The organism is Rhodococcus ruber, assembly GCF_016804345.1.
In the GTDB taxonomy this organism is placed as follows: domain Bacteria; phylum Actinomycetota; class Actinomycetes; order Mycobacteriales; family Mycobacteriaceae; genus Rhodococcus; species Rhodococcus ruber.
In genome coordinates this window covers 972178-1029848 of record NZ_CP044211.1, presented here as the reverse complement: position 1 = coordinate 1029848, position 57671 = coordinate 972178, and the positions used below count along the sequence as shown (strand labels likewise).

Annotated in this window: 50 protein-coding genes, 3 rRNA genes and 1 riboswitch (2 of these 54 only partly in view); of the genes, 18 read left to right on the top strand and 35 right to left on the bottom strand. The window is 70.1% G+C overall.

Annotated features, from left to right (window positions below; all coding sequences use genetic code 11):
- The 3 genes from F1734_RS04830 to dinB form a co-directional block, all read left to right on the top strand.
- A protein-coding gene (locus tag F1734_RS04830; RefSeq protein WP_010594583.1) for a copper chaperone PCu(A)C domain-containing protein crosses the window boundary here: on the top strand, positions 1 to 78 show its 3' portion. Its footprint begins 561 nt before the window's first position; 78 of the gene's 639 nt are visible here — the last part of the coding sequence; its start codon lies beyond the left edge, outside the window; its stop codon occupies positions 76 to 78.
- A 92-nt stretch (positions 79 to 170) separates the two neighbouring features.
- Positions 171 to 1583 (top strand): DNA repair protein RadA, encoded by a 1413-nt coding sequence (gene radA, locus F1734_RS04825; RefSeq protein WP_010594584.1) that lies wholly within the window; start codon positions 171 to 173, stop codon positions 1581 to 1583.
- Positions 1584 to 1608: 25 nt separating this feature from the next.
- Entirely contained in the window at positions 1609 to 2856 is a 1248-nt protein-coding gene (gene dinB, locus F1734_RS04820) for a DNA polymerase IV (RefSeq protein WP_010594585.1), read from the top strand.
- 54 nt (positions 2857 to 2910) lie between these two features.
- Here the strand turns inward: dinB and F1734_RS04815 are convergent, their stop codons facing one another.
- Complete coding sequence (locus F1734_RS04815) at positions 2911 to 3471, bottom strand: PaaI family thioesterase (protein ID WP_010594586.1); 561 nt, start codon at positions 3469 to 3471, stop codon at positions 2911 to 2913.
- 97 nt (positions 3472 to 3568) lie between these two features.
- Here F1734_RS04815 and disA point away from each other — a divergent pair, with 97 nt between their 5' ends.
- Positions 3569 to 4654, top strand: coding sequence for a DNA integrity scanning diadenylate cyclase DisA (gene disA, locus F1734_RS04810; protein ID WP_064066313.1), 1086 nt, complete (start codon positions 3569 to 3571; stop codon positions 4652 to 4654).
- 35 nt (positions 4655 to 4689) lie between these two features.
- On the opposite strand, the gene F1734_RS04805 is transcribed toward disA, so the two are convergent.
- Both F1734_RS04805 and F1734_RS04800 read right to left on the bottom strand, forming a co-directional pair.
- Positions 4690 to 5463 (bottom strand): hypothetical protein, encoded by a 774-nt coding sequence (locus F1734_RS04805; RefSeq protein ID WP_010594588.1) that lies wholly within the window; start codon positions 5461 to 5463, stop codon positions 4690 to 4692.
- A gap of 58 nt (positions 5464 to 5521) precedes the next feature.
- Positions 5522 to 6148 (bottom strand): carbonic anhydrase, encoded by a 627-nt coding sequence (locus tag F1734_RS04800; RefSeq protein WP_010594589.1) that lies wholly within the window; start codon positions 6146 to 6148, stop codon positions 5522 to 5524.
- Positions 6149 to 6243: 95 nt separating this feature from the next.
- Between F1734_RS04800 and F1734_RS04795 the strand changes: the two genes are divergently transcribed.
- Positions 6244 to 7119, top strand: a complete 876-nt coding sequence (locus F1734_RS04795; protein ID WP_010594590.1) for an HhH-GPD family protein — start codon at positions 6244 to 6246, stop codon at positions 7117 to 7119.
- 7 nt (positions 7120 to 7126) lie between these two features.
- Here the strand turns inward: F1734_RS04795 and F1734_RS04790 are convergent, their stop codons facing one another.
- Positions 7127 to 7870, bottom strand: coding sequence for an alpha/beta fold hydrolase (locus tag F1734_RS04790; RefSeq protein ID WP_010594591.1), 744 nt, complete (start codon positions 7868 to 7870; stop codon positions 7127 to 7129).
- Positions 7871 to 7902: 32 nt separating this feature from the next.
- Between F1734_RS04790 and F1734_RS04785 the strand changes: the two genes are divergently transcribed.
- Together F1734_RS04785 and F1734_RS04780 are read left to right on the top strand one after the other, a co-directional pair.
- Entirely contained in the window at positions 7903 to 8229 is a 327-nt protein-coding gene (locus tag F1734_RS04785) for an antibiotic biosynthesis monooxygenase family protein (protein ID WP_010594592.1), read from the top strand.
- A 10-nt stretch (positions 8230 to 8239) separates the two neighbouring features.
- Entirely contained in the window at positions 8240 to 8743 is a 504-nt protein-coding gene (locus tag F1734_RS04780; protein WP_010594593.1) for a DUF1990 family protein, read from the top strand.
- Between the two features lie 63 nt (positions 8744 to 8806).
- On the opposite strand, the gene F1734_RS04775 is transcribed toward F1734_RS04780, so the two are convergent.
- Complete coding sequence (locus F1734_RS04775; RefSeq protein WP_010594594.1) at positions 8807 to 9247, bottom strand: OsmC family protein; 441 nt, start codon at positions 9245 to 9247, stop codon at positions 8807 to 8809.
- A 221-nt stretch (positions 9248 to 9468) separates the two neighbouring features.
- Here F1734_RS04775 and F1734_RS04770 point away from each other — a divergent pair, with 221 nt between their 5' ends.
- Both F1734_RS04770 and F1734_RS04765 read left to right on the top strand, forming a co-directional pair.
- Complete coding sequence (locus F1734_RS04770) at positions 9469 to 10086, top strand: hypothetical protein (protein WP_010594595.1); 618 nt, start codon at positions 9469 to 9471, stop codon at positions 10084 to 10086.
- A gap of 47 nt (positions 10087 to 10133) precedes the next feature.
- Positions 10134 to 12980, top strand: a complete 2847-nt coding sequence (locus tag F1734_RS04765) for an ATP-binding protein (RefSeq protein WP_203011394.1) — start codon at positions 10134 to 10136, stop codon at positions 12978 to 12980.
- Between the two features lie 19 nt (positions 12981 to 12999).
- Here F1734_RS04765 and F1734_RS04760 read toward each other — a convergent pair whose 3' ends face one another.
- Positions 13000 to 14196, bottom strand: coding sequence for an acyl-CoA dehydrogenase family protein (locus tag F1734_RS04760; RefSeq protein WP_040273744.1), 1197 nt, complete (start codon positions 14194 to 14196; stop codon positions 13000 to 13002).
- Between the two features lie 106 nt (positions 14197 to 14302).
- On the opposite strand from F1734_RS04760, the gene F1734_RS04755 reads away from it, so the two are divergent.
- The gene (locus F1734_RS04755) at positions 14303 to 15091 is read left to right on the top strand and encodes a PIG-L deacetylase family protein (protein ID WP_010594599.1); all 789 of its coding nucleotides are present in this window, start codon (positions 14303 to 14305) and stop codon (positions 15089 to 15091) included.
- Between the two features lie 9 nt (positions 15092 to 15100).
- Here the strand turns inward: F1734_RS04755 and F1734_RS04750 are convergent, their stop codons facing one another.
- Positions 15101 to 16048 (bottom strand): helix-turn-helix transcriptional regulator, encoded by a 948-nt coding sequence (locus tag F1734_RS04750; protein ID WP_010594600.1) that lies wholly within the window; start codon positions 16046 to 16048, stop codon positions 15101 to 15103.
- Between the two features lie 94 nt (positions 16049 to 16142).
- Between F1734_RS04750 and F1734_RS04745 the strand changes: the two genes are divergently transcribed.
- Entirely contained in the window at positions 16143 to 16736 is a 594-nt protein-coding gene (locus F1734_RS04745; RefSeq protein ID WP_010594601.1) for a TIGR03086 family metal-binding protein, read from the top strand.
- Positions 16737 to 16806: 70 nt separating this feature from the next.
- Here F1734_RS04745 and F1734_RS04740 read toward each other — a convergent pair whose 3' ends face one another.
- The 16 genes from F1734_RS04740 to ftsH form a co-directional block, all read right to left on the bottom strand.
- The gene (locus F1734_RS04740; protein WP_010594602.1) at positions 16807 to 19332 is read right to left on the bottom strand and encodes an ATP-dependent Clp protease ATP-binding subunit; all 2526 of its coding nucleotides are present in this window, start codon (positions 19330 to 19332) and stop codon (positions 16807 to 16809) included.
- A gap of 256 nt (positions 19333 to 19588) precedes the next feature.
- Positions 19589 to 21019 (bottom strand): phospholipase D-like domain-containing protein, encoded by a 1431-nt coding sequence (locus F1734_RS04735; RefSeq protein WP_026137980.1) that lies wholly within the window; start codon positions 21017 to 21019, stop codon positions 19589 to 19591.
- A 319-nt stretch (positions 21020 to 21338) separates the two neighbouring features.
- A complete protein-coding gene (locus tag F1734_RS04730; RefSeq protein ID WP_010594605.1) occupies positions 21339 to 21689 on the bottom strand; it encodes a histone-like nucleoid-structuring protein Lsr2 in 351 nt (116 codons plus the stop codon).
- 102 nt (positions 21690 to 21791) lie between these two features.
- Positions 21792 to 23300: a lysine--tRNA ligase gene (lysS, locus tag F1734_RS04725; protein WP_010594606.1), complete on the bottom strand. Its 1509-nt coding sequence runs from the start codon at positions 23298 to 23300 to the stop codon at positions 21792 to 21794.
- A gap of 76 nt (positions 23301 to 23376) precedes the next feature.
- A complete protein-coding gene (locus F1734_RS04720) occupies positions 23377 to 23820 on the bottom strand; it encodes a rhodanese-like domain-containing protein (protein ID WP_048773415.1) in 444 nt (147 codons plus the stop codon).
- A gap of 87 nt (positions 23821 to 23907) precedes the next feature.
- Positions 23908 to 24750 (bottom strand): type III pantothenate kinase, encoded by an 843-nt coding sequence (locus F1734_RS04715; RefSeq protein ID WP_010594608.1) that lies wholly within the window; start codon positions 24748 to 24750, stop codon positions 23908 to 23910.
- Between the two features lie 2 nt (positions 24751 to 24752).
- Positions 24753 to 25190, bottom strand: coding sequence for an aspartate 1-decarboxylase (gene panD, locus F1734_RS04710; RefSeq protein WP_003935999.1), 438 nt, complete (start codon positions 25188 to 25190; stop codon positions 24753 to 24755).
- Positions 25191 to 25221: 31 nt separating this feature from the next.
- Entirely contained in the window at positions 25222 to 26163 is a 942-nt protein-coding gene (gene panC, locus F1734_RS04705) for a pantoate--beta-alanine ligase (protein WP_048773418.1), read from the bottom strand.
- Positions 26156 to 27091 carry a Rossmann-like and DUF2520 domain-containing protein gene (locus F1734_RS04700; RefSeq protein ID WP_017681653.1) on the bottom strand — a complete coding sequence of 312 codons (936 nt, stop codon included), beginning with the start codon at positions 27089 to 27091 and terminating at the stop codon, positions 26156 to 26158. The genes panC and F1734_RS04700 overlap by 8 nt, the downstream gene beginning before the upstream one ends.
- A gap of 128 nt (positions 27092 to 27219) precedes the next feature.
- Complete coding sequence (locus F1734_RS04695; RefSeq protein ID WP_238424102.1) at positions 27220 to 28107, bottom strand: DUF6779 domain-containing protein; 888 nt, start codon at positions 28105 to 28107, stop codon at positions 27220 to 27222.
- 124 nt (positions 28108 to 28231) lie between these two features.
- Positions 28232 to 28696, bottom strand: a complete 465-nt coding sequence (locus tag F1734_RS04690; RefSeq protein ID WP_017681654.1) for a DUF3180 domain-containing protein — start codon at positions 28694 to 28696, stop codon at positions 28232 to 28234.
- Positions 28696 to 29220 (bottom strand): 2-amino-4-hydroxy-6-hydroxymethyldihydropteridine diphosphokinase, encoded by a 525-nt coding sequence (gene folK / locus F1734_RS04685; protein ID WP_010594614.1) that lies wholly within the window; start codon positions 29218 to 29220, stop codon positions 28696 to 28698. The genes F1734_RS04690 and folK overlap by 1 nt, the downstream gene beginning before the upstream one ends.
- Positions 29217 to 29585: a dihydroneopterin aldolase gene (gene folB / locus F1734_RS04680; protein ID WP_010594615.1), complete on the bottom strand. Its 369-nt coding sequence runs from the start codon at positions 29583 to 29585 to the stop codon at positions 29217 to 29219. The genes folK and folB overlap by 4 nt, the downstream gene beginning before the upstream one ends.
- Complete coding sequence (gene folP / locus F1734_RS04675; RefSeq protein ID WP_085997952.1) at positions 29582 to 30433, bottom strand: dihydropteroate synthase; 852 nt, start codon at positions 30431 to 30433, stop codon at positions 29582 to 29584. Before folP ends, folB begins: the two co-directional genes overlap by 4 nt.
- Before the next feature lie 2 nt (positions 30434 to 30435).
- A complete protein-coding gene (gene folE / locus F1734_RS04670) occupies positions 30436 to 31053 on the bottom strand; it encodes a GTP cyclohydrolase I FolE (RefSeq protein WP_371851040.1) in 618 nt (205 codons plus the stop codon).
- A 68-nt stretch (positions 31054 to 31121) separates the two neighbouring features.
- On the bottom strand, positions 31122 to 33479 hold the full coding sequence (gene ftsH / locus F1734_RS04665) for an ATP-dependent zinc metalloprotease FtsH (protein WP_203011392.1): 2358 nt from the start codon (positions 33477 to 33479) through the stop codon (positions 31122 to 31124).
- A gap of 227 nt (positions 33480 to 33706) precedes the next feature.
- Between ftsH and F1734_RS04660 the strand changes: the two genes are divergently transcribed.
- Entirely contained in the window at positions 33707 to 35995 is a 2289-nt protein-coding gene (locus F1734_RS04660) for a protein kinase domain-containing protein (RefSeq protein ID WP_238424100.1), read from the top strand.
- Here the strand turns inward: F1734_RS04660 and hpt are convergent.
- Genes hpt through dacB form a run of 4 tightly spaced genes read right to left on the bottom strand, consistent with a single transcriptional unit; the run spans position 35983 to position 39996 of the window.
- Positions 35983 to 36537: a hypoxanthine phosphoribosyltransferase gene (hpt, locus tag F1734_RS04655; protein WP_003938265.1), complete on the bottom strand. Its 555-nt coding sequence runs from the start codon at positions 36535 to 36537 to the stop codon at positions 35983 to 35985. The two genes, F1734_RS04660 and hpt, sit on opposite strands and share 13 nt — an antisense overlap.
- Positions 36538 to 36557: 20 nt before the next feature.
- Complete coding sequence (gene tilS / locus F1734_RS04650; protein WP_040273712.1) at positions 36558 to 37556, bottom strand: tRNA lysidine(34) synthetase TilS; 999 nt, start codon at positions 37554 to 37556, stop codon at positions 36558 to 36560.
- A gap of 2 nt (positions 37557 to 37558) precedes the next feature.
- Positions 37559 to 38599 (bottom strand): zinc-dependent metalloprotease, encoded by a 1041-nt coding sequence (locus tag F1734_RS04645; RefSeq protein ID WP_010594621.1) that lies wholly within the window; start codon positions 38597 to 38599, stop codon positions 37559 to 37561.
- Positions 38590 to 39996, bottom strand: a complete 1407-nt coding sequence (gene dacB, locus F1734_RS04640) for a D-alanyl-D-alanine carboxypeptidase/D-alanyl-D-alanine endopeptidase (RefSeq protein WP_203011391.1) — start codon at positions 39994 to 39996, stop codon at positions 38590 to 38592. The genes F1734_RS04645 and dacB overlap by 10 nt, the downstream gene beginning before the upstream one ends.
- A 170-nt stretch (positions 39997 to 40166) precedes the next feature.
- Between dacB and F1734_RS04635 the strand changes: the two genes are divergently transcribed.
- Positions 40167 to 40658 carry an inorganic diphosphatase gene (locus F1734_RS04635; RefSeq protein ID WP_003938269.1) on the top strand — a complete coding sequence of 164 codons (492 nt, stop codon included), beginning with the start codon at positions 40167 to 40169 and terminating at the stop codon, positions 40656 to 40658.
- A 54-nt stretch (positions 40659 to 40712) separates the two neighbouring features.
- Here the strand turns inward: F1734_RS04635 and F1734_RS04630 are convergent, their stop codons facing one another.
- Both F1734_RS04630 and F1734_RS04625 read right to left on the bottom strand, forming a co-directional pair.
- The gene (locus tag F1734_RS04630; RefSeq protein WP_203011390.1) at positions 40713 to 41816 is read right to left on the bottom strand and encodes an SRPBCC family protein; all 1104 of its coding nucleotides are present in this window, start codon (positions 41814 to 41816) and stop codon (positions 40713 to 40715) included.
- Between the two features lie 11 nt (positions 41817 to 41827).
- On the bottom strand, positions 41828 to 42658 hold the full coding sequence (locus F1734_RS04625; RefSeq protein WP_010594624.1) for a crotonase/enoyl-CoA hydratase family protein: 831 nt from the start codon (positions 42656 to 42658) through the stop codon (positions 41828 to 41830).
- Positions 42659 to 42805: 147 nt separating this feature from the next.
- Here F1734_RS04625 and F1734_RS04620 point away from each other — a divergent pair, with 147 nt between their 5' ends.
- Positions 42806 to 43327, top strand: a complete 522-nt coding sequence (locus F1734_RS04620; RefSeq protein WP_017681663.1) for a 2-oxo-4-hydroxy-4-carboxy-5-ureidoimidazoline decarboxylase — start codon at positions 42806 to 42808, stop codon at positions 43325 to 43327.
- A 64-nt stretch (positions 43328 to 43391) separates the two neighbouring features.
- The gene (locus F1734_RS04615; protein WP_026137982.1) at positions 43392 to 43865 is read left to right on the top strand and encodes a YbaK/EbsC family protein; all 474 of its coding nucleotides are present in this window, start codon (positions 43392 to 43394) and stop codon (positions 43863 to 43865) included.
- Positions 43866 to 43920: 55 nt separating this feature from the next.
- Here the strand turns inward: F1734_RS04615 and F1734_RS04610 are convergent, their stop codons facing one another.
- Positions 43921 to 45240 carry an aminotransferase class V-fold PLP-dependent enzyme gene (locus tag F1734_RS04610; protein ID WP_017681665.1) on the bottom strand — a complete coding sequence of 440 codons (1320 nt, stop codon included), beginning with the start codon at positions 45238 to 45240 and terminating at the stop codon, positions 43921 to 43923.
- Between the two features lie 66 nt (positions 45241 to 45306).
- Positions 45307 to 45422, bottom strand: a riboswitch (SAM riboswitch).
- 246 nt (positions 45423 to 45668) lie between these two features.
- Here F1734_RS04610 and F1734_RS04605 point away from each other — a divergent pair.
- A complete protein-coding gene (locus tag F1734_RS04605) occupies positions 45669 to 49583 on the top strand; it encodes a Pls/PosA family non-ribosomal peptide synthetase (protein WP_200903463.1) in 3915 nt (1304 codons plus the stop codon).
- A complete protein-coding gene (locus F1734_RS04600) occupies positions 49526 to 50941 on the top strand; it encodes a M1 family metallopeptidase (RefSeq protein WP_010594629.1) in 1416 nt (471 codons plus the stop codon). The genes F1734_RS04605 and F1734_RS04600 overlap by 58 nt, the downstream gene beginning before the upstream one ends.
- Positions 50942 to 50945: 4 nt before the next feature.
- Here F1734_RS04600 and F1734_RS04595 read toward each other — a convergent pair whose 3' ends face one another.
- Together F1734_RS04595 and F1734_RS04590 are read right to left on the bottom strand one after the other, a co-directional pair.
- A complete protein-coding gene (locus tag F1734_RS04595) occupies positions 50946 to 52127 on the bottom strand; it encodes an MFS transporter (protein WP_228287212.1) in 1182 nt (393 codons plus the stop codon).
- An 83-nt stretch (positions 52128 to 52210) separates the two neighbouring features.
- Entirely contained in the window at positions 52211 to 52852 is a 642-nt protein-coding gene (locus F1734_RS04590) for a GntR family transcriptional regulator (protein ID WP_048773427.1), read from the bottom strand.
- Positions 52853 to 52999: 147 nt separating this feature from the next.
- Between F1734_RS04590 and F1734_RS04585 the strand changes: the two genes are divergently transcribed.
- A complete protein-coding gene (locus F1734_RS04585) occupies positions 53000 to 53428 on the top strand; it encodes a hypothetical protein (RefSeq protein ID WP_225223343.1) in 429 nt (142 codons plus the stop codon).
- A gap of 102 nt (positions 53429 to 53530) precedes the next feature.
- Here the strand turns inward: F1734_RS04585 and rrf are convergent.
- The 3 genes from rrf to F1734_RS04570 form a co-directional block, all read right to left on the bottom strand.
- Positions 53531 to 53647, bottom strand: a 5S ribosomal RNA gene (rrf, locus tag F1734_RS04580).
- Positions 53648 to 53752: 105 nt separating this feature from the next.
- Positions 53753 to 56885 (bottom strand): 23S ribosomal RNA (locus tag F1734_RS04575).
- A gap of 297 nt (positions 56886 to 57182) precedes the next feature.
- Positions 57183 to 57671: ribosomal RNA gene (locus F1734_RS04570) — 16S ribosomal RNA — on the bottom strand (it continues 1034 nt past the right edge of the window).
- The 16S, 23S and 5S rRNA genes sit together here, the layout of an rRNA operon.

Sequence of the window (57671 nt, the reverse complement as noted above, 5' to 3'; positions counted from 1 at the left end):
CAGGTCCCGGTCGACGCAGGCACGGACGTCGAGCGCAACGTTTCCGAGAAGTCGCCGGTCGAGGGCGACGGCCACTGACCGGCACCCCGACGCATCCCGGGGCCCGGACCGAGCACTCCGCTCGGTCCGGGCCCCGTTCTCGTGTCGGCCCCCGGTCCTAGGCTGACGCGGTGGCAAAGACGAAGTCGATCTACCGGTGCACCGACTGCGGGCACACCGTCGCGAAGTGGGTGGGCCGCTGCCCCGACTGCGGGACGTGGGGTTCGATGGACGAGGCACCGGCGTTGCCCGCCGCGGTGGCGGCGCGGCCCGGCACCTCGCTCGCCCGCGCCGGGGCCGCCGCACTGCTCCCGACCACCCCCGCCACACCGCTGACCCTCGTCGACAGCAGGACCACCCACGCGAAGCCCACCGGCATCGAGGAACTCGACCGAGTGCTCGGTGGGGGCGTCGTTCCCGGCTCGGTGGTACTGCTCGCCGGGGAACCCGGCGTCGGTAAGTCCACACTTCTGCTCGAGGTGGTCCATCGCTGGGCGCAGCGCGGCAGCGACGACCGGGCCCTCTACGTCACCGGGGAGGAATCCGCGGGCCAGGTGCGCCTGCGCGCCGACCGCACCGGTTCGGTGCACGAACGCGTCTTCCTCGCCGCCGAGTCGGACCTGGCGACCGTCTTCGGTCACATCGAGCAGGTGAAACCGACCCTCCTCGTCGTCGACTCCGTGCAGACGATGCTCGCCGCCGACGTCGACGGCGTGTCCGGCGGCGTCACCCAGGTCCGGGCGGTGACCAGCGCGCTGACCTCGCTCGCGAAAGCCAGCGGTGTCCCGGTGCTGCTCATCGGGCACGTCACCAAGGATGGTGCGGTGGCGGGGCCGCGCTCGCTCGAGCACCTGGTCGACGTGGTTCTGCACTTCGAGGGCGACAAGCACTCCACCCTGCGCATGGTGCGGGGTGTGAAGAACCGCTTCGGCGCCGCCGACGAGGTGGGCTGTTTCGAACTGACCGAGGGCGGCATCGTGGGCGTCAGCGATCCGTCGGGACTGTTCCTGCACCACCGGACCGAGGAGGTGGCGGGGACCGCCGTGACCGTCACCATGGACGGTAAACGGCCCCTGCTCGGCGAACTGCAGGCCCTGGTCGTGCCGACGCAGAACCCTGCACCCCGGCGTGCCGTCAGCGGTCTGGATGCGGCACGGGTCGCGATGGTACTGGCCGTCCTCGAGCGGCGATGCCGGCTGCCGCTGGGCAAGTGCGACGTCTACGCCTCGACCGTCGGCGGCATGCGCATCACCGATCCGGCGGCGGACCTGGCGCTGGCCTTGGCGGTCGCGTCGGCTGCGCGCGAGCGCCCCCTGCCGCCGGGCACGGTGCTGCTCGGCGAGGTCGGCCTCGCCGGCGAGGTCCGCCGGGTCACCGGAGCCGGCCGCCGCATCGCAGAGGCGAGCCGGCTCGGTTTCGGCCGCGCGATCGTGCCGCACGAACTCGCGCAGCCGGGGCGGCGGACGTCGCGGCCCCCGGGCTCCGACGGCGGTCCGATCGAGGTCGGCAACGTCGGTCAGGCCCTGGCCGCGCTGGGACTGTAGTCCTGTCGGAGCCGGATGCGAACATGTGTTCGTGTCCGGTCTCGCAACCATCCTGCATGCCGACCTCGACTCGTTCTACGCCTCGGTCGAACAACGCGACGACCCGCGCCTGCGCGGCCGTCCCGTGATCGTGGGCGGGGGCGGCGTCGTTCTCGCCGCCAGCTACGAGGCGAAAGCCTTCGGCGTCGCGACGGCGATGTCCGGGCGCGGCGCCCGCGCCCTGTGCCCGGCGGCGATCGTCGTTCCTCCCCGCATGCACGCGTACACGCGGGCCAGCCGCGCCGTGTTCGCGGTGTTCGAGCAGACCACGCCACTCGTCGAGGCGCTCTCCATCGACGAAGCCTTCCTCGACGTCGCCGGCCTGTGGCGGATCGACGGCACCCCGGGGGACATCGCCGCCCGGCTGCGGCGCGACGTCGCCGAACAGGTCGGGTTGCCGATCACGGTGGGGGTGGCCCGGACCAAGTTCCTCGCCAAGGTCGCGAGCGGCGTCGCGAAGCCGGACGGGCTGCTGGTGGTGCCACCCGACCGGGAACTCGAGTTCCTGCGTCCGTTACCGGTCGAACGGCTGTGGGGCGTCGGCAGGGTGACCGCCGCGACGCTGCACGCGCACGGCCTCCACCGCGTGGCCGACCTCGCGCGGGAGAGCGAGGTCGAACTCGTCGCGCTGCTCGGCAGGTCGGTGGGACGCCATCTGCATGCGCTGGCGCACGGACACGATCCGCGGCCCGTCCGGCCCCACCGTCGGCGCCGGTCCGTGGGGGCGCAGCACGCCCTCGGCCGGCCCCGCAGCGCCGCCGGACACGATCCCGGGTTGGTCGACGCGACCCTGCGGATGCTGGTGGAACGGGTCACCGGCCGCATGCGTGCGGCCGGGCGTGCCGGCCGCACCGTGGTGCTGCGCCTGCGCTTCGCCGACTACTCCCGGGCGACGCGATCGCACACGCTGCGCGCACCCACGGCCCGCACGGACGTCGTCCTCGGCGCCGCGCGGGAACTGCTCGGCCTCGCGCAGCCACTGGTCTCGGACCGGGGGCTGACCCTGATCGGGGTGGCCGTGTCGAATCTCGACTCCGCGGGCACCGAACAGCTCGAGCTGCCGTTCGACGAACCGGCCCGCGACGGCGCGGCAGCCGGTCACCCGGCCCTCGACCGTCACGCACTGGACGCCGTGCTCGACGATGTGCACGGCCGGTTCGGCACTCGCGCGCTCACCTCGGCCTCGGTGCTCGGCCGGCGGCCGCACCCGGCCGTGCCCCTCCTCCCGGAGTGACCCGGTGTCAGACGGACCGGTGTCAGACGGACCCGGTGTCGGACGGACCCGGTGTCAGACGGACGAGGTGCCGTGCGGCGACACGGGGACCCCGTCGACGAAGTCCTTCGCCCTGTCGAAGTGCTGCGCACCGACGGTGAGGAACAGCCCGCGCGACGTCGCGACGACGACATCCGGATCGGCGAACGGTCCCTCGACGATGCGGGCCTCCGCGCTGGTGTAGACCTTGCGGCGCACGGTGCCGTCGATCCGCGCGCGCAGTTCCAGCACCGACCCGAGCGGGATGGGCGCGGCGAAGTCGATCTGCAGGTGGCCGGTGACGACGGGCCGGCGCAGCACCATGCACGCCATGCCCTGCGCCTCGTCGAACGCCGTCGTCAGGATCCCGCCGTGGATGAAACCGGGACCGCCCTGGTAGCGGTTCGCGACGTCGAGCATGCCGGTGACCTCGAGGCCCTCCCCGAAGGTGAACTGCATCGCCATTCCCGCGGGCTGGTCGTCCCCGCAGCCGAAGCACTTGCTCCAATGAGACGGAATCGGTGCGCCCGCCCCGGGATGGTCGTCGGGAAGCTCGGGAAGGGCGAGGTCGTCGGGCAGGGTCCAGGTACCGCTCATGGGGAAGTAATCTAGTCGGCGGTTCGGTCGGCTCCACCGGGCGGACCGACACGAAGTGACGTTCGCCGCACCGGCCGGACACGGGAAGGAACCATCGATGACCGATGTGGCACCGTCCGTGACGCTGCGCGAGACCATCGCCCGGCTGGCACCCGGCACCGCCCTGCGCGACGGTCTCGAGCGCATCCTGCGCGGCCGCACCGGAGGCCTCATCGTTCTCGGTTTCGACGACGAGGTGGCGGCGCTGTGCGACGGCGGCTTCGAGCTGGACGTGGAGTTCGCTCCCACCCGGCTGCGTGAGCTGTCGAAGATGGACGGCGCGGTCGTGGTGTCCACCGACGGCAGCCGGATCGTGCGGGCCAACGTGCAGCTGGTACCCGATCACCGGATCCCGACCGTCGAATCGGGAACGCGGCACCGCGCCGCGGAGCGCACCGCGATCCAGACCGGCTACCCGGTGGTGTCGGTGAGCCAGTCGATGAGCATCGTGACCGTCTACGTCGACAGTCAGCGGCACGTGATCAACGATTCGGCGACCATTCTCTCGCGCGCCAACCAGGCCGTCGCGACGCTCGAGCGCTACAAGTCGCGGCTGGACGAGGTCACCCGGCAGCTGTCGGTGGTGGAGATCGAGGACTTCGTGACGCTGCGCGATGCGCTCACCGTCGCGCAGCGGCTCGAGATGGTGCGGCGCGTCTCGGTGGAGATCGAACAGGAGGTGCTCCAACTGGGCACCGACGGCCGCCAGCTGGCGCTGCAGCTCGAGGAGCTGGTGGGCGACAACGACCTGGCCCGCCAGCTGATCGTGCGGGACTATCTGTCCGGTTCGGAGGCCCCGCAGCTCGTCGCGGTCGAGCAGACCCTGGCCGCGCTGGATCGGCTCACCGACGTCGACCTGCTGGATCTGACGACGTTGGCGCGCGTGTTCGGGTATCCGGGCACGATCGAGGCCCTGGACACCGCGACGAGTCCGCGTGGCTATCGCGTGCTGCATCGCGTGCCGCGGCTGCAGTCCTCGCAGATCCATCGGCTGGTGAGCTCGTTCGGGAGCTTGCAGGGCCTGCTCGCGGCAACGGCGGCGGACCTGCAGTCCGTGGAGGGGATCGGCGGGCTGTGGGCGCGCTCCATCCGCGAAGGCCTGTCGCGTCTGGCGGAGTCGTCGATCAACGGCCCGTACGACTGATCCGCGGCTCGCAGCGGCGCCGGTCGGGCGACGGATCAGGCGATGTTGAACGGCTCGGGGGTGCTGCGCAGGCCGCCGAGCTGGCCGACCACCGTGTACGCGCCGGCCGGAACCCGCTCCCGTGGCGCCTGGCATCCGGGCTCGGAGGTCGTTCCGGACCACTTCACCGCGAAGGCGGCCTGGTCGCCCGGAGCCAGCTTGCGCACATCGGCGGTCGACTCGGGGAAGCAGTCGGTGTTCGACCACAAGCGCCGGCTGCCGTCGAGCGAGTACACCAGCACCTGCTGCAGACCCGCGCCGAGATCACGCTCGCACGCGGTCGTGCCGATGTTCGTGATGACGATCGTGAACTCGGGTTCCTCACCCACCTGGTAGTTGGGCCGGTCCGCGGTCACCCGCACGGCGAGCGCCTGGTCCGGGCACTGCCCGGCGGCGACGGCGGATGCGCTCGCCGCCGCGGAACTCGAGGACGCGGCGGATCCCGACGGCGTGCTCGACTGGGACGACCCCGACTGGGACGACCCCGACTGGGTGCCGCCGGAGGACCCGCCGGGCCCGGCCGCGGCGACACCGTCGGCCGTATCCTCGTCCGTCTCCTCCCCCGTGCTGCTGGTCGGGGTGCGGGTGGTGCTGGTCTCGGACGTCAGGACGCCGGCGGCCGCCGGATCCGGCTCCGGGTCGTCGCCCCCGCCGGTCAGGGACAGGACGAGCCACACGACGAGCGCGAGCACGACCACGCCGACACCCACGGCGAGCGCGCGTCGACGCCAGTAGATCTCGGGGGGCAGCGGCCCGTTCGGTTCAAGCACGTCTCCCACGGTATGTGCCACCGGCGAGGGGCCGCCGCACCGAAGTCGGCGTGTCGCGTCAGTCGACCGTCACACCGATGTCGCCGACGTGTCCCTGCAGCTGGACGTGTCCGTCGGAGAGCTTGTAGGTCACGCCCGCGATGGCGCACTGCCCGTTGGCGATGCGCTCGGCGATGATCTGGGACCGCTGACCGATCAGCTTCGCGGTCTCCACCACATGCCGGCCCTCGAGCTCGTCGACGGTGGACAGCCCGTCGTTGCGACCCATGAGGATCGACGGTGCGACCCGCTCGACGATGTCCCGGATGAACCCCGGAGGAATCCGACCCTCGTCGAGGGCGTCCAGGGTCGCCTTGACCGCGCCGCAGCTGTCGTGTCCGAGCACGATGATCAGCGGCACGTTCAGCACACCCACGGCGTACTCGATCGAACCGAGGACGGCGCTGTCGATCACGTGCCCCGCGGTGCGCACGACGAACATGTCACCGAGGCCCTGGTCGAAGATGATCTCGGCGGCCACCCGGGAGTCACCGCATCCGAAGAGCACGGCGATGGGGTGCTGTCCGTTGACCAGTTCGGCGCGACGGTCGATGCCCTGGCTGGGATGCAGCGGGGTACCACTGACGAAGCGCTGGTTACCCTCGGTCAGGGCCTTCCAGGCGGAGATGGGGTTGGAGTTCGGCATACGGACATTATCCACCCTGGCCTGTGACGCGCCCCGCACGGCCGGGTTACCGCGAGGTCACATCGGTCCGACATTCCGACAGGAGGACGTGAGAGATGCCGGTCGACGCGACCGCCCTGCTGCGGTGGTACGCCGCCGAGGCGAGGGATCTGCCGTGGCGCGAGGACGGGGTGACCGGCTGGCAGATCCTGATGAGTGAGGTGATGCTGCAGCAGACCCCGGTGGTCCGGGTGGCCCCGATCTGGCTGGAGTGGGTGCAGCGCTGGCCGGTGCCGTCGGCGATGGCCGCGTCGAGCCGGGCCGACGTGCTGCGCGCGTGGGGCAAGCTCGGATATCCGCGACGGGCCCTGCGGCTGCACGAGTGCGCCGCCGTCCTGGCCGCCGAGCACGGCGACGAGGTGCCGGCGGACGTGGACGTGCTGCTGACCCTGCCCGGCATCGGCGCCTACACGGCGCGTGCCGTCGCCTGTTTCGCGTACGGCCGGCGGGTCCCGGTGGTGGACACGAACGTCCGCCGGGTCGTCGCACGCGCGGTGCACGGCGCGGCCGAGCCCGGCAATCCCTCGACGACGCGGGACCTGGCCGACGTCGAGGCGCTGCTGCCGCGCACCCGCGAGCGGGCGGCGACGTTCTCCGCAGCCCTGATGGAACTCGGCGCGACGATCTGCACGGCCCGCTCACCCGACTGCGCCCGGTGTCCGCTCCCGCGGTGCGAGTGGGTGGAGGCCGGCCGGCCCGCCCACGACGGCCCGCAGCGACGGGTGCAGAAGTTCACGGGCACCGACCGTCAGGTGCGGGGCAAGCTCATGGCGGTGTTGCGCGAGAGCGACGTCCCCGTCGAGCGGCCGGTGCTGGACCGGGTGTGGCTCGCGGATCCGGGGCAGCGCGACCGGGCGCTGCACTCGCTGCTCGTGGACGGCCTGGTCGAGCAGACCGACGACGGGCGTTTCGCGCTCGCCGGCGAAGGCTGAGCCGCGCTCACTCGTCGAGCGTGTCGAGGAATCGCTCGACCTCGGCGCGGTACTCGCCGGGGCGCTCGTCGTGCACCAGGTGCCCCGCGCCCGGGACCCGGACGTACCGGGACCGGGGGTGCTCGGCGGCCATCCGCCGCATCTGCCCTTCGGGCGTGATGGTGAACTCGCCCTCGACGAGCAGGGCCGGCACCGAGATCGACCGCCACTGGTCCCAGAAGTGCCGGGAGCCCCACTCCTCGGAGATGTCCCTGAAGGTGCCCACCTCCCCGTGCAGGTACCAGCCGTCGGCGCGATGCTCGAAGGAATCGAGGAAGTACCGCCCGGCGACGTCGCCGAAGTAGCCGACGACCGCGTCCTCGTCCGGAAACGGCTGCGGCCACTGCGCGATCATCGCGGCCCAGTCCGCGGCGGTGCGGCCACGGAAGTCGGGGGCCATGTCCTCGACGACGAGGCCGGCCACCCGGTCGGGGTGCGCGGCGGCGAAGCACCACCCGTGCAGCGCGCCCATCGAGTGCCCGATCACCACCAGGGGTTCACCGATGTCGTCCACGTGCGCGGCGAGGTCGGCGACGAACGCCTCGGTGGTGAGCCGGTCCGGGGCGGGACGCCCGTGGCCGGCGGCATCGAAGGTGTGGACGCGACCGTGGCTGCGCAGCCACGGCACGTGCCGTCGCCAGGTGCGGGAGCTGCCCATCAGGCCGTGCAGCAGCAGGATCGGCCGCCCGGAACCACCTTCGTCGTGCAACACAACCGCCAAGGTAGCGGAGTACGCTCGCCGCCATGGCAGTGGTGAAGATCAACGCAATCGAGGTCCCCGAGGGCGCCGGCCCGGAACTGGAGACGCGCTTCGCGCATCGGGCGCACACCGTGGAGAACTCCCCCGGATTCCTCGGATTCCAGCTCCTGCGTCCGGTGCAGGGCGAGTCGCGCTACTTCGTGGTGACCCAGTGGGAGTCGGAGGAGGCGTTCGCGGCCTGGCGGGACGGCCCGGCCCGGCAGGCGCACGCCGGTGAGGCGAAGCGACCGGTCGCATCGGGTGCGTCGTTGCTCGAGTTCGAGGTCGTACTCGACGTCAAAGCCACCGGCGAGGACGCCGCCCGGGACTGAGCGTGCCGACGTGAACGCACAGCGCTCGTTCAACTACCCGCACGTCGGCGCGACCCGCGGCGAGACGCCGGCGGGGTTCCGGCACGCGCACCTGACCTCCCGCCTCGGCTCGGGCGATGTCGCGTTCCGCACCGCCGTCGGGGCCCTCGAAAGCTGGAATATGCAGCGGCATGCGGGTTTTCGCGTCGATTCACACACCCCCGCCCCTCGGGCGGGACTGGAGGTACGGCTGGATCCCCCTTTCGGTCCGGTGCGCTGGGAGGCGTGGTGCCGGGTGGTCTACGTCGTCGACGAGCCGAACCGTCGCGGCTTCGCCTACGGCACGCTCGAGGGACACCCCATCAGCGGGGAAGAGGCGTTCGTGGTCGAGCGACGACCCGACGGCGTGGTGTTCGGGCACATCACTGCCGTCTCCCGGCCCGGTCGCTGGTTCACCCGCCTCGGTGCACCGGTCCTGCCGCTCGCTCAGCGGTGGATGATGGGCCGTTACCTCGACGCGCTCACCGGCGGCTGAAACAGCGCGAGTGCGCACCTCCCGGCGGTCGTCGCCGCGGGACGTGCGCACTCGCCGGGTCGTTCAGGATTCGAGCGCTGCGTCGAGCGTGATGTCCACCCCGGTCAGGGCCTTGCTGACCGGGCACCCCTCCTTGGCTCCCTGCGCCGCCTTCGCGAACCCGTCGGCGTCGAGACCGTCGACCTCGCCGCGGACCGTCAGCTTTATGCCGGTGAGCCGGAATCCGCCGTTCGGGTCCGGGCCGAGCGAGACGTCGGCCGTGACGTCGAGGCTCTGCGGCGTGCCGCCGGCCTCGGCGATGAGCGCGGAGAGCTGCATCGCGTAGCACGACGAGTGCGCCGCGGCGATGAGTTCCTCCGGGCTGGTGGTGCCGTCGGCGTCGTCCGCCGCCCGCTTGGGGAACGAGACATCGAACGTGGCGCGGCCGGAGCTGGTGAGTTCGACCTGGCCTGCGCCGTCCTGCAGGCCACCGTTCCAGGCTGTGCGAGAGGTACGTGTGGGCATCGATCGGTCCCTTTCGTCGTAGCGTGTCCTCTCCGCCGAACCTACGCCACGTGGCGCGGCGCGGCGCTGCTTCCGCACGGCGGCGAGCCGCCCGGGCAACGGCGGCGAGCCGCCCCTGCAACGGCGGCGAGCGCCCCGACAACAGCGGCGAGGCGCCCCGGCACGCGCCGCACGAACCACAATCTGCACGACGCCGGGCCGCGCCCACTAGGTTCGCGGGTGTGTTCACCCGGCCGACGCTGCGCCGCGAATCGCGACTGTTCGTCGTCGGTTCCGCCCTGTTCGGGGCCGGTGCCGGCGGCGTGCTCGTCCTCCCCGCCGCCACCTCCAATCTGCTCTACTTCGTGGGCTCGTGGTTCTTCACCGCGGCGGCGACGGTGCAACTGCTGCTGACGCACCGCCCGCCGACGGTGACCCGCGTGGACCGGTACGACTGGTGGTCGGCCGCGGTGCAGTGGGTCGGCACGCTCGCATTCAACGTGAGCACGGGATTCGCGCTCGTCGCCGGTCTGACGGCGACCGAGGAGCGGAATCTGGTGTGGCGCCCCGACGCTGTCGGCTCGGTGTGCTTCCTCGTCAGCAGTGCCCTGGCGGTGGTGGCCACCACCGACACCGATGCGCTGTGGGATCCGCACGCCCGCAACTGGCGCAGCACCTGGCTGAACATGCTCGGTTCGCTCGCCTTCGGTGCCGCGGCCGTCGGCGCCCACGTCGACCCGGCGGGCGCAACGTTCGCGCCGAGGCTCGCCGACGTCGGCACGTTCGTCGGGGCGCTGTGCTTCCTCGTCGCGGCGCTGTCGATGCGTCCGGCCGACCCGCCGGGCCCGCATCGAACCTGACGTCCCGGGTCTCGGCAGGAGACCGGCGCGGGTGGTCCAATGGAAACGTGGCCACGGGTGGCGACCGGGTGCGGGTCGAGGTGCTCGGCCCGATCCGCGTGCTGGACGGGGATCGTCGGGACATCACTCCCGACGGGCTGCTGCAGCGGCGCCTGCTGGCCCTGCTGGTGCTTCGGCGGGGCCGGGTGGTGCCCGCGCACTCCGCCGTCGACGCCCTGTGGCCGTCCAGGCTGCCGGCGGATCCGGCCGCCGCCCTGCAGAACCACATGTTCCGGCTGCGTCGTGGCCTGCCCCACGGCCTGATCGAGTCCGTCGGTGAGGGCTATCGGCTCGATCCGGCCCGCGTGGAGGTCGACGCCGACCGCCTCGTCGCGGTCTCGACGGGGGGAACGACCGATGCAGCCGAGATCGAGGCCGTGCTCGCGCGCTGGCAGGGTCCCGCCTACCCGGAGCTCGACGACGTGGACGAGGCCCGCGTGGAGGCGACGCGGCTGGAGGAACTGCGGTTCCGGGCCCGCGAGGTGCGGGCCGAGGCGCGGCTCGCGCGGGGCGACACCGACGGCCTCGTTGCCGAACTGGCCGCACTGGCCGACGCGCAGCCGTCGAGGGAACGACCGCGTGGGCTTCTGATGACGGCGCTCGCGGCAACGGGACGCCGGGCCGAGGCGCTGCGCGTCTACGACGATTTCCGGCGGCTGATCGGCGACGAGCTGGGCATCGAGCCGTCGCCGGCACTGGCGGCCCACCACACGAAACTGCTCGCCGGTGCCACCGATCGGGTGTGGGCTCCGGTGGGCAGGCTGCCGGTTCCGGCGACGTCACTCGTCGGCCGGGACGCCCTCGCTGCGGAGGTGACCGGGCTGACGGAGTCGGGGCGACTGGTGACCCTGGTCGGCCCGGGTGGGGTGGGCAAGACCCGGCTGCTCCTCGAGACCGGGCACCGGCTCCGCGCCGCCCGCCCGGACCGTCCGGTGGTGCTGTGCGAGCTGGCCACCGCCGAGCCGGACTCCGCGGTCGATGTGGTCGCCGCCGCCCTGCGGATCGACGCCCGGCCCGGCACCGCACTCGCCGAGCGGGTGGCCGACGTGCTGGGCGAGACCGAGATCGTGCTGTTGCTCGACAACTGCGAGCACGTGCTCGAGCCGATCGCCGCCTTCGTCGAACGCCTGCTCGGCACATGTGCGCACGTGCGGGTCGTGGCGACGAGCCGGGAACGGCTCCGCGTCGTGGGCGAGCACGTCCGCAGGGTGCCGCCGCTGCCGTACGACGGCGAGGACGCCCCGGCCGTGCGGCTGTTCGAGGAGCGGGCGCGAGCCGTCGTCCCCGGCTTCGAGCCGGACGGGAGGGAACGTGCCTGCATCGCCGAGATCGTGCGACGCCTGGACGGGTTGCCGCTGGCGATCGAGCTGGCGGCGGCGTGCCTACACACCCACGAGGTCGCGGAGGTCGCGGCGGGCCTGGACCACCGCTTCGAGCTGCTGGCGTCGGGGTACCGCACGACCCCACGGCACGCGTCGCTGGCCGCGGCCGTGTCGTGGTCGTTCGGGCTGCTCCCGGAGGATCTGCGGCGGACCTTCGCGGACCTGTCGGTGTTCGCGGGCTCGTTCGACGCGGCCGACGCCGCGGCGGTCTGCGGCACGGATCCCGGGACGACCGTCGCGGCGTTGACGCACCTCGTGGAGCGTTCGCTGGTGATGCGGATGCCCGGTCGCCGGTACATGCTGCTCGAGACGTTGCGGGCGTTCGGCGCCGAACAGCTCGTCCGTGCGGGCCGAGCCGACACGGTCGCGGAGCGGCACGCCCGGCACCTCGTCGACTGGGTCGACCGTGCGGATTCCCGACTGCTGCAGCCGGGTGAGCCGGTCCTGTCGCAGATCGACGCCGCCGTACCGGAGTTGCGCAGTGCGCTCGGCTGGATGCTCGACCACGACGAGATCGCCCCGGCGGGCCGACTCGTCAACGCCCTGCTGGACTACGGAATCTTCCGGTTGCGACCGGACGTACTGAACTGGGCACGGATGGTGATCGCCGCCGACGCGGAGGGACGGAGCCCGTTCGCCGCGCGCGTGCAGGTGGTGGCCGCCTACGCGGCGTGGATGTCCGGCGACGTGACCGAGACCGGCCGGCTCAGTGTCGCTGCGCTGCGTGCGGTGGAGCGGGTGAAGACCGAGCCGGCGGCCGAAGCACTGACCGTCCGCGGGAGCTACGAGTTGTTCGAAGGTCACCTGGACGCGGCCGCCGCCTGGTACCGGCGGGCCGCCGCGGCAGCCGTGCACGACCCGGCGCAGCGCCTCATGGCACGTGCCAGCGAGCTGCTGCCGCTGGGCTATGCGGGCGCACCGGCCGCCGTCGGGCTGGCCGCGGCACTCCTCACCGAGATCGGCGATGCACGCACACCGCACGCGGCGTACGTCTGGCACTGCGCCGGGGAGGCGGACCTGGCGGTCGACGTCGAACGGGCCCGCGCCCGCTTCGCACGGGCACTGGAGATCGCGGAGCAGACGAACGCCTCGTTCGTCACCGGCCTCGCCGGTGCGTCGAAGGCGTCCATCGACGCCCGGATCGGTGACCCCGTGGCGGCCGCCGCCGAGTACCGGCGGCTGATCCCGCACTGGCGGCGGGCCGGGATGTGGTCGACGCAGTGGACGATGCTGCGCTCGATCGCCGGACTTCTCGAACGCCTGGGCCGCTACCGGGACGCCGCGGTGCTCGAGGGGGCCGTGCGTACGACAGCGGCCGGTCACCGCATCTTCGGTGCCGACGAGGTGGCTCTGGACGATCTCGGCGTGCGGTTGCGCACCGAGCTCGGCGACGACGAGTACGAGGCGGCGCGGCGGCGCGGGGCGCTGCTCGACGGCGAGGCCGCCGCCGAGCATGCGCTCCGCGCCCTGTGACCGCGGGGGACCCGGGACCTCACCATCGGGGCTGTTCGCCGAGGATGCCGAGCAACGACTTGCCGACGAGTTCGTGGGTGAGCGCGTCGTTCCCGGGGTGGAATCCCCCGCACCGCACGTCGCGGTAGAGGCGTTCGAGCTCGTTCCCGGTGAACATGCCGGCGCCGCCGGCCACGTCGAGGGCGATGTCGACGACCCGTTTGGCCGCCTCCACCGCTCGCCACTTCATCGCGTACACCTTGGGAACCCATTCGTCGCCGTGGTCCGCGCCGGCCACCCGGTCCGCGACGAACCGGTCGAGCGTCGCCGAGGCGGCGTCCAGCTCGAGATACATCTGTGCAACCTGATGCTGCACGAACGGGTTGTAGGCGTATGCGCCCCGCTCGATCGCCACCGAGGTCTTGCGGCGGGCGCTGCGGACAGCGAGTTCGAGGGCGCGGTCGGCGATCCCCAGATACACCGCCGCCATGAGCGCGAGCGGCCACATCGTCATCGCCACGAGAAACGGATCGCTGCCGTCGCCCGCGGGAACCACCCGCCCGATGCGGTCGTCGGGCACGAAGACGTCGTCGAGGACCGTGTCGTGGCTCTGCGTCGGCCGCATGCCGAGGGTGTCCCACGTCGGCACGACGTTCACCCCCGCGCTGCCTCGCTCGACGAACGCGTGCACGATGTGCGGCCCGCCGGCCGCGTCCGCGTCGACGGCATGCGCGCCGAGCCACCGCCACGCCGGACCGTTGGAGCCGAACTGTTTGCGGCCGGTCAGGCGGTAGCCGCCCGCCACGCGCTGCGCCCTGCACGTCGACAGGAGCACCGGGATGTCGTTGCCCGTCTCGGCGTGTCCGGCAGCGAACACGTCGCCGGCCGCCGCGGCCTCCGAGATCCAGCGGAGCGACGTGTCGCCCGTGCGTTCCAGTTCGGTCGCGATCCCGATCCAGTACGAGTGCATCGTCATCGCGAGCGCAGTGGCCGGTGCATAGCGCGCGAGGCGCCGCTGACTCGCGGCCAGCCGGGCCAGATCGAGACCCCATCCCCCGTAGCGGACGGGTACGGCGGCGGCGAGGTAGCCGGCCGCTCGCAGTTCCGCGAGGTCCTCGTCGAAGTAGGAGTTGGACCGGTCGAGTTCGCCGGCACGGGAGCGGAACCGCTCCAGCATCTCTGTCGGCAGCTCGGCCGCCCCGTTGCGGGTCGAGTTCATGGTGAGTGTGGTGTCCATGGCCACGACGATGCGCCGGTCTGCTCCCACCGCGCTCCCACCGGATCACACCGCCGTGAGAGCACGTGGGGGCGCCGTGGGAGTCCTCTCCCGCACCGTGACAGGCATGAACGCGACGACCTCCCGGCTCGGGACGATCCTGTCGATCTGGGCCCACCCCGACGACGAGACCTATCTCGCGGCGGGGATCATGGCCGCCGCCCGCGACGCCGGCCGGCGCGTCGTGTGCGCGTCGGCCAGCGCCGGCGAGCACGGAACCGCAGATCCTCGCTCGTGGCCGCCGGAACGCCTGGGCCGGGTCCGCCGCTGGGAGGCGGCCGCCGCCATGGCCGTGCTCGGCGTCGAGGAGCACCACGTCCTCGGCCTGCCGGACGGCGCCCTCACCGATCACGACGACGCCGGTCTCTCGTGGGCCGGCCGGCTCCTCGACGACCTCCGCCCCGACACGATCCTGACCTTCGGTGCCGACGGAATGACCTACCACCCGGATCACAACGCCGTGCACCGCTGGGTCACCCGCGCCTGGCGTGACCGCGGCGGCCGGTCCCGGTTGCTGTACGCCACGCCGACCGTGGAGCATCTCGACCGGTTCCGGGACCTCTACGAGGAATGGGGCATGTACATGAGCGACGAGCGCCCCACCGGCATCCCCGAAGAGCAGCTCGCGGTCCACGTCCGGCTGCAGGGACCCGAGCTCGACCGCAAACTCACCGCACTGCGGGCCATGGCCACCCAGACCGGCGACCTCGTCGCGCGGATCGATCCCGCGATCTACGCGGCCCAGATCGCGGAGGAGGCGTTCGTCGACGCTCTCCGCGTCCCCGACCACGACGAGGCAACAACAGGCACGGCGAGGACAGGCACGGCGAGGACAGGCACGGCGGCGGCGGTGTGAGAGGCAGGGCTACCGGTGCCGCTCGGCGAGGTGCTCCGCCGCCGACCGGACCTGTTCCCGGAGCTCGGGCGGTCCGAGCAGCTCGGCGTCGTCCCCCAGCTGCCACATCGCGGCCCCGGCGTGGCCGGCCCCACCGAACTCCACCTCGGTCTCCCACCACCCGTCGCCCGTGGGCCGCTGCGTGACGATGCGGATCGCGATCACCGCGAGGTCGTCCCGGCGCCGGTCCCGGATCTTCACCGCGGCGGTGACCGTGCCCAGGCCGGCCCGGAACTCGGCGCGGTGCCGGCGCCAGATCCGGGCGAGATCGACGTCGGGCGGGCGGTGCGCCGCGGTGTCGAGCAGTTGCACCCGTTCCATCCGGGAGAGGCGGTAGGTGCGTTCGGCGCCGCGATGCAGGGCTACGAGGTACCAGCGGCCCGCCGCGCTGACCAACCCGAGCGGATCGACGGTCCGCCACCGCGTCTCGGCGCCACGGGAACGGTAGTGGATGCGCAGACGACGATCGGTGAAGACGGCCTGCTGGACGACGCCGAGGTGCTCGTCCCGCCGGTGGTCGACCACCCACCCGGACGAGCTGACGACGATCCGCTCCCCGACGCGCGCCGCGGCGGTGCGCTGCGCCTCGGGCAGCGCGACGGTCACCTTCCGCATCGCCGAGGCGAACGCGGGCGCCATGCCGAGCGAGTCGGGCGTGGCCGAGGCGCTCGCCGCGAGCAGGGCGGTCGCCTCGTCGACGGTCAGACCGGTCAGGTCGGTGGTGAAGCCGGGCAGCAACGAGAACCCGCCGGCGCGTCCGCGTTCGGCGTAGACGGGGATGCCTGCCGTGGACAACGCCTCGACGTCGCGCAGCACGGTGCGCACCGAAACCTCGAGTTCCCGGGCGATTGCGGGCGCGGTCATCCGGCCGCGGTGCCGCAGCAGCAGGACGAGGGACAGCAACCGATCCGCGCGCATGCCGGCACTCTCGCAGAGATACCTGACAGGAGATGTCGTGTTTGGAAGGAAGCATCGTGTCCGCCGACATCGACACACCACCGGGAGGCCCGACATGAGCACCGTCACCGATCCCCGTCCCCTCTACCGTGACGCCCTGGCATGGGTGGACACGCTGTTCGCGCAAGTGCGCCCCGAGCAGATGACCGACCCGACTCCCTGCCCGCAGTTCGACGTGCGTGCCCTGCTCGGCCACCTCGTCGCGACCGTGGACAGGGGGCGGGTGATCGGCAGCGGCGGCGACCCGTTGAGCATCCCGGAATTCCTCACCGGTGTCCCCGACGACGCGTGGCGGGCCGAGCTCGAACGGGCGCAGGCCCACTACCGGAAGGTGTGGAGCGACGACGACGTGCTCGACCGGTCCGTCGTCGCGCCGTGGGGAACGGTACCCGGACGCGCCGCGGTGCTGAGCAACCTCAACGAGGCCCTCGTGCACGGATGGGACCTCTCCGCCGCCACCGGTCTGCAGACCGAGCCCGACGCGGCGCTCGTGGAGGCCGCGTTCGCCGTCGCGCGCCGCAGCATTCCCGCAGCCCGGCGCGGCGGACGGGTGCCCTTCGGCACGGTCGTCGAGTCCGCACCGGATGCGAGCCCCCTCGAACGGCTCGCGAACTGGTCCGGGCGGGAGACCGCCGCGTGGCGGCGCTGATCCGGACACACCGACGCCGACGGGCGGCACCCGCAGAGGGTGCCGCCCGTCGGCGTTCGTTACAGCAGGACTACTCGGCGTCCTTGGCCAGGGCCACCGCCGGGGTGTCGGGCACCGCAGCCGGCTTCTCGCTCGGGGTGAAGGTGAACTTCGCGTTCTCGCCGGCACCCTCGCCGTCCCAGCCTTCGACGTCGACCAGGACGATCTGGCCGGGGCCGATCTCGTTGAAGAGAATCTTCTCCGAGAGCTGGTCCTCGATCTCGCGCTGGATCGTGCGACGCAGCGGCCGGGCGCCGAGGACCGGGTCGAAGCCGCGCTTGGCGAGCAGCGACTTCGCCTTCTCGGTGAGCTCGATGCCCATGTCCTTGTTCTTCAGCTGCACCTCGACACGACCGATCATCAGGTCCACCATCTCGATGATCTGCTCCTGGGTGAGCTGGTGGAAGACGATGATGTCGTCGATGCGGTTGAGGAACTCGGGCCGGAAGTGCTTCTTGAGCTCGTCGTTCACCTTGAGCTTCATCCGCTCGTAGTTCGACTCGGCGCCGGTGCCCTTGGTGAACCCCAGGCCCACCGCCTTCGAGATGTCGGCGGTACCGAGGTTCGAGGTGAAGATCAGCACGGTGTTCTTGAAGTCGACCGTGCGTCCCTGGCCGTCGGTGAGGCGGCCGTCCTCGAGGACCTGCAGGAGGGTGTTGTAGATCTCCTGGTGGGCCTTCTCGATCTCGTCGAACAGAACCACGGAGAACGGCTTGCGGCGCACCTTCTCGGTGAGCTGGCCGCCCTCTTCGTAGCCGACGTAGCCCGGAGGGGCACCGAACAGGCGCGACGCGGTGAACCGGTCGTGGAACTCGCCCATGTCGATCTGGATGAGCGCGTCGTCCTCGCCGAACAGGAAGTTCGCGAGCGCCTTCGACAGCTCGGTCTTACCGACGCCGGACGGGCCGGCGAAGATGAACGAACCGGCGGGACGCTTCGGGTCCTTCAGGCCGGCGCGGGTACGCCGGATCGCCTTGGCGACGGCCTTGACGGCGTCCTCCTGGCCGATGATCCGCTTGTGCAGCTCGTCCTCCATGCGGAGCAGACGGGTGGTCTCCTCCTCGGTGAGCTTGAACACCGGGATGCCGGTCCAGTTGGCGAGAACCTCGGCGATCTGCTCCTCGTCGACCTCGGCGATGACGTCGAGATCACCGGCGCGCCACTGCTTCTCGCGCTCGGCACGCTGCGCGACGAGCTGCTTCTCCTTGTCGCGCAGGTTCGCGGCCTTCTCGAAGTCCTGCGCGTCGATCGCGGACTCCTTCTCCCGGCGCGCGTCGGCGATCTTGTCGTCGAACTCGCGCAGGTCCGGCGGCGCGGTCATCCGGCGGATGCGCATGCGCGCACCGGCCTCGTCGATGAGGTCGATCGCCTTGTCCGGCAGGAAGCGGTCGTTGATGTAGCGGTCCGCGAGGCTCGCCGCGGCGACCAGCGCCTTGTCGGTGATGGACACGCGGTGGTGCGCCTCGTACCGGTCGCGCAGACCCTTGAGGATCTCGATGGTGTGCTCGACCGTGGGCTCGCCGACCTGCACCGGCTGGAACCGGCGCTCGAGCGCGGCGTCCTTCTCGATGTACTTGCGGTACTCGTCGAGGGTGGTGGCACCGATGGTCTGCAGCTCGCCGCGCGCCAGCTTCGGCTTCAGGATCGACGCCGCGTCGATGGCGCCCTCGGCGGCACCCGCACCGACCAGCGTGTGCAGCTCGTCGATGAACAGGATGATGTCGCCGCGGCTGTTGATCTCCTTGAGGACCTTCTTCAGGCGTTCCTCGAAGTCACCGCGGTAACGGCTGCCCGCGACGAGCGAGCCGAGGTCGAGGGTGTAGAGCTGCTTGTCCTTGAGGGTCTCGGGGACCTCACCGTTGACGATGGCCTGCGCCAGGCCCTCGACGACGGCGGTCTTGCCGACGCCCGGCTCGCCGATGAGCACCGGGTTGTTCTTGGTGCGACGGCTCAGGACCTGCATCACGCGCTCGATTTCCTTCGCGCGTCCGATGACGGGGTCGAGCTTGCCTTCGAGCGCGGCCTGCGTGAGGTTGCGGCCGAACTGATCGAGCACCAGCGACGTCGACGGGGTGCCGGCCTCGCCACGGCTGGTGCCGGATTCCTGGGGCTCCTTGCCCTGGTATCCGGAGAGCAGCTGGATGACCTGCTGACGGACCCGGTTCAGGTCGGCGCCGAGCTTGACGAGCACCTGCGCCGCGACGCCCTCACCCTCGCGGATGAGGCCGAGCAGGATGTGCTCGGTACCGATGTAGTTGTGTCCGAGCTGCAGCGCCTCACGCAGGCTGAGCTCGAGCACCTTCTTGGCACGGGGCGTGAACGGGATGTGACCCGAGGGGGCCTGCTGTCCCTGGCCGATGATCTCCTCGACCTGGCTGCGGACGCCTTCGAGGGAGATCCCCAAAGATTCGAGCGACTTGGCCGCTACGCCCTCGCCTTCGTGAATGAGGCCCAGGAGAATGTGCTCCGTGCCGATGTAGTTGTGGTTGAGCATCCTGGCCTCTTCCTGAGCCAGGACGACGACGCGCCGCGCGCGATCGGTGAACCTTTCGAACATCGCACTCCCTCACACTCTCCGGCCGACAGGTCCGGTACGCGGATCGTTCCGGACCCGGCTGCCGCGTTTCGCTCCGGCACTCGAGTCGTCGAGTGGAACCAGGTTCCACGACCCCACTCGACACTCTAGTTGCCGCCGTTTCGAGGCGCTGCCCCTCCACCCGATCGGCACCGGCGGCAACTCCGGCTACGAGGGGTAACGCCGCACGTCGACCCGGCGTTCCCACCTCCGTGTACGCCAGCAGCGAACACGCTGCTCAGCGGGGCATCAACCGGCGAATGCGCTGTCCGACGCGCTGCGGGGCGCGTTCGGGGTCGACGAGTTCGTTCTCCGCGAGGGGGCTGTCCTCGTCGGCGACGGTGCCGGGCTCGAACCGCTCGAGCGTCCGGCCCGGTCCGCGCAGCCGTTCCACCGCGGCGACGAGCGAGCCTTCGGACCGGACGGCGGAGGCGACGTCCTGCGGGGACACCCCCAGGTGCTCGGACAGCAGACGCTCCCGCATCTCGACGACCGCACGGCTGATGTGGTCGCCCTCGTGATCCGCCTCGACGAAGAGATCGCACTCGGTGTCGAAGCCCAGGGACCGGTTGTTCAGGTTCGACGAGCCGATGCGCAGCAGCACGTCGTCCATGACGACGACCTTCGCGTGCACGTAGATCGGCGCTCCGCCCGCGGTGACCGGGTAGTAGGCGGCGAACCGCCCGTGGACGTCGGCGTTCCACAGCATGTGCAGCAGCTTGCGACGGGCACCGTCCATCGCCTTCTGCTCGAGCCATCCCTCGGCGTTGCGCGGCAGGACCAGCACGATCTGCGGGCCGTCCGGTTCGTGCAGCCGCTTCGCGAGGGCTTCGGCGAGGGTCCGGGACGCCAGGTACTGGCTCTCCATGTAGAGCGTGCGACGGGCGCCGGCGATCACCGCCAGGTAGAGGGCTTCGATCTCCCGGACCTCGGCGCGGTCGCGGAGTTCGGGCAGGGTGCGGGCGACGGCGACGTCGACATCGCGCAGCGCCGGGCGCAACCCCTCGGGCCAGATGGTGTGATCGGCCTCGACCGGCTCGAGGTCCTCCCCGGTCGCAGCCTTCCACCGGGCACGGGCCTGCTCGCCGATCGCGCGGGCGGCCGCGCCGTCCACCGCGGTGGTGACGTCGTGCCACGGTCCGTACCGGCGACCGTTCGGCTCCCGCCGGTAACGGCTGCGGTCGGGATGTTCGCTGGTGTCCCACCGGTCCACGGTCATGTCGATGCCACCGCAGAACGCGACGACGTCGTCGATCACGATGATCTTCTGATGATGCGCCGCTCCCACGGGGTGGGCACCGTCGATCTCGAGCCGGAGCCGGGGGTCGCTCAGCCAGTTCAGCACGAAGACAGGTGTCATCCCGCGTCCGATGGCGGCGAATGCGCCGATGTTCCACTTCAGCAGCATCACCTCGAGATCCGGCTGCCGACGTGGCAACCACTTGAGGAAGGCACCCAGCCGGTTCGGTCCCTCGAGGGTCTTGCGATCGGGTTCGAATTTGATCCTCGTGTCGAAGTCCCACCCGATCAGGAGGATCCGTCTGCGGGCCTGCAGCATCGCCGACTTGGCGTACCGGAAATAGTCTGCGGCGTCGACGATGCAGGCGAGACGATCGGCCCGATCGACCCGCCAGCACGTCTCGCCCGGGGCGGCAATCCGCTCTGCCATGGCCGACACGCTACCCGGGAATCTCGCCCGCGCGCCGCGAGAGACGAAAGGCCGGGCAGTTGTGACGATTGTCTCCGCTTCGCGACAGCGCACCGTTCCGAGCGACCGATCCGCTTTCCGGACGAATAGGGAACGAAATCTGCGCGCCACGACGACGAGGCGATATCCGGGACTGTTGTCGCGGATATCGCCTCGTCGGCCGGAAGACGGCACCTGTGCTCGGTGTGCCTTTGCGGCTTTGCCGCCGGTGTGCCTTTGCGGCTTTGCCGCCGGTGTGCCTTTGCGGCTTACCGCCGGTGCGCCTTGTCGAGCCGTGCTGTCAGTGTGCCTTGTTGTAGGCCTCGATGATTTCGGCGGAGATGCGTCCCCGGGCGGAGACGGGCATGTCGTTGTTACGGGCCCATTCCCGGATTTCCGCGGTTCGTTCCGAACCACCACGCGCGGACTTGCGCGCTGCGGGCGCGGTGGGCACGACCTTCGCGCGCTTGCGGCCACCGACCTTGCGGGCATGGGTGACCCAGAACTCCAATTCTTCCCGGAGCTTGGCCGCGTTTTCCTCGGACAGATCGATCTCGTAGGTGACTCCGTCGAGCCCGAATTCCACGGATTCGTCCGCCGCCGTCTCCCCGTCCACATCGTCGATCAGGGTAACGGTGACTTTCTTTGCCATGTGCTGCAAATCCTCTCGAATGAAGAAGCGCGGCCCCCCGCGGTACGAGACAACAATACCCGGGAATCAATTCATGGCAATACGGAAATCGAATGCGACCAATTACCTCGCCGGACGAACAATTGGGAACAGGATTGTTTCCCGGATTCCGAGGCCCGTCAGCGCCATCAGCAATCGATCGATTCCCATGCCGGTCCCGGTCGTCGGAGGCATTCCCTGTTCCATCGCCGCGAGGAAATCCTCGTCGAGGACCATCGCCTCGTCGTCACCGGCGGAGGCCAGCCGCGCCTGGTCGACGAACCGCTCGCGCTGGATCACGGGGTCGACGAGTTCCGAGTAGCCGGTGGCCAGTTCGAAGCCGCGTACGTACAGGTCCCATTTCTCGGTCACACCGTTCTTGCTGCGGTGCTGCCGGGTGAGCGGCGAGGTCTCGACGGGGTAGTCCCGCACGAACGTCGGCTCGTGCAACTGGTCGCCGCACTGGTGCTCCCACAACTCCTCGACGAGTTTCCCGTGGCCCCAGCCCTTGCCCTCCGGAACCTCGAGACCCACCCGATCGGCGAGCGCATGCAGCTCCTCGAGGGACGTCTCGGGCGTGACCTCGGTGCCGATGGCCGCGGACAGTGACGGGTACATCTCCATCACTTTCCATTCGCCGCCGAGGTCGTACTCGGTGCCGTCGGCGAGGGTGACGACGTGGGTGCCGAACACCGCCATCGCCACCTCCTGGATGAGCTCGCGAATCATCGTCGCCGAATCGTCGTACGTGCCGTACGCCTCGTAGGTCTCGAGCATGGCGAATTCGGGCGAGTGCGTGGAGTCCGCACCCTCGTTGCGAAAGTTGCGGTTGATCTCGAAGACCTTCTCGATGCCACCCACCACGCAGCGCTTGAGGAACAGTTCCGGCGCGATGCGCAGGTACAGATCCATGTCGAGCGCGTTCGAATGGGTGACGAACGGACGCGCCGTCGCACCACCGTGCAGGGTCTGCAGCATCGGGGTCTCGACCTCGAGGAAGCCGCGCCGCTCGAGGGCATTGCGCAGCTCGCGCACCACCGCGACACGCATGCGGGCGTTGGCGCGGGCCTCGGGACGCACGATCAGGTCGGCGTAGCGCTGCCGGACCCGGGTCTCCTCGTTCATCTCCTTGTGCGCGACCGGCAGCGGGCGCAGCGCCTTGGCGGCCATCTGCCACGAGTCCGCCATGACGCTGAGCTCGCCGCGACGAGAACTGATCACCTCGCCGTGCACGAACACGAAGTCACCGAGGTCCACCTCGTGCTTCCACGCCGCGAGGGATTCCTCGCCGACACCGTTCAGGCTGATCATCGCCTGCAACTGGGTGCCGTCGCCCTCCTGCAGCGTGGCGAAGCAGAGCTTGCCGGTGTTGCGGAAGAAGATGACCCGGCCGGCGACGCCGACCTCCTCACCGGTGACGGTGTCGGGCTCGAGGTCGGGGTACTTCTCGCGGATCTCCGCGAGGGTGTGAGTGCGCGGAACGACGACGGGATACGCGTCCTTGCCCTGCGCCAGGATCCGTTCGCGCTTCTCGCGGCGGATACGGATCTGCTCGGGGGTGTCGTCGGACTGCTGAACCGGTGCATCACTCACGGGTGACCAGACTATCGGACCGCGTCGGACGCCCGCGCAGGACCGACGCGCCCGGGGAGACCGGCGCCCCGACGGATCAGTGTGCGGTGACGCGCGCCACGTCGTCCTCGACGTGCGGGGCGGCGGCGATCGCACCGGTCACCCCGGCCGCCGCCAGGGCCGCGTACCCGCCGACGAGACCGGTGACGCGGCGCAGGCCGAGGGCCTGCAGCCCCGCGACGACGGCATCGGTCTCCGCGCCGGAGGCCGAGACCACGACCCACTCGACGTCACGGTCGACGGCCACCGCCAGGCGCTCGTCGTCGGCGGGATGCAGACGCCGGGGCAACAGTTCCGCGGAGATGGCCAGGGCACCGGGCAGGGTGCCCTGAGCGGCGCGCTCGGCGTGGGAACGGATGTCGACGACCACCGCGCCGCGCGCGACGGTCGCGGCCAGTCCGGCCGGATAGATGCGCTCGGTGGTGAGCGGGAGGGGATGGGCGGGTGCGGCGACGAAGGATGCAGCAAGCGCAGTGCGCATGAGAGAGACTCCAGGAAGGTGTGAACGGTCGAGGCGGACGTCAGCCTCGACAACACTCCTGGGCGCTCATGCAGCGGATCACGGCGACTATTCTTGCACAGGATCGCGGTGGGCGGAACCCACTGCGGCGGATCGGGCGCCGCGCCGTGCGAGATTGCGCTCGTACACCAGGCGCAGCCCCTCCAGCGTCAGGTCCGGTTCGTGGTGCTCGAGCATCTCGGATTCCGGCATGATCAGCGGCGCACGGTCGCCGGTCCCGATGACCGCGACGTCGTCACCGTCGAAGCCGCGCTGCTCGGAACGCACCAGCCGCACCAGCCCGTCGACCATCCCGGCGAATCCGAAAACCGCACCGGACTGCATGCATTCGACGGTGTTCTTGCCGACCACGGCGCGCGGGCGCAGCAGCTCCACCTTGCGCAGCGCCGCGGACTGGGAGGCGAGCGCGTCCATCGACACCTCGATGCCGGGGGCGATGATGCCGCCGAGGAACTCCCCCTTCGCCGAGACCACGTCCACGCACGTGGACGTCCCGAAGTCCACCACGATGCACGGACCGTCGTAGAAGTGGTGTGCCGCAAGACTGTTGACGATGCGGTCGGCGCCGACCTCCTTGGGGTTGTCGACGAGCAGCGGCACCCCGGTGCGCACGCCCGGTTCGACGACCACGTGCGGCACGTGTTCCCAGTAGCGGGCCAACATCACCCGGATCTCGCGCAGCACCGACGGCACCGTGGACAGCGCGGTCACCCCGGTGATCTGATCGACGTAGCCGCCGAGCAGGCCACGGAAGATGAGCGCGAGCTCGTCGGCGGTCATCCGCGGATCGGTACGCATCCGCCAGTCCCGCAACAACTTCGCATGCGAGCCGCTGCCGGTGAACAGACCGAGGACGACGTTGGTGTTCCGGACGTCGACGGCGAGGAGCACTGTTACACCAACGAACCGGAGTCGAGCGTGGCGAGCATGCGCGGGGTGATCAGACCGGAACCCTCCGGCGCGTGCGCCGGATCGTTGCCGAGTTCGACCTGCCGGTTGTCCGCGTCGACGAACACCACGCGCGGGTTGTAGTCGCGGCATTCCTGCTCGTTCATCACGCCGTAGGCGATGAGGATGACGAGATCGCCGGGGCTCACGAGACGTGCTGCGGCACCGTTGATCCCGATGACGCCGGAGCCTCGCTCGCCCGCGATGACGTAGGTTTCGAGACGGTTGCCGTTGTCGATGTCGACGATCGCGACCTGCTCGCCCTCGAGCAGGTCGGCGGCGTCCATCAGGTCCTGGTCGACGGTCACCGAGCCCACGTAGTGCAGATCGGCGTGGGTCACCGTGGCGCGGTGGATCTTCGACTTCATCATCGTGCGGAACATGGTGTCTCCTCAGCTTTTCGTGCCGGTCGCGCTATCGGCGGGTGAGCAGGTCGTCGGGGGTGGACGCGTCGACCGGGCCGGTCTCGCGTTCGAGGAATCCGGTGCCGATTGCGACACCGACGTTGTCGATGAGCCGGGTGGTGCCGATCCGAGCGGCGATCAGCAGCCGGCCGTCGCCACGTTCCGGAGCGGGACCGAGATCCGCACCCCGCAGTTCGAGATAGTCCAGCTCCACCGCGGGCTCGGCGGCGAGCACCGCGCGTGCGGCGGTGAGCACGGCCTCCGGCCCGCCGGCGGCGGCGTGCGCCCCGGCGACCAGCGCCGCGGACAGCACGGTGGCGATCCGGCGCTGCTCCGGATCCAGGTAGCGGTTGCGCGACGACAGCGCGAGCCCGTCCTGCTCGCGCACCGTCGGCACACCCACGATGCGGACGTCGAAGTTCAGGTCCTGCACCATCTGCCGGACCAGGGCGAGCTGCTGGTAGTCCTTCTCGCCGAAGAACACGACGTTGGGCGCCGCGATCTGCAGCAGCTTCGCGACGACGGTGAGCATGCCCGCGAAGTGCGTCGGGCGGCTGCCACCCTCGAGCTCCGCTCCCAGGGGGCCCGGATGGATCATGGTCCGCCTGCCCTCGGGGTACATCGCGGCCGCCGTCGGTGCGAACGCCAGCTCGACACCGGCCTCGCGCAGCAGCGCGAGGTCCGCGTCGAGGGTGCGGGGGTAGGCGTCGAGGTCCTCACCGGCGCCGAACTGCAGCGGATTGACGAAGATCGACACCACCACCACGGCACCGGTGAGCTTCGCCTGCCGTACGAGTTCGAGGTGACCGGCGTGCAGGGCACCCATCGTCGGCACGAGCGCCACGGTGCGGCCGACGCCGCGCAGCGCCTTGGTGACCTTGGTCAGGCCGGCGGGATCGTGGTGCACGGTCAACTCGCCGCGCACGTAGCCGCCCTGTTGCGTTTCACTCACCGTGATCAGCCCCTTCGAGGATCTCCATCAGTTCCGGTTTCGCACCGGCGCGCTGCGCCGAACGCAGCGACATCGCCCGGTAGCCGGCGGCGATCCGAGGTTCGACCTCGTCGAGCACCCGCAGGTGCGTGGCCACGGCCTGCGCGTCGCCGCGAGCGACCGGACCGGTCAGCGCGGACGGTCCGCGGCGCAGCGCGTTGTCGAGCGCCGCCGCCAGCAGCGGCTGCAGCACCCGCTCCGCGACACCACCGGGCGCGTCGTCGACGAGTTGCTGGCCGAGCAGTTCGTCACCCTCGAGCGCCACCCGCAGCGCCTCCACCGCATCGACCACGAGGGTGACGAGGTGGTTGCTGCCGTGGGCGAGCGCGGCGTGGTACAGCGCGCGCCGCTCCTCGCGGACGCGCACGGGTTCGCCGCCGATCTCGAGCACGAGGGACTGGGCGATCGCGTAGCCGATGTCGTCGGCGGCCGTGATGCCGAAGCACGCCGACGCGAGCCGGACGGTGTCCTCGTCGTGGCCGGTGAACGTCATCGCCGGATGGATGGCGAGCGGCACGACGCCCTGGTCTGCCAGCGGAGCGAGAACACCGACGCCGTTCGCGCCGGACGTGTGGGCGACGATCGTGCCGCGCGATACGGAACCGGTGGCGGCGAGGCCGCGGACGAGGGCGTGGAGTTCCGAGTCCGGGACGGCGAGGAGCAGCAGGTCGCAGCGAGCGGCGACCTCGTCGACGGGGAGAATTTCGGTGTCCGGGAGCCGGGTGCGGGCGCGGTGCTTGGACTGTTCGGAAACGGCGGAACAGGCCACGACCAGGTGGCCGACGCGTTCGAGTGCCGCGCCGATCGCCGTGCCCACCCGCCCGGCGGAAACGATTCCGACCGTCAGTCGTGCAGGCGCAGGCTCGTTGGTGATCCCGAAGGAGGTCACGGGAGTCCTCTCGTTCGTTCCAGTCCCGCTCGGCGGGTACCAGACGTTCCGATCGACGATAGCGCGGTGCGAGCGACCACGGCCACGGCAGAGAACGTGATCTGCGCCTCACCCGCCGTGGCGGGTGCTCAGCGCTCGGCGGACAGGGCAGCGAGGATCTCCGCGACCGTGCGCCCCTGGCTGTGCGCGCCCTCGCCCGCGTCGTCCGCCCGCCGTCGCCGGGCGCGCCGGCCCGTGGGCTCGGCGTCGCCGTCCGCGTCCGAGGCCCCGTCCTCGGGTGGCTCCGGCTGGGACCCGGCGTCCTCGGGCTGTTCCGGTCGTGTCCCGGCGTCCTCGGGTTCCTCCGGCTGTGTCCCGGCGTCCTCGGGTTCCTCCGGCTGTGTCCCGGCCTCGGTCCGGTCCTCGGGGCCGGTCCCGTCCTGTCGTCGCGGGTCCGGCGACGCGCCGGGAGCGGCCGTCGCTCCCGCCGGGCGGCGGGGCACAGCGGTCGTCGTGTCGCCGTCGGTGACCACCGTGGTCTCGGCGGTCACCGGCTCGTCGTCGGGCGACGCGAAGAACGGTCCCGCCGGGCGGGGCGCGGCGGTGACCCGGAAGTTCCCGCCGCCGAGCTCCTGCAGTTGTCCCCGGCCCGCCCACAACGCGGCGCGGTCCTCGGGCAGCCGGCCGTCGAAGAGCACCTCGAGGTTGCGTCGCAGCGCAGCGAGCTCGGCCCGCAGGGCCGCCATCTGGTCGGCGTCGATGCGCAGCTCCGAGCGGACCTTCTCCTCGACGGTCAGCTCGTACTCGCGGCGTGCCGCGATCTCCCGTTCGAGCTGCAGTTCGTACACGGTCTGCAGATCCCGGACCTTGGCGCGGTCCAGTGCCGACTCGCGTCGGTACTTCGTCATGGCGATCGCGCCGACGGTGGCAGCCCACAGCGCGACCACCAGCCCGACACGCAACAGCTGGACGCTGTCGCTGAAGACCAGGAACAGCGACGCGATCAGCGCCAGGGCGAGCAGTGCCGCCACGATCACAGAACTCGCGCTGCGCCGTGGCCGACGACCCTTCCTCGTTCGCACCGGAGTCCCCATGGGCTCCAGACTACTGGGCGTGGCCGCCGTGACCCGAAAGTCGAGCGCACCCGGACCGCCGCCGCCGTCAGGTCGCCGGCTCGTCGGGATCTTCCGGTGTCCGGCAACAATGTTCGAGCCACAGGGCGGCACCCGCGAGTGCCACACCGGCGAGCAGCCCGACGATCACACCGGCGCTGTCCTCGACCGCGGCCTGGAGCACCGGTCGCTGCGGCACCAGGTACAGCAGGAACCCCGCCCAGATGCCCGCGCTGGCCGCACCGACCAATGCCGATGCCTTCGCGAGCGCCACCGCACGAGCCGCCGTGATGGGATGCAACTGGTGCGGCCCGTCGCCGATCTCGTGCTTGCCGACGCGGGAACGGATCATGAAGGCCAGCACCACCTCGACGATCGCGACCGGATACAGCGACGCTCCCGCATAGACGGGGATCGGCGGCAGCGTGCCGTACAGGCCGCGCGCCAGCAGCCATGCCGCGACGGCGGCGAGCACCGCCAGCGCCAGCAGATCCCGGATACGCGTCGGCTTCATCACCGCGGCGGCTCCAGCCGGTACTCGGTGCGGCGCACACCTTCGCGTTCGTCGACGGCGAGAGCCGCGAGCCACTCCGTCAACGGCCGTCGCGTGCCGTCGACCACCAGCGTCGCCTGCGGTTCGACGTCCCACCACGGGACGAGCACGAAGGCGCGCAGGTGGGCGCGCGGATGCGGCAGGGTCAGCTCGGGATCGTCGCTGAGAACCTCGCGGCCGTCCGAGTCGTGGCAGGTGACCACGTCCACGTCGAGGCTGCGCGGACCCCACCGCTGTTCCCGGACCCGGTCGGCGGCAGCCTCGAGCTGCCGGCCCAGGTCGAGCCAGCCGCGGCAGTCCAGCGACGGGTCCTCGGCGACGACGACGGCGTTGAGGAAGTCCTGCTGCTCGACCCCGCCCCACGGCGCGGTCGAATACACCGGCGACACGGCCACGATCCGGTCGGCGAGAGCTTCGGTGACCGAGCGCAGGTGCGCGGTCCGGTCCCCGATGTTCGAGCCGATGGACAGCACCGCCCGGCTCACGAGCCGCTCCGGGTGCGCTCGACCACCACCGCCACGTCCGCGAAGGTCAGCGGGATCGGCGCCGACGGCTTGTGCAGGGTGACCTCGACCCGGGTGACCCGCGGGTCGGTGAGGACGTCGGCGGCGATCTCACCGGCAACGGTCTCGATGAGGTCGCGTGACGGGCCCGCGACGATCGCGGCGGCCCGCTCGGCGAGGATGCCGTAGTGCAGGGTGTCGTCGAGGGCGTCGCTCGCCGCAGCCGGTGCGAGATCGAGCCACGCGACGATGTCCACCAGGAAGTCCTGGCCGTCGCGCTTCTCGTGGTCGAACACCCCGTGGTGGCCGCGGACCCGCAGTCCGCGCAGTTCGATCCGGTCGCTCACGCCGATCCTCCCGCCGCACTGCCGCGCTGCCACGCCCCGACGACGGCGACAGCGTCCAGCGACGCCCGCACGTCGTGCACGCGCACTCCCCACGCCCCGTGCTCCGCCGCGAGCGCCGACACGACGGCCGTGGCCACCTCGCGGCCACCGGGTGGCCGGATCGTGCCGTCGGGGGCGGCGAGCAGGGAACCGAGGAAGCGTTTGCGCGACGCACCGATCAGCACCGGGTAGCCGAGTTCGGTGAGCTCGGGCAGGCGGCGCAGCAGTTCCCAGTTGTGGTCGGCGTCCTTCACGAAGCCGAGGCCGGGATCGAGGATGATGTTCGCCGGATCCACGCCGGCCGCGATCGCGGCGTCCACCTGCACCATCAGCTCCCCGCGCACTTCGCGGACCACGTCGTCGTAGTGGGTGGATCCGCCGGCGTGCACGAAGCCGCCGGCGGGTCGCCAGTGCATGAGGATCCACGGCACGCCGGCCGCGGCCACGACCGCGGCCATGCGAGAGTCGGCGCGTCCACCCGAGACGTCGTTGACGATGGTGACCCCGGCCTCGATCGCCGCCTCGGCCACGGAGGCACGCATGGTGTCGACACTGGTGGGAATGCCGGCGGCGCTCAACGCGGCGACGACCGGCGCGACCCGCGCGGCCTCGACCTCCGGGTCGACGCGAGCCGCTCCGGGACGGGTGGATTCCCCACCGACGTCGACGATGTCCACACCCAGGTCACGCAGTTCCAGGCCGTGCGCGATCGCCGCGTCGCGGTCGAGGTACCGGCCGCCGTCCGAGAACGAATCCCGCGTCACGTTCAGCACACCCATCACCACCGGGCGACCGGGGTTCGGCAGCATGCTCACCGGCGCAGGATCAGATCCAGGGCCTCGGCACGCGACGCCGAGTTGGTCTGCAGCAACCCCCGCACCGCCGAGGTCGTGGTGCTCGCCCCCGGCTTGCGGATGCCCCGCATGGCCATGCACAGATGCTCGGCCTCGACGACCACGATCACCCCGACCGGATCCAGCTTGCGCATCAGCGCATCCGCCACCTGACTGGTCAGCCGCTCCTGCACCTGCGGCCGCTTGGCGTACAGATCCACCACCCGCGCCAGCTTCGACAGGCCCGTCACCCGGCCGGTGGGACCGGGGATGTAGCCGACGTGCGCGACCCCGTGGAACGAGACCAGGTGGTGCTCGCACGTCGAGTACATCGGAATGTCGCGGACCAGGACGAGTTCCTGATGGCCCTCGTCGAAGGTCTTGTCCAGGACCGAGTCCGGATCGGTGTACAGACCGGCGAACATCTCCCGGTACGCCCGCGCGACCCGGGCCGGGGTGTCGAGCAGCCCTTCGCGCTCGGGGTCCTCCCCCACCGCGATCAGCAGTTCCCGCACGGCCGCCTCCGCGCGAGCCTGATCGAAGGCCCGGCCCGATTCCCGGCTGCGCAGGAGCTCGCCGTCACCGCCGATCGACACGGAATCCGCCTCGGAATCCAGGTGGTTCACCGACACCAGACCGTACCTCCACTCTTCTCGACTCGGGTTCAGCGCGGACCGGTCGGCCCCTCCCACGGCTGTGTCGGCGGTGACTCGGGAGCCACGTTCCGCTCGGCCTGTCGCTCGTCCTCGTCGGCCGGGCGCGCGGGCTGGGTCCATTGCGGATACCCAGGATAGGTGCTCTGCGGCCGCTCGGACTCGGCAGGCGGCCAACCGGGTGCCGACCAGCCCGCCGGGGCGCCGTAGTCGGGCCGGGTGGCGTGGCGGGGTCCGCCCGGGTACGGCGGCTGCCCGAAGCCCGGCAGCGGCTCCGACGCGGGCGCCGGCACCGGCGCCGGATGCCCGTTGGTCGGCGCCGCGGGCTGCGACTGCGGCAGCGGCTGGGGCTGCGGCTGCGGGTGGGGCTGCGGCTGCGGCTGGGGCTGCGGCTGGGCAGGCTTGGTGAAGGACGGGCGCACCGCTTCCGGCGGCCACGGCTCACCGCGTTCCTTCGCCCGCTCGGCCGGCGTCTTGATGGGGGGCTTGTCCGACGGCGTGCGTCCACCGAAGTCGTTGAACTCGGTGATCCGCGGCCGCTTCTCGACGGAGGCGAGGATCCGCTCGAGATCCTTGCGGGTGAGGGTCTCGTGTTCGAGCAGTTCCCCGGCGAGCACGTCCAGCACGTCGCGGTAGTCGTTGAGGATCGCCCAGGCCTCGGTGTGCGCGGCCTCGATGAGGTTGCGCACCTCCTCGTCGATCTCGCGGGCCACCTCGTGCGAGTAGTCGGACTGCACGCCCATCGAGCGGCCGAGGAACGGGTCGCCGTGTTCCTGCCCGTAGCGGACGGCGCCGAGGCGGGCGCTCATGCCGTACTCGGTGACCATCGCACGGGCGATCTTGGTGGCCTGGTCGATGTCCGAGGAGGCACCCGTCGTCGGCTCGTGGAACACGAGTTCCTCGGCCGCGCGGCCACCCATGGCCATCACCAGGCGGGCGATCATCTCCGAGCGGGTCATCAGGCCCTTGTCGTCCTCGGGGACGGTCATCGCGTGACCGCCGGTGCGGCCGCGGGCGAGGATCGTCACCTTGTAGACGGGCTCGATGTCCGGCATCGCCCACGCGGCGAGCGTGTGCCCACCCTCGTGGTAGGCGGTGATCTTCTTCTCGTGCTCGCTGATGATGCGGCTCTTGCGGCGCGGGCCGCCGATCACCCGGTCCACCGACTCCTCGAGTGCGGCCTCGGTGATCACGGTGCCGTTCTCGCGCGCGGTGAGCAGCGCAGCCTCGTTCACGACGTTGGCCAGGTCCGCGCCGGACATGCCGACGGTGCGCTTGGCCAGCCCCTCGAGGTCGGCGTGCTGGTCGAGCGGCTTGCCCTTGGAATGCACCTGCAGGATCGCCCGGCGCCCGGCGAGGTCGGGGTTGGTGACCGGGATCTGCCGGTCGAACCGGCCCGGCCGCAGCAGGGCCGGATCCAGGATGTCGGGACGGTTGGTGGCGGCGATGAGGATGATGCCCTGCCGGTCCCCGAAGCCGTCCATTTCGACGAGCAGCTGGTTGAGCGTCTGCTCCCGTTCGTCGTGGCCGCCGCCGAGGCCGGCACCACGCTGACGGCCGACCGCGTCGATCTCGTCGACGAAGATGATGCAGGGGCTGTTCTGCTTGGCCTGCTCGAACAGGTCGCGCACGCGGGACGCACCGACGCCGACGAACATCTCCACGAAGTCCGAACCGGAGATGGTGAAGAACGGGACGCCGGCCTCACCGGCAACCGCGCGGGCGAGCAGGGTCTTGCCCGTGCCGGGAGGGCCGTACAGCAGGACGCCCTTCGGGATCTTCGCGCCGAGGGCCTGGTAGCGCGCCGGGTTCTGGAGGAAGTCCTTGATCTCGTACAGCTCTTCGACGGCCTCGTCGGCACCGGCGACGTCGGCGAACGTGGTCTTGGGCATGTCCTTGGTCAGCTGCTTGGCCTTGGACTTGCCGAAGCCCATCATCCCGCCGCGGCCACCGCCCTGCATGCGGCTCATCACGAAGAAGAACACCCCGAGCAGGATGATCATCGGGAGCACGAACAGCAGGATCGACGTCAGCCAGCTCTCCTGGGTGACGGTGGTGTCGAACTTCTCGAGGCCCGCGCCGGCGACCTTGTCGAAGATCTGCTCGGACGCCGACTCCGGGTACTTGGCGAGGATTTCGGTGTCGTCCCCGGTCGCCTCGTTGCCGCTCTTCAGCCACAGGCGTACCTGCTGCTCGCGGTCGTCGATCTGCGCTCGGCTGACGTTGTCCGCATCGAGCTGAGCAAGCGCGACAGACGTGTCCACCTTGGTGAAACCGCGGGTGTCGTCGCCGAAGTAGCTGAAGGCGTAGATGACCAACAGGATGCCGGCGACGATCGCCAGATTACGGAACACTGTCTTGCGGTTCATACAGGTTCGGCCCGGCCGGCCGGTCCTTTCGATAGTGCGGTCATCATCGTGGTCGTCCCGAGGAGTCCGGCGACGAACCGGACACCGCAAGGTTACCGCGTGTACGCGCAGCGTTGCCCTCGCGCGCCCGCACGGTTCGAGGGGTCAACGTCCGGGGCCACCCGGAGGTTCCCACCGGTCGCGTCAGCCGCCTGCGGGCACGGGCCCCACCGTGGTTATCATTTCGCATGGCCATGCAGGAGCCGGAATCTGCAACCGAGGCCGATCCGACCCATTCCGCTGCGGCCGAGCCGACCCGCACGGTTGCGGCCGATCCCACCCGTACAGCCGAGGCGGAGCCGACCCGCACCGCCGAGGCGGAGCCGACCCGCACCGCCGAGGCCGAGCCGACCCGCACCGCCGAGGCCGAGCCGACCCGCACCGCCGAGGCCGACCCGACCCGCACCGCCGAGGCCGACCCGACCCGCACCGCCGAGGCCGACCCGACCCGCACCGCCGAGGCCGAGCCGACCCGCACCGCCGAGGCCGAGCCGACCCGCACCGCCGAGGCCGACCCGACCCGCACGGCCGCCGTGGAGCTCACCCGTACGGCCGATGCGCCCACCGAACCAGCCCGTACCAGCGCGGTCGTCCCTCGCGGCGAAGCGACGACCGAGCCGTTCCCGGTCCGCGTCCCGACCGGTATCGACGACGTCGAAGCCGGGAACCGGATCGACGACTTCGACCTGCTCACCAACCTCGGCCGCGGCGCCTTCGGGCGGGTGTTCCTGGCCCGGCAGCACTCGATGCAGCGGCTCGTCGCCGTGAAGATCTCCCCCGACCGCGGTACCGAGGCCCAGACCCTCGCCCAGCTCGACCACGACTACATCGTCCGTGTCTTCGACCAGCGGATCCTGCCGGACCACGGCCTGCGGCTGCTGTACATGCAGTATCTGCCGGGTGGGACGCTGCTGCGGGTGCTGCACCGGGTGCGCACCACCCCACCCGAGCAGCGCAGCGGCCGGCTCCTGCTCGACGTCGTCGACGAGACCCTCGCCGAGAAGGGGGAGATCCGGCCCGCCGAGTCGACCGTGCGCAGCCGGCTCGAGAACCTGAGCTGGCCCGAGACCGTCGCGTGGCTCGGGCGCCGGCTCGCATCCGCACTGGACTACGCCGATCGGCGCGGAGTGCTGCACCGCGACGTGAAGCCCGCCAACGTTCTGCTCACGGCGGAGGGCGTGCCCAAGCTCGCCGACTTCAACATCAGTTTCGCCGAGTCCGTCGGTGGCACGTCGGCCGTGGCGTACCTCGGCGGGTCCCTGGCGTACATGTCGCCCGAGCAGCTCGAGGCGTGCCATCCCGGTCTGCCCGGCACCGCCGCGGACATGGACACCCGCAGCGACATCTACGCGCTCGGGGTCATGTTGTGGGAACTGCTCACGGGTGGCCGGCCCAACAGCGAGGACGACCTGGGCGCCGAAACCCTGCCCGCACTCGAGACGATGCTCGCGCGGCGACGCTCCGGACTGACCGCGGCCGCGCGCGAGCGGATCCCGGCCGACTGCCCCCAGACTCTGCTGCGGGTGCTCGCGAAGTGCCTCGAACCGGATCCGGCGGATCGGTGGGCGTCGGGTGCGGAGCTGGCACAGCAGTTCGACCTGTGCCTCGATCCGCGGGCCCGGGACCTCGTCGACCCGCCGCCGCACAGCTGGCGCGCCCGGCTCCGGCGCCCCGTGGTGCCGATCCTCACCGCCGCAATCGCGATCCCGAACGTGCTGGCCGCGCTGTACAACTACCAGCACAACGCGAACCTGATCGTCGACCGGCTCCCACCGGACACCCAGCGCGAATTCGAGCAGCTCGCGCTGATCATCAACGGGATCACCTTCCCGCTCGGCACGGTGATCATCGTGTATCTGTGCCGACGGTTGATCACCGTCCCGCGCGGTCTGCACCGCGGCCGCAGCTACGACGCGGTGGAACTCGCCCGGGCGCGGCACGACGCGCTGCTGATCAGCGATCGCGTCGCCGCCGTGGTGATGACCCTGTGGACGGTCGCCGGCATCGCGTTCCCGGTGGCACTGCACTTCGTCGGCGGCAACATCGACGGCCCCTCCGCCGCGCACTTCCTCACGTCGATCCTGGTGTGCGGGGCGATCGCCGTCGCCTATCCGTTCTTCCTGGTCGCCTTCTACATGGTGCGATCGTTGTATCCGGCCTTCCTGCCGCACGGGGCGACCGACGCCACGGATGCCCGCGAACTCGAGGGCCTGCACCGCCGCAGTGTGCGCTACCTGGCGCTGGCGGCGGCCGTTCCGCTCGTCGGGGTGGCTGGCGTGACGTACCTCTCACCCGAGGAGATCCAGCAGGTCCTCGTCGCGGTGCGGGTACTGGCGGTGGGCAGCATCGCCGCGTTCGTGCTCGTGTACTGGTTGTTCCGCATCATGGAGGACGACCTGCGCGCCCTGCAGCGCGGCGTGGCCCCGACCCGGGCGACGCGCGAGCCGGTGAAGCCGGGCCCGGATCAGTCGGTGTAGACCTTCGGGTCGAGGGTGCCGATGTACGGCAGATCGCGGTAGCGCTCGTCGTAGTCGAGGCCGTAGCCGACGACGAACTCGTCCGGGATGTCGAATCCCACGTCGGCGACGTGGACGTCGACCTTCACGGCCTCCGGTTTGCGCAGCAGCGTCACCACCTCGAGGGACGCCGGGTTCCGGGAGGAGAGGTTGCGCATGAGCCAGGACAGCGTGAGGCCGGAGTCGATGATGTCCTCGACGATCAGCACGTTCCGGCCGGCGATGTCCTTGTCGAGGTCCTTGAGGATGCGCACCACGCCGGACGACGAGGTGGACGACCCGTACGAGCTGACCGCCATGAATTCCATCTGGGTGGGGATCGGCAGCGCCCGCGCGAAGTCGGTCATGAAGAAGATCGCGCCCTTGAGCACGCCGATGAGCAGCAGATCACCTTCGGGTGCGCCCACCGGATAGCGCGCGGCGATGGTCTCGGCCAGCTCCTTCGTGCGCTGTTCGATCTGTTCCTCGGAGATCAGTACCGACGCGATGTCGTTCTCGTACACCGGGTTCATCCTGCCTTCCCTCAGTCGTCCGCACCCTGTCGCCGGCCGACGAACTCGACGATCAGCCTGCCACGCCGACGCGTGACGACCAACCTGACGCCGGGCTGCGGCCCGCCGCCCACGGCGACGCCGCCCTGGCCGCGCCACTGCCCGATCAGGTCGTCGACGGCTCGCAGCTTGCGGTCCGTCGGGGCGGAGGCCCCCGAGTCGAGCAGCCATCGTCGCAGGACCCGTCGTCGTACCGCGACGGGCGTGCCGGCGAGGACGTCCACCGCCAGCCCGGTCCCGACCCGGGCCTCCCCCAGCCGGCGCCCGGCCAGTTCCTCCAGCGCGTCCTCGTCCTCGCGCAGCTGCGCGGCCGTGCGCGCGAGGGCCGGTGCGACCCCACCGCCGAGCACGTCCTCGAGCAGCGGCAGCACCTCCTCACGCAGCCGCACCCTGGTGAAACGACGGTCGCTGTTGTGCGCGTCGTCGTAGGGCGTGTACCCCAGTTCCGCACAGGCCCGGCGGGTGACGTCGCGACGCACGCCGAGCAGGGGGCGCCCCCACGGCTCGTCGAACTCGCACATGCCGCGCAGGGAGCGGGCCCCGGAACCGCGGCCCAGCCCCAGCAGCACCGTCTCGGCCTGATCGTCGAGCGTGTGCCCGAGCAGCACCGGCAATCCCGCCCGGGCCTCGTCGAGCGCCCGGTAGCGGGCCGCACGCGCGGCCGCCTCGGGACCGCCGGGGCCGGTCACCGCGACGCGGACGACCTGTACCGACACGCATCCGGCCGACCGGGCGAATGCCGCGGCGCGGGCGGCGACGTCGCCGGAGCCGGGCTGCAGGCCGTGGTCGACGACGACGGCGTGCACCGAATCCGCCTCGGCGACGGCGGCGACGGTCAGAGCCGACGAGTCGGCGCCGCCGGACAGGCCGACCGCGACGGACCGGCCGTGGGTCGCGACCCAGCGACGGACGGCCAGACGCACCTCGTGGACGGCAGGGGTCTCGGGCAGGAGCGGTCGATCGGACGACACCGTCAGGCCAGTACCCGTGCGATCCACGCGTCGGGGTCGTCGATCTCGGCGAGGGTCGGCATCGCGTCGGGTCCGCTCCAGACGGTGTTGAACCGGGCCATGCCCACCCGTTCGACGACGGTGTCGACGAACTTCTTGCCCTGCACGTACTGGGCCATCTTGGCGTCCATCCCGAGCAGTGCACGGACGATGCGGTGGACGGGGTTCACGGCGCGCCGGCGACGGTTGTCGAACGCGCGCCGGATCTGCGCGACGGCGGGCACCACGGAGGGTCCGACCGCGTCCATCACGTGGTCGGCGTGGCCCTCGAGCACGGTACCCAGGGCCAGCATGCGGTCGAGGGCGGTGCGCTGGGGTTCGGACTGCACCGCTCGGACGAGACCGAGCACACCGCGCTCGGCCATGGGCTTCTCCTCCCCCGGCCGGCGATCGCGCAGGACCCCGGTGATCCGGCCGGCGAGATCGGTGAACGACTCGTCCACGGTCCGGCCCAGCTCCGCCGCCGCCTCGCGCATCAGGTCCGCCATCCACGGGGCCTCGGCGAACTGCACGCGGTGGGTGACCTCGTGCAGGCACACCCACATCCGGAAGTCGGCGGTGGGCACCCGCAGCGCCCGCTCGACGGCGACGACGTTCGGGGCCACGAGCAGCAGCGACCGCGAGAACGGGTCGTACTGACCGAGCACGGCGGTGGACAGGTACGCGAGCATCGCGCCGGCCTGCATGCCGGCGGGCTTGCCGACCCACCGGCCCTCGGTGGGCCCGGAACCGGTGAGGTCCGCCATCGACCTGGCGGCGGCGTGCACCCATTCGGACCGGTCGACCACCGCGGCCGGCGGCACGTCTCGCCCGTCGCCGAGGCCGGTCAGCTCCCGCACCGGTGGCTCGGCGCGGTCGGCGGCCGAGGCCAGCTCGGCGACGACGGTCTCGGCGGTGTACCGCGACATCGCCGGGCCCGGCCGGGTCAGGCGCGCTCCGACCCCGGCCGCGAACTTCCAGTCGATCGCGTCACCCAGCGTCCGGTCCCGGTCGGTCATCGGCATCCGCATCCTCGGAGGGTCGCCGCCACCGCGTCGAGGGCAGGTCGGCTCTCGCCCGGCGAACGGTCGTTGGACAACAGGGCGAACGTCAGCACCCGGCCGTCGGTGTCGACGACGAATCCGGTCAGACCGCTCGCCTGCGACAGGGTGCCCGTCTTCGCGCGAACCCAACCCGCCCCGTCGCGGTTGGTCGAGGCGTAGCGCTCCGAGAGGGTGCCGGTGGCGCCCGCGACCGGCAGGTAGTCCAGCATCGGGCGCAGCGACGCCTGTTCGGTTCCGGCGGCGGCGGCCATCACCGCGTCGAGGAGCCGAGCGGGAATCCGGTTGTCGACGGACAGGCCGCTCACGTCGTGGAGGGTGAGCCCGGTCAGGTCGAATCCGGCCTCGCGCAGGGCCGCGGCGACGCTGTCGACCGCGCCGCGGAAGGACGGCTCGACACCCTCGGCCGCGGCGATCTCGCGGCCGACGGCCTCGGCCAGGACGTTGTCGGAGTAACCCATCATCTGCCCCAGCCGATCGCGCAGCGGTGCCGACTGCACCGCGGCCAGCGGGGCCGCTCCGGGCCGGACTGTCCCGGGGGCGACCCGGGCAGGGTCCGCGCCGAGCGCGGCGGCGAGGGCCCGGCCGGCGTCGAGGGCGGGGGTGGGGGTGCGCGGCGACTCGTCCTCGAGGGGGTTCAACCGGCCGCCGTCGAGCATCACCGGTTCGATCGGCGCCACGGAGCCGCCGGCGATGTCGGCGGGAAACCAGCCCGTGGCCAGGGAGTCGCCGGCGTAGGCGCCGGTGTCGACGAGCACCGTGTCGACGGCCGCGCCGCTGCGCTGGATCTGCTGCACGAGGTCGGCGATGCGCGGGGCGCCGGCGTAGAAGCCGGACTCGCCGAGGGGACGGGCGGTGAGGGTGGGATCGCCGCCGGCGACGAGCACGATCTCCCCCGGCCGGCTGCCCTCGACGACCTTGGTGGTGACCCGGTGTTCGGCGGGCAGGGCGAGCAGCGCGGCAGCGGCGGTGAGAACCTTCGTCGTCGACGCCGGGATCATCGGCCGGGCCGGGTCCTTCGACCACAGCACGGTGCCTGTGGCGGCGTCGGTGATCGAACCGGTGAAGTTGCCCAGTCCCGCATTCCCCAGCGCCGGCGCGAGCGCGGCCGCCAGGGCGGGACCGGCGGGGGCGGGGGCGTCTGCCGGTACCGGGGCCACCTGCGGGGTCGCGGTGACGGGCGCCGGTGCCGGCGCTATGGCGGCGGCAGCCTCGCCGCTGCGGAAGTCGGAGAGCGCGAAGGCCCCTCCCACGAGCAGCGCGACGGTCCCCGCTGCCCAGATGGTGAACAGGATCCGGAGGTTCCGGCGGCGCCGTCCCGCCAGTGTGCCCAGCTTCTTCTTGCCCTGCCCCGCCAACACGCCTCCGCTGTGTCGAATCCCGCGGCGTTCGCTCCGGCGAATCCCGCGCCCTGGTGACCGCCCCGGTGGTCCGGCACCTGCGCCACCAGCGTAGCGCCGACCCGTTATCCTCTGTGCGGACCATCACCGCAGATACGGCAGTCGTATCGATCTACAAGTGAGGACACGGCGTGGAGTTCGAGGTCACCATCGAGATCCCCAAGGGGCAGCGCAACAAGTACGAGGTCGATCACGAAACCGGCCGCGTGAAGCTGGACCGCTACCTCTACACCTCGTTCGGCTACCCCGCCGACTACGGCTACATCGAGAACACCCTCGGCGAGGACGGCGACCCGCTGGACTGCATGGTGCTGCTCCCCGAGTCCGTGTTCCCCGGCGTCATCGTCGAGGCCCGTCCGGTGGGCATGTTCAAGATGGTCGACGAGGCCGGCGGCGACGACAAGGTCCTCGCCGTGCCCGCGGGCGATCCGCGCTGGGACCACGTCAAGGACATCAGCGACGTCTCGCAGTTCGAACTGGACGCGATCAAGCACTTCTTCGTCCACTACAAGGACCTCGAGCCGGGCAAGCACGTCGAGGCCGCGGACTGGGTCGGCCGCGCCGAGGCCGAGGCCGAGGTCTCCGCGTCGATCGAGCGCCTGAAGGCGAACGGCGGGCACTGACACCACGCGTCGTTCGGGCTCCGCGGCCGGCGGCTGCGGAGCCCGAACGCGTTCTCAGCCGCTGCGCTCGATCGCGTCCCGGATCTCGGCGAGCCGATCGAGCAGGCGCGGCCGGAGCTGGGCGTCCACCCGCGCCGACCACGGCCACAGCAGGCGCGGCAATCGCAGGACGACGTGCTGCCGCAGGAGACATCCCTGCGGGGTGGACTCGATCCGGTAGTCGACGTGGCCGGTGAACCAGGCGCTGCGGAAGTCCATCGCGAGCAGTTCCGGGTCCTCGATCGCGGTCACGACGCTGTCGACGGACATCCACCAGCCGGGTGCGAGCCGCACCCGCTCGTGCCACCGGGTGCCCTCGACGGTCGGACCGGACGGGGACTTGTCCATCCGGACGCCTGTGCGCGCCGGTGCACCCACATGGTCCTGCACGTCGGCGAGCAGCGCGAACACTTCCCCGGCGGGTCGGCGCACCGGGATATGCAGTTGGATATCCGTTGGGGTGCAAGGACTTTCGTCGGCCGGCGGGTCACCGCCCCGGCGGCGCCGCGCGTGCCGCTCGGCGCGGTCCCGGATACCGAGCAGCATCCGCCGGGACATCACGAAGTCGCCCGCGTCCATGAGGACGGCCCAGCCGACCGCGAACGGCGACGGGGGAATCCGGAATCGCACGCGATGCACCAGTCGGCTGCGTCCGGGCCCGTCCGGACGCAACGTCAGCGCGACGGTGACCGAACCCCCGTCGTGCGAGTGGGCATACACGAGGGAACGTCCGGGATCGATCGACTCCACCCGGAAGGCGGCCGGGGAACCCGCGACCAGCCGGACCCGGTCACCGACCTCGAGCCGCTGCAGTTCGGGCCGGATCTCGCGGGCGCTCGGCTTCCCGCCGTTGTCGACGAGGTCGTAGCTGTACCAACCGGCACGGTCCCCGGCGCCCATCTGGACCAGCCACGGCCACACGTCCTCCGCCTCGGCCACGATCGACACCGCTCGGGTCGCCGACAAGTGAGGCCGGGGCACGATCTCGTCCCCCGGCATCCGTCCGGCCACCTCGGTCCTCGTCGCACCCCAGTGCAACTGCCAGGGCCGGTAGACCGTCAGATACACCAGCGGGACGGCCGGCAGCAGCCGGCCGCCCCACGTCAGGACCGGGCGCACCCGTCCATCCTCTACCGGCCCCGGAACTCCGGGGGCCGCTTCTCGAAGACCGCCGCGACGGCCTCGGTCAGATCCTCCGACGGCAGGAACGCGGAGTTCCAGGCCGCGACGTAGCGCAGGCTGTCGTCGACGCGCGGCGAGCGGCTGTGGTCGAGAACGGCCTTGATGCCGTGCACGACCAGCGGCGGATTCGCCGCGATCTCGGCGGCGGTGGCCTGTGCGGCGGTCAGGACGGCATCCGCGTCCTCGAAGACGTCGTTGACCAGACCGATCTTCTCCGCGCGTGCCGCGTCGATGTCCTTGCCGGTGAGGGCCAGCTCGCGCAGGTGCCCGTCGCCGATGATCAGCGGCAGGCGCGCGAGACTGCCCACGTCGGCGACCATCCCGACCTTGACCTCACGGACGCTGAACTTCGCGTCGGCGCTGGCGTACCGGATGTCGGCCGCGGAGATCAGATCGACGCCGCCGCCGATGCACCAGCCCTGCACGGCCGCGACGACGGGCTTGCGGCAGTCCGCGACCGCGGTGATCGCCGCCTGCATCCGCTTGACCATCTCGTGGAACTCGGTGCGCGGGGCGGCCAGCGCCTTGTCCGCGAGGACCTTGCCCAGGTCGCCGCTCATGGCGGGCAGGTCGAGACCGAAGGAGAAGTGCTTGCCGGCGCCGGCGAGCACGACGGCACGCACGTCCGGATCCGCGTCGAGCTCGCCGAACAACAGCGGCAGCTCGGTCCAGAAGTCGGGGCCCATGGCGTTGCCTTTGCCCGGACCGACGAGGGTGACGAGCGCGACGTGGTCCGCGACGTCGACCGTGAACGCTTTCCAGCGAGATTCCTGAGTCATTACTCGAGAGTAATATGCGGGCGCCGATCCGCTGGCACGGACCACTCGTTACAGCCTGGAAAATTCCGCGCTCCGCCTCTGGTGGCCGACACGCCGCGGACGGATCCTGAGGGCACGAACGGTCCGGCTCGTAGAGGAGGGACTGTCATGTTGATGCACCAGGGCATCGGTCTGGGCGCCTTCAACGCCCTGTCCCGGCGGGGCGCCACCCACGCGCTGTACGAGTGCTGCGCGTCGCTCACCTGGGCCCAGGAGGTAGCGGCGGGACGTCCCTATGCGAGCTATCCGGAACTGTTCGCCCGCGCCGACGCCGCCCTGTTCTCCGCGAGCGACGCGGAGATCGCGGCGGCCCTCGACTGTCACCCGGTGGTGGGCCGTCGGCGCGGCAGCACCGCCTCGCGGCTCGAACAGTGCTCGCTGTGGGACGAGGACGAGGCCTTGACGACCGCGATCACCGCTGCCGCCGCCGCGTACGAGGAGCGCTTCGGCTACCGCTACCTGTGGTGCCCGCAGGGCCGCGGACTGCGGGATCTGCTGACCGACCTCCGCCACCGGCTCGCACACGACCCCGAGGCGGAACGCAAGGTGTGCACGGAGGAACTCGCCAAGATCACCCGCACCCGGCTCGAGCGCATGCTCGGACCCGAGGACGGCTTTCCGCTGTACTGACCCCGGCCGCGGCCGGACCTGCCGATCGGAGCCACGGACGGCGGCAGCCTCCTAGGCTGGAACCATGTCCGGGACACTGCATCCGAATGCCGCTCGAGTGGCCGACACGCTCATCGCGCGCGGGCACCACGGGTTGATCACGACCCAACCGGAGTCGGTGCACACCGCCGAGCAGGCGGCGGCCGCGCTCGGGGTCGACGTGGGCGCGATCGTCAAGTCGCTGGTGTTCCTGCTCGACGACGAACCGGTACTGCTGCTGGTCTCGGGTGCCCATCGGGTGAATCCGGAACGAACCGGCAAGCGTCTCGGCGGTGTGCTCGTCGCGGCGCCCCCGGACGTCGTCACCGAGGTCACGGGTCAGCCCGTCGGCGGGGTGGCGCCGCTCGGGCATCCGACGAACCTGACCACGTACGTCGACACCGCCCTGGCCGCCTTCCCCCAGCTCTGGGCCTCCGGCGGGCATCCACGCACGCTGTTCCGCACGACGTTCCGCGAACTGATGCGCATCACGGCAGCCGTCGACGTCGAGGTCGACTAGCCCTGCCGGCCCGGACGACGGGCCCGGCCGGTGCGACGGCCCGCCGGGGAACCGGTCAGCTGCACTGCGCCGCGCCGGCGGTGGACTCCGCCAGGCCCGGACGGGTCTCGGGCGACGGCCCCCACAGTCCGTCGGTCTTCGCGTAGGTCCAGCCGGGACCGGCATCGACGAGCGTGCGCAGCGCGTCGAGCAGACGATCCACGTCGGCGGAGGAACTGCCGAGACCGAGAGAGGCACGAACCGCGCCGCCGGGCAGCCCGACCCGGGCGAGCAGCGGGTGCGCGCAGAACCGGCCGTCGCGCACCCCGATTCCGTGCTCGGCGGACAGATACGACGCCACCTCGCCGGGCTCGAAGCCGGCGACCGTGAAGGTGACGATGCCCACGGAGTCCGGGGAGTCGCTCCACAGCCGCAGGATCTCGACACCGTCGACACCGCGCAACCCGTCGAGCAGGCGCCGGCACAACGCCTCCTCGTGCGCGGTGACGGCATCGGCGTCGAAACCGGCGAGCGCGTCGCACGCCGCGGCGAGGGCCGCGACGCCGAGCACGTTGGGCGTGCCCGCCTCGTGTCGCGCCGGGGCGCAAGCCCATTCGGTGTGGCCGAGACTCACGTCGCGGACCGCACCACCCCCTGCGAGGTGCGGTTCCGCGACGTCGAGCCAGTCCCGGCGCCCCACCAGAGCACCGGCACCGAACGGAGCGTAGAGCTTGTGCCCCGAGAACGCGAGGTAGTCGACGCCGAGCGCGGCGAGGTCGATCCGCCGGTGCGGAACCAATTGTGCTCCGTCGACGAGGATCCGGGCACCGCAGGCATGCGCGACGTCGGCGAGTTCGGCGATCGGGAGGACCTCGCCGGTGACGTTGGAGGCGCCGGTGACGGCGAGCAGCGCGGCGGGCCGGCTGCACAGTTCCGCGACGAGCCGGCGGACCGTCTCGGCGACGGTGTCCGCAGCCTCGACAACGCGAGCGTTCTTCCAGGGCAACAGGTTTGCGTGGTGCTCGACGTCGAGCACCACCACGTCGCCGGGCACGGCTCCGGCCAGGAGATTGAGCGAGTCGGTGGTGTTGCGGGTGAACACGACCACCTGATCGTCTGCGGCACAGACGAATCGAGCCACCGACTCCCGGGCCTGCTCGTAGCTGGTGGTGGAGATCCTCGAGGCGTAACCGGCACCGCGATGCACGCTGGCGTAGTACGGCAGGAGTTCGGCGATCCGCTCGGTCACCGCTTCGAGGGCCGGCGCGCTCGCCGCGTAGTCGAAGTTGGCGTAGGTGCAGGTACCGCCCTGCACTAGGGGCACCTGGAGATCACATCCGGTGACCCGGGCGAACGGGGCGATACAGGTGTCGGCGGTCAGTACAGCGGCAGTCATGACGTTCCCTCGTCGTTCAGGGATTCGCCGGTGGTCGCCTCGTCGCCCGAGTACGATCACGGTCCGAATCCGCGCTTGCCGTGTCCGGTGTGGAAACACGGCCAGGTCGTCACCCGGAGCACCCCACCGCGGAGGAGGGTTGCCGACCAGCTAGCCGGGGCTTGTCGCTGGTTCTCGTGACCTGCGGAAGAGGATGGCAAAAGCGCGCGCGGATGTCAAACCGGGACCGCACCGTCGGTCGTCCGGAACGCGAATCCCCAGGGAGAGGCGGTTTCTCACGCCGAGCCGGACATCGGGCCGGGATTCCGGCGTTGCGGGACGCGGAAGAATCCACCGCGCGAGTGGGCACCGACACACCCGATGTTCACCCTCCGTCCACCTGACCGTGAGATAACCGGACGAACGCACCACCAGGCCGAGAGAAGGACATGCGATTGCCTGCCCAGCCCACGACGGATTCGGATCGGTCGTATCGCATCCCCGAGGAGTTCCTCCGCTCCTCCCATGCCCCGGCCCCGCGCACTCTCGTCGACATCCTGCGTGCCACCGCCGACACCCACCCTGACGCTCCGGCCGTCGACGACGGATCCGTCACCCTCAGCTACGCCGAACTCGTCGAGGAGGTCGTCGCCTGCTCCTACCGGCTCGCCGACGCGGGAGTCGGTGGCGGGGACCGCGTCGGCGTGCGCATGCCGTCCGGCTCCGCGGACCTGTACGTGACGATCCTGGGCATTCTCGCGGCCGGCGCGGCCTACGTGCCGGTGGACGCGGACGACCCCGACGAACGCGCCGAGCTCGTGTTCGGGGAAGCGCAGGTCACCGCCGTCGTCACCGCCGACGGCATCGGTCCGGGCACCGCGCCGCCGTCGCCGAAGCCGCAGCTGCGCGGTCCGCGCCTCGACGACGCCGCCTGGATCATCTTCACCTCCGGCTCCACCGGCACCCCCAAGGGTGTCGCCGTCAGCCATCTCAGCGCCGCCGCCTTCGTCGACGCCGAGGCCCGGCTGTTCCTGCGCGAGAACCCGATCGGCCCCGGCGACCGCGTGCTGGCCGGTCTGTCGGTCGCATTCGACGCGTCCTGCGAGGAGATGTGGCTCGCCTGGCGGCACGGCGCGTGCCTCGTCCCCGCGCCCCGCTCCCTCGTGCGGTCCGGGATGGACCTCGGACCGTGGCTGGTCTCCCGCGACATCAGCGTCGTCTCCACCGTTCCGACCCTCGCGGCGATGTGGCCGGCCGAGGCGCTCGAAGCGGTGCGGCTGTTGATCTTCGGCGGGGAGGCCTGCCCACCGGATCTCGCCGAGCGGCTGGCTGTGCCCGGACGCGAGGTGTGGAACACGTACGGACCCACCGAGGCCACCGTGGTCGCGTGTGCGGCGACGATGGACGGCACCGGCCCGGTCCGCATCGGCCTGCCGCTCGACGGCTGGGATCTCGCCGTGGTGGACGGCGAGGGCCGCCCCGTCCCGGAGGGCGGCACCGGCGAACTCGTCATCGGCGGTGTCGGCCTGGCCCGCTATCTGGACCCGGCCAAGGACGCCGAGAAGTACGCCCCCATGCCCACCCTCGGCTGGGACCGCGCCTACCGCAGCGGCGACCTGGTCACCCTCGACCGCGCGGGGCTGCTGTTCCAGGGACGCGCCGACGATCAGGTCAAGATCGGCGGCCGCCGCATCGAACTCGGCGAAGTCGACAACGCTCTGCAGAACCTGCCCGGCGTCGCCGGCGGCGCGGCCGCCGTGCGCAAGACGGCGGCCGGGCACTCGATCCTCGTCGGCTACATCGCCAGCACCGATCCCGAGTTCGACCTCGCCTCCGCGCGCGACCTCCTCGGCGAGCAGCTGCCCGCAGCCCTGGTCCCGAGACTGGCGCTGGTCGACGAACTGCCCACCCGAACCTCCGGCAAGGTGGACCGCAACGCGCTTCCGTGGCCGCTGCCCGGCGCCGAGGCCGCCGCCGCCGAGGCTCTCGGCCTCGACCCGACCGCCGAATGGGTCGCCGGGCTGTGGGTGTCGATTCTCGGCACCCCGATCGAGAGCGTCGACGACGACTTCTTCGAACTCGGCGGCGGCTCCCTCGCCGCGGCCCAGCTGGTGACGGCCCTGCGCGAACGCTATCCCGCGATGACCGTCGCCGAACTGTACGACCATCCGCGACTCGGTTCGCTCGCCGAGTACCTCGACGACCTTGCGCCGTCCGCGGTGATCGCCCCGCGGCAGGTGGCCCCCGTTCCGCGCCGCGCGCAGCTGCTGCAACTGGCCGTCACGGTGCCACTCACCACTCTCACGGGGCTGCAGTGGGTGACCTGGCTCGCGATCGCGAACAACGTCTTCTCGCTGTTCGTCGACGTGCCGTGGCTCGCTCCGGTGTCGTGGTGGTGGGTGACGGTCGGCATCCTGCTGTTCCTGACCCCGCTCGGCCGCATGTCCGTCGCCGTCGCCGGGACGCGGCTGCTGCTGCGCAACCTGCAAGCCGGCACCTATCGGAGAGGCGGCAGCGAACACCTCCGGCTGTGGACGGCGCTGCGGCTGTCGGAGGCCAGCGGTGCGGTGAACCTGTCCGGGGCGCCGTGGATGCTGTACTACGCCCGCGCCCTGGGCGCGAAGGTCGGAAAGGGCGTCGACCTGCACAGTCTGCCGCCGGTCACCGGCATGCTCGAGCTCGGTGACGGCTGTTCCATCGAACCCGAGGTCGACCTGTCCGGACACTGGGTCGACGGCGACGAGGTCCACATCGGCAGCATCCGGGTCGGAGCCGGCGCGACCGTCGGCGCCCGCTCGACTCTGGCCCCGGGCGCCCGAATCGGTAAGAACGCCGAGGTCGCGGCCGGCTCTGCCGTGTTCGGCCGCGTCAAGGCCGGCCAGCACTGGGCCGGCTCCCCCGCCCGGAAGGTCGGCAAGGCCCTGCATCCGTGGCCGGCCGAACCGCCGCGGCGTGCCTCGTGGTGGGTGCCGATCTTCGGCCTCACCTCGATGGTGCTGGCCTCGCTGCCGATCGTCTCGATCGGCGCCGGGCTCACACTCGTCGGATGGTGGATCCGCGACGCCGCCGACCTGACCGACGCGTTGCTCCGCAGCGCGGCGATCCTGCCGGTGGCGGCACTGTGGACCCTGTTCGTGTTCGCCGCGCTCACGGTGCTGTCGGTGCGTGCCCTGGCCGTCGGTATGACGGAGGGACATCATCCCGTCCGCAGCCGCGTCGGCTGGCAGGTATGGGCGACCGAGCGACTGATGGACAGCTCACGCACGTTCCTGTTCCCGCTCTACGCCTCGATGCTCACGCCGGGCTGGCTGCGACTGCTCGGCGCCGACATCGGCAAGGACGTCGAGGCCTCCACGGTGCTGATGGTGCCCAAGTTCACCCGGGTCGCCGACGGCGCCTTCCTTGCGGACGACACCATGGTCGCCAGCTACGAGCTCGGTGGCGGCTGGCTGTACATCTCCCGGGCCAAGGTGGGCAAGCGCGCATTCCTGGGCAATTCCGGTATGGCCGCCCCCGGGCGACGAGTCCCCAAGTACGGACTCGTCGCGGTGCTCTCGGCCGCGCCGTCGAAGGCCAAGTCGGGTTCCTCGTGGCTCGGCAGCCCACCGGTGCGGCTGCGTCGCGCCGCGAACGAAAGCGATTCGAGCCGCACGTTCGCGCCCCCGCGGCGGCTGCGCGTGGCACGCGGCTTCGTCGAGACCTTCCGCCTGCTGCCGATGATCGTCACGTTCGGTATCGGCCTCGGCGTGCTGTTCGCCCTGCAGTCGCTGGCGATCTCGGTGGGGTATGCGCCGGCCGCAGCGCTGAGCGGACTGGTGCTCATCCTCGCCGGCGCCGTGGCCGGCGTCGTGTCCGTCGCCGCCAAATGGGTGGCCGTCGGACGCATCGGCCGGGAGGAGCACCCGCTGTGGAGCTGGTTCGTGTGGCGCAACGAGGTGGCCGACACCTTCGTCGAAACGGTCGCGGCACCGTGGTTCGCCCGGCCCGCCGCCGGAACGGCCGTGATGAACCTGTGGCTGCGTGGCCTGGGCGCGAAGATCGGCCGCGGGGTGTGGTGCGAGAGCTACTGGCTGCCCGAGGCCGACCTGGTGACTCTCGGTGACGGCGCGACGGTGGAACGCGGGTGTGTTGTGCAAACGCATCTGTTCCATGATCGGATCATGTCCATGGACACCGTCACGCTCGGCGCCGGCGCCACCCTCGGCCCCCAGTGCGTCGCACTGCCCGCCGCCGGAATCGGGGCCGGCGCCACCGTCGGCCCGGCCTCGCTGGTGATGCGCGGCGACGTCGTTCCGGATTCGACCAGATGGCAGGGCAATCCGATCGCGCCGTGGTCGCACCCGAGCGATTGGTCCCCGCTGTGAAGCCGGGGAACGACCCGAAGAAGACCCGCGAGAACGGCAGGACCTCGAAACCGGACGCGCCGATCGATCCGTACCTGCCGCGCAGCGGCAACCGTGGGTACCGCGTGTCGAGGTACGAACTCGATCTGAACTACCGGGTCGTGGCCAACCGGCTCACCGGCACGGCCACCGTCGTCGCCACCACCACCGACGAGCGTGGCAAGTTCGCGCTCGACCTCGCGCCGACGATGCGGGTGACGAAGCTGTCGGTCAACGGGTCCCGGCCCGCCAAGTACGCCCAGCGTGACGGCAAACTCGTCGTCACCCCCGCCCGGAAGATCCCCGTGGGCGGCGTGCTGACGATCGTCGTCCACTATCACGGCACACCGAAACCGATCCGCAGTCCCTGGGGCGAAGTCGGCTGGGAGGAACTCGAGGAGGGGGCGCTGGTCGCGAGCCAGCCCAACGGCGCCTCGTCGTGGTTCCCCTGCGACGACCATCCCGGCGCGAAGGCGAGCTACCGGATCACGGTCACTGCCGACTCCCCCTTCCAGGTGATCGCGAACGGCACCCTGGTACGCAAGACGACGAGGGCCAGCCAGACCACCTGGGTGTACGAGCAGCCCGAACCGATGGCGACCTACCTGGCCACGGTGCAGATCGGGAACTACGAGACCCGCAGGTTGTCCGAGACACCGGTGCCGCTCGTCGCGGTGCATCCGCCGCGCCTGCGGGCGAACTTCGACCGGGACTTCGGCCGGCAACCACAGATGATGGAGATCTTCTGCCGGCTCTTCGGGCCGTACCCGTTCCCGCACTACAGCGTCGTCGTCACCGAGGACGAACTCGAGATCCCGATCGAGGCGCAGACCCTGTCGATCTTCGGCGCGAACCACTGCGACGGCACCCGGAGCGAAGAGCGGCTCGTCGCACACGAACTCGCGCACCAGTGGTTCGGCAACAGCCTCACCCTGTCACGGTGGCGCGACATCTGGCTGAACGAGGGCTTCGCCTGCTACGCGGAGTGGCTGTGGTCGGAGAACTCCGACGGGCCGTCGGCGCAGACGATCGCCGAGGACGCGCACCGCGGGCTCGGTCGCAAACCTCAGGACCTACTCCTCGGTGACCCCGGGCCGGACCTGATGTTCGACGACCGCGTCTACAAGCGGGGTGCCCTGACGCTGCACGCACTGCGCCTGCGCCTCGGCGACGAGAAGTTCTTCGCGCTGATTCGGCAGTGGACCGCGGAATACCGGCACGCGACCGTCACCACAGATCAGTTCACCGACTTGGCGGCCCGATTCGCGGACGCGCCGCTGCGTCCACTGTGGGACGCGTGGCTCGCCGAGAAGGCACTGCCGCCGATGCCCGAGGCGTGAGAGGTCAGGCCGGTACTCGTTCCGGCAGGTGTGCCTGCCATTTCACCAGGACGAGCACCAGGCACGCGGCCGCCGCGACCGCGCCCACGACGAACATGGCCGGGTAGGTCAGGACCGGGTATGTCTGGGACAGGTACACCATGACGGCCGGCACCGCGAACCCCAGATAGCTCAGCGAATAGAACACCGCGGTGAGCCCGGCGAGGTCGTCGGGGCGGGCGATACGCTGCACTTCCTGCAGGCCCGACACCAGCGCCATGCCGTAGCCGCAGCCCAGGACGACCGCCGCCAGCAGAGCGAGCGGCACGGTCAGGGCGGCGGCCGCGACCGCCGCCGTGACCATCCCCACCACGAGCAACGTCAGTGCCACCGCCACCGCACGGGCATTGCGGGGGGTGTCGATCCGGCGGCCCAGCGACTGGATCGCGAAACCGGCACCGAGGGCGACGACGCACAGCAGCGCCGAGAACGCGATCGGGGCGTCGCCGCTGTGGCCGGTCATCAGCGCCGGGAGGATCGCGTACGCCGAACTGGCGGCGCCGAACACCCAGGGAGCAACGGGGGCGATCACGAACAGGAAGCGGGCGTGCCCGGCCGCCGGGATCTTCAGGTCTTCGCGCAGCGCGGTCCGTTCCGCTTCCGGCTGCGCCGGCCGGGTCTCCGGCGTCCGCAGCAGTGCCACACCTGCGCCGATACTCAGCCCGATATGCACGAGGTAGGACAGGGCACTGGGCATCGGCGCCCACTGCGCGAGGGCACCCGCGATGCCGGCCCCGACGCCGAAGCCGGCGGTCAGGCTCATCGCGGCCCGTCGTGCCCCGGCGCCGGGCGTCGCGCGCGGATCCCAGCGCGGGTCGGACAGTTCCTTCAGCCAACTGCCACCGACCGCCATGCCGAGTCCGAGCGCGATCCCGCAGAGGATGCGACCGAGGATGAGCAGCGCCGCGGAGTCCGATCCGAGGGCGAGCACCGCGGAACCGACGAGGGCGACGAACGGTGCGGGCACCATGACAGGCCGACGACCGAGCCGGTCGGAGAGCGGACCGCCGACGAGCAGGGCCGGCACGATGCCCAGGACATACGCGAAGAGGAACAGGTCGACGACGACCGGCGCGAAACCGTGTTCGAGCCGGTACATCACCAGCAGCGGGGTGAACTCGTTGCCGCCCCAGGCGACAGCGAACATCGCGGCGGCCACGAGCAGCCACGTCCTGCGAGGAACGGCATCCGTACCGGTGGGCAGACGGCCCGGTTCGGTGGCAGTTGCGGTCACAGTCGTCCCCCTCCGAGTCCGTGCACCTCACGCATGTGCACGTCGAGCACCGCGTCGAATGCGTCGGCGTCCCCGGCGGCGACGAGATCCACCAGATGCGTGTGGTCGGCGATGATCTTCTGCAGCTGCGCCGGATCCCGGGCGACCGAACGGGCCGTCATCCGTCGCTGGCGCTCCCGCAGGCCGGCATAGAAGGTGTCGAGAAGCGGATTGCCGCCCGCGGCCACGATGCTGCGGTGGAAGTCGGCGTCGGCACCGCTGAAGGCACCGACGTCACCACGCTCGGCAAGCTCGCGCTGCGTGTCCAGACTTGCGCGCAGGGTGCGTTCGAGTCGCTCTCGCGCCGGCGGAACAGAGGCGACGGCGCGCACCGCGTGGGTCTCGAGCAGCCGTCGCGCATCGACGACGTGCTCGGCCTCCCCGTCCGCCACAGGAACGACCAATGCGCCGCGCTTGGGGTACAGACGCATCCAGCCCTCGGCCTCGAGACGAAGGAAGGCCTCGCGCACCGGGGTACGGCTGCACGACATCCGGGCCGCGATCTCTCCTTCGCTGATCAGATCGCCGCCGCGTAACTCGCCCGACAGGATCAATTCCTTGACCTCGCGATAGACCGACTCGGCCGCTGAATACGACATAGACACAAGATGTATTTATACCGGATGCCGTCGGAGTGGCGCCACGCGGCCCTGTCCCGTGCGAAAGGCCGCCCAGGTGAACGACTCCCTGCGGCGCTGGGAGCAGCCATACTCGAAGACGCCGGGGAGAAGAGAGGCGGGAGGAGGATGACGAGGCAAGGACAGGCCCGGAGTGACCGTCTGCACGCGGCTGCGATGGGCAGTGTCGCCACCGGCGTCGCAGCGTACTGGCTCGACTACTTCACCGCCGGACACGTCCGGTCGTCCGACGACCCCGCCTACATCGCGTTCGAGAACGCCTTCCCGGCCGCCGACGGGCTGATGGCCGCGAGTTTCGCAGTGAGCGCCTGGCACCTGACGAGGGGGCGGGCAGTCGCCGTCCCGCTGGGGATCGCGGCCGGCGGCGCGATGACATTCCTCGGTGCGATGGACACGCTGTGGAATCTCGAGCACGGCAACTACCGGCGAATGACTACCGAAATGGCCGTCGAGACGGGCATCAACGTCGTCTCGCTCGTGTTCGGACCGTGGACTGTCGCCCGGCTGTGGCGGCGGCGCGAGGCGCTCGCCGGCTGAGCGGACGGTCGCACGGTGACCGCGGGCTCCGTCGGGACCATCGGCCGGACCCGGAAATGCCGGAAGCCCCCCGACGAGGTCGGGGGGCTTCCGGTAACGGGTGTTCGGCGGTGTCCTACTCTCCCACACCCTGTCGGGTGCAGTACCATCGGCGCAGACAGGCTTAGCTTCCGGGTTCGGAATGGGACCGGGCGTTTCCCTGTCGCTATGGCCGCCGTAACTCTGCGAAACGTCACGCATCAGAGTTCTCGAATACCCTTGTCGGGCTTCGGTATCTGATGTGTGTGCTGTTTCAGATACCGCACAGTGGACGCGTAGCTTCTTCGTGGTAAGTCCTCGGCCTATTAGTACCGGTCACCTGCATGCGTTGCCGCACTTCCAGTTCCGGCCTATCAACCCGGTGGTCTGCCGGGGGCCTTACCCCCTCGAGGGGGTGAGAAACCTCATCTTGGAACAGGCTTCCCGCTTAGATGCTTTCAGCGGTTATCCCTTCCGAACGTAGCCAACCAGCCGTGCCCCTGGCGGGACAACTGGCACACCAGAGGTTCGTCCGTCCCGGTCCTCTCGTACTAGGGACAGCCTTCCTCAAGTTTCTAACGCGCGCGGCGGATAGAGACCGAACTGTCTCACGACGTTCTAAACCCAGCTCGCGTGCCGCTTTAATGGGCGAACAGCCCAACCCTTGGGACCTACTCCAGCCCCAGGATGCGACGAGCCGACATCGAGGTGCCAAACCATCCCGTCGATATGGACTCTTGGGGAAGATCAGCCTGTTATCCCCGGGGTACCTTTTATCCGTTGAGCGACACCGCTTCCACATGCCGGTGCCGGATCACTAGTCCCGACTTTCGTCCCTGCTCGACCTGTCGGTCTCACAGTCAAGCTCCCTTGTGCACTTGCACTCGACACCTGATTGCCAACCAGGCTGAGGGAACCTTTGGGCGCCTCCGTTACATTTTGGGAGGCAACCGCCCCAGTTAAACTACCCACCAGGCACTGTCCCTGAACCCGATCAGGGTCCGAGGTTAGAGGTCCAATACGATCAGAGTGGTATTTCAACAACGACTCCACGGTAACTGGCGTCACCGCTTCACAGTCTCCCACCTATCCTACACAAACCGAACCGAACACCAATACCAAGCTGTAGTGAAGGTCCCGGGGTCTTTTCGTCCTGCCGCGCGTAACGAGCATCTTTACTCGTAATGCAATTTCGCCGAGTCTGTGGTTGAGACAGCAGAGAAGTCGTTACGCCATTCGTGCAGGTCGGAACTTACCCGACAAGGAATTTCGCTACCTTAGGATGGTTATAGTTACCACCGCCGTTTACTGGGGCTTAAATTCTCAGCTTCGCGGATCACTCCGCTGACCGGTCCTCTTAACCTTCCAGCACCGGGCAGGCGTCAGTCCGTATACCTCGTCTTACGACTTCGCACGGACCTGTGTTTTTAGTAAACAGTCGCTTCTCTCTGGTCTCTGCGACCACCCCCAGCTCCGACCGCGAAGGTCTTCACCAGGGCCGGTCCCCCTTCTCCCGAAGTTACGGGGGCATTTTGCCGAGTTCCTTAACCACAGTTCTCTCGATCGCCTCGGTATTCTCTACCTGACCACCTGTGTCGGTTTGGGGTACGGGCCGTGTGAAAGCTCGCTAGAGGCTTTTCTCGGCAGCATAGGATCATGGAATTCGCCTCATTCGGCTACGCATCACCTCTCAGGCTCGTGCGACACGGATTTGCCTATGTCACGCCCTACAGGCTTACACCGGTACAACCACTGACCGGCCCCACTACCTTCCTGCGTCACCCCATCGCTTGGCTACTACCAGATCGGGTCCCGTGCATCCACACGACCGATTCCCGAAGGAACCGGCCGGCTTCAGGACGGTTAGCATCACTGATTCACCAGGGGCGCGTTCACACGGGTACGGGAATATCAACCCGTTGTCCATCGACTACGCCTGTCGGCCTCGCCTTAGGTCCCGACTCACCCTGGGCGGATTAACCTGGCCCAGGAACCCTTGGTCATTCGGCGGACGAGTTTCTCACTCGTCTTTCGCTACTCATGCCTGCATTCTCACTCGCGCCGCCTCCACACCTGGATCACTCCGGCGCTTCCCCGGCGGCACGACGCTCCCCTACCCACCCACACCACTGCACCCGTCTCCGCAGAAACGAGTGGGTGTTGTGTGAGTGCCGCGGCTTCGGCGGTGTACTTGAGCCCCGCTACATTGTCGGCGCAGAACCACTTGACCAGTGAGCTATTACGCACTCTTTCAAGGGTGGCTGCTTCTAAGCCAACCTCCTGGTTGTCTCAGCGATCCCACATCCTTTTCCACTTAGTACACGCTTAGGGGCCTTAGCCGGCGATCTGGGCTGTTTCCCTCTCGACTACGAAGCTTATCCCCCGCAGTCTCACTGCCGCGCTCTCACTCACCGGCATTCGGAGTTTGGCTGATTTCGGTAAGCTTGTGGGCCCCCTAGACCATCCAGTAGCTCTACCTCCGGTGAGAAACACGCGACGCTGCACCTAAATGCATTTCGGGGAGAACCAGCTATCACGGAGTTTGATTGGCCTTTCACCCCTACCCACAGCTCATCCCCTCAGTTTTCAACCTAAGTGGGTTCGGGCCTCCACGACGTCTTACCGTCGCTTCACCCTGGCCATGGGTAGATCACTCCGCTTCGGGTCTAGAACATGCCACTGATACGCCCTGTTCGGACTCGCTTTCGCTACGACTACCCCACACGGGTTAACCTCGCGACATGCCACTAACTCGCAGGCTCATTCTTCAAAAGGCACGCCGTCACCCCCAGCAGACCAAACTGCTCGAAGGCTCCGACGGATTGTAAGCGCACGGTTTCAGGTACTATTTCACTCCCCTCCCGGGGTACTTTTCACCTTTCCCTCACGGTACTAGTCCGCTATCGGTCACCAGGGAGTATTCAGGCTTATCGGGTGGTCCCGACAGATTCACAGCAGATTTCACGGGCCCGCTGCTACTCGGGCACCCTCCACGAGAGCCGGCATGTTTTCGTCTACGGGATTCTCACCCTCTACGACGGGCCGTTCCAGACCACTTCGACTAACACACCGGTTTCTTACTCTCGCCCACCATGACAGTGATGGGAAGAAGGGCCCCACGACCCCACGAGTGCAACGCCTGCCAGCTCTCACACACCCGCGGTTTAGCCTCTTCCGCTTTCGCTCGCCACTACTCACGGAATCACATGTTGTTTTCTCTTCCTGTGGGTACTGAGATGTTTCACTTCCCCACGTTCCCTCCACACGCCCTATATATTCAGGCGCGGGTAACACGACATCACTCGTGCTGGGTTTCCCCATTCGGAAATCCTCGGATCACAGCTCGGTTGACAGCTCCCCGAGGCATATCGCAGCCTCCCACGTCCTTCATCGGCTCCTGGTGCCAAGGCATCCACCGTACGCTCATAAACACTTACAACAAAGATGCTCGCGTCCACTGTGCAGTTCTCAAACAACACACAACAACCGATACTGGGGAAAGAAGAACCCTTCCCGTTCTCGGTCATCGTCGCTGATCGAACACTCGCGTGTTCTCTCAGGACCCAACAGTGCACCGATATAACCCCTCGAATCCTCCTGTGTGAGAAGGACTCCGACGAGGGATGGTTGTCAGCGTTCCACCCATGAGCAACCGTGTCCCACATGCGGGGACAATCGGTCTCTGGCCGCACACGCGCCCCGACTGTTCGGGGGTGTGTGGGCAGACGCTCCTTAGAAAGGAGGTGATCCAGCCGCACCTTCCGGTACGGCTACCTTGTTACGACTTCGTCCCAATCGCCGATCCCACCTTCGACGGCTCCCTCCCACGAGGGGTTAGGCCACCGGCTTCGGGTGTTACCGACTTTCATGACGTGACGGGCGGTGTGTACAAGGCCCGGGAACGTATTCACCGCAGCGTTGCTGATCTGCGATTACTAGCGACTCCGACTTCACGGGGTCGAGTTGCAGACCCCGATCCGAACTGAGACCGGCTTTAAGGGATTCGCTCCACCTCGCGGTATCGCAGCCCTCTGTACCGGCCATTGTAGCATGTGTGAAGCCCTGGACATAAGGGGCATGATGACTTGACGTCGTCCCCACCTTCCTCCGAGTTGACCCCGGCAGTCTCCTGCGAGTCCCCACCATTACGTGCTGGCAACACAGGACAAGGGTTGCGCTCGTTGCGGGACTTAACCCAACATCTCACGACACGAGCTGACGACAG

What these genes read in the sequence shown, in the direction of transcription:
- F1734_RS04595 (WP_228287212.1), bottom strand. Translation starts at nt 52,127, where the DNA reads ATGTTCGCTGTCGCCTGGGGCGGCAACGAGTTCACCCCGCTGCTGGTG.
- F1734_RS04660 (WP_238424100.1), top strand. Translation starts at nt 33,707, where the DNA reads ATGGCCATGCAGGAGCCGGAATCTGCAACCGAGGCCGATCCGACCCAT.
- F1734_RS04800 (WP_010594589.1), bottom strand. Translation starts at nt 6,148, where the DNA reads ATGCCGAACTCCAACCCCATCTCCGCCTGGAAGGCCCTGACCGAGGGT.
- panD (WP_003935999.1), bottom strand. Translation starts at nt 25,190, where the DNA reads ATGTTCCGCACGATGATGAAGTCGAAGATCCACCGCGCCACGGTGACC.
- F1734_RS04760 (WP_040273744.1), bottom strand. Translation starts at nt 14,196, where the DNA reads ATGGACACCACACTCACCATGAACTCGACCCGCAACGGGGCGGCCGAG.
- F1734_RS04610 (WP_017681665.1), bottom strand. Translation starts at nt 45,240, where the DNA reads ATGACTGCCGCTGTACTGACCGCCGACACCTGTATCGCCCCGTTCGCC.
- F1734_RS04785 (WP_010594592.1), top strand. Translation starts at nt 7,903, where the DNA reads ATGGCAGTGGTGAAGATCAACGCAATCGAGGTCCCCGAGGGCGCCGGC.
- folP (WP_085997952.1), bottom strand. Translation starts at nt 30,433, where the DNA reads ATGCTGCCGAACCCCGGTCGCCCGGTGGTGATGGGTGTGCTGAACGTG.
- F1734_RS04745 (WP_010594601.1), top strand. Translation starts at nt 16,143, where the DNA reads ATGAGCACCGTCACCGATCCCCGTCCCCTCTACCGTGACGCCCTGGCA.
- F1734_RS04775 (WP_010594594.1), bottom strand. Translation starts at nt 9,247, where the DNA reads ATGCCCACACGTACCTCTCGCACAGCCTGGAACGGTGGCCTGCAGGAC.
- F1734_RS04815 (WP_010594586.1), bottom strand. Translation starts at nt 3,471, where the DNA reads ATGAGCGGTACCTGGACCCTGCCCGACGACCTCGCCCTTCCCGAGCTT.
- F1734_RS04750 (WP_010594600.1), bottom strand. Translation starts at nt 16,048, where the DNA reads ATGCGCGCGGATCGGTTGCTGTCCCTCGTCCTGCTGCTGCGGCACCGC.
- F1734_RS04730 (WP_010594605.1), bottom strand. Translation starts at nt 21,689, where the DNA reads ATGGCAAAGAAAGTCACCGTTACCCTGATCGACGATGTGGACGGGGAG.
- F1734_RS04690 (WP_017681654.1), bottom strand. Translation starts at nt 28,696, where the DNA reads ATGAAGCCGACGCGTATCCGGGATCTGCTGGCGCTGGCGGTGCTCGCC.
- F1734_RS04600 (WP_010594629.1), top strand. Translation starts at nt 49,526, where the DNA reads ATGGCAGGGCAATCCGATCGCGCCGTGGTCGCACCCGAGCGATTGGTC.
- F1734_RS04735 (WP_026137980.1), bottom strand. Translation starts at nt 21,019, where the DNA reads ATGGCAGAGCGGATTGCCGCCCCGGGCGAGACGTGCTGGCGGGTCGAT.
- F1734_RS04720 (WP_048773415.1), bottom strand. Translation starts at nt 23,820, where the DNA reads ATGCGCACTGCGCTTGCTGCATCCTTCGTCGCCGCACCCGCCCATCCC.
- F1734_RS04645 (WP_010594621.1), bottom strand. Translation starts at nt 38,599, where the DNA reads ATGCCGATGACCGACCGGGACCGGACGCTGGGTGACGCGATCGACTGG.
- F1734_RS04795 (WP_010594590.1), top strand. Translation starts at nt 6,244, where the DNA reads ATGCCGGTCGACGCGACCGCCCTGCTGCGGTGGTACGCCGCCGAGGCG.
- F1734_RS04755 (WP_010594599.1), top strand. Translation starts at nt 14,303, where the DNA reads ATGAACGCGACGACCTCCCGGCTCGGGACGATCCTGTCGATCTGGGCC.
- F1734_RS04620 (WP_017681663.1), top strand. Translation starts at nt 42,806, where the DNA reads ATGTTGATGCACCAGGGCATCGGTCTGGGCGCCTTCAACGCCCTGTCC.
- F1734_RS04590 (WP_048773427.1), bottom strand. Translation starts at nt 52,852, where the DNA reads ATGTCGTATTCAGCGGCCGAGTCGGTCTATCGCGAGGTCAAGGAATTG.
- disA (WP_064066313.1), top strand. Translation starts at nt 3,569, where the DNA reads ATGACCGATGTGGCACCGTCCGTGACGCTGCGCGAGACCATCGCCCGG.
- F1734_RS04585 (WP_225223343.1), top strand. Translation starts at nt 53,000, where the DNA reads ATGACGAGGCAAGGACAGGCCCGGAGTGACCGTCTGCACGCGGCTGCG.
- F1734_RS04605 (WP_200903463.1), top strand. Translation starts at nt 45,669, where the DNA reads ATGCGATTGCCTGCCCAGCCCACGACGGATTCGGATCGGTCGTATCGC.
- F1734_RS04625 (WP_010594624.1), bottom strand. Translation starts at nt 42,658, where the DNA reads ATGACTCAGGAATCTCGCTGGAAAGCGTTCACGGTCGACGTCGCGGAC.
- F1734_RS04615 (WP_026137982.1), top strand. Translation starts at nt 43,392, where the DNA reads ATGTCCGGGACACTGCATCCGAATGCCGCTCGAGTGGCCGACACGCTC.
- ftsH (WP_203011392.1), bottom strand. Translation starts at nt 33,479, where the DNA reads ATGAACCGCAAGACAGTGTTCCGTAATCTGGCGATCGTCGCCGGCATC.
- F1734_RS04740 (WP_010594602.1), bottom strand. Translation starts at nt 19,332, where the DNA reads ATGTTCGAAAGGTTCACCGATCGCGCGCGGCGCGTCGTCGTCCTGGCT.